Source organism: Burkholderia sp. Bp8994, assembly GCF_003853805.1.
GTDB lineage: Bacteria > Pseudomonadota > Gammaproteobacteria > Burkholderiales > Burkholderiaceae > Burkholderia.
In genome coordinates this window covers 56,281-112,791 of sequence record NZ_QTQH01000005.1, presented here as the reverse complement: position 1 = coordinate 112,791, position 56,511 = coordinate 56,281, and the positions used below count along the sequence as shown (strand labels likewise).

At 68.9% G+C, this 56,511-nt stretch carries 51 protein-coding genes (2 of these 51 cut by a window edge); 19 read left to right on the top strand and 32 right to left on the bottom strand.

The window, feature by feature from the left end; all coding sequences use genetic code 11:
• Positions 1-182 carry the 5' portion of a CBS domain-containing protein gene (locus DIE04_RS06690; RefSeq protein WP_044846066.1) on the bottom strand. Its footprint begins 274 nt before the window's first position, so only the first 182 of its 456 coding nucleotides appear in the window; its start codon is at positions 180-182; its stop codon lies off the left edge, out of view.
• Between the two features lie 158 nt (positions 183-340).
• Here DIE04_RS06690 and DIE04_RS06685 point away from each other — a divergent pair, with 158 nt between their 5' ends.
• Positions 341-658 carry an Mpo1-like protein gene (locus DIE04_RS06685; protein ID WP_044846067.1) on the top strand — a complete coding sequence of 106 codons (318 nt, stop codon included), beginning with the start codon at positions 341-343 and terminating at the stop codon, positions 656-658.
• 18 nt (positions 659-676) lie between these two features.
• Here DIE04_RS06685 and DIE04_RS06680 read toward each other — a convergent pair whose 3' ends face one another.
• A complete protein-coding gene (locus DIE04_RS06680; protein WP_124523056.1) occupies positions 677-2,005 on the bottom strand; it encodes a YihY family inner membrane protein in 1,329 nt (442 codons plus the stop codon).
• 148 nt (positions 2,006-2,153) lie between these two features.
• Between DIE04_RS06680 and wrbA the strand changes: the two genes are divergently transcribed.
• The 4 genes from wrbA to DIE04_RS06660 are packed head-to-tail and all read left to right on the top strand — an operon-like array spanning position 2,154 to position 5,465.
• Positions 2,154-2,774, top strand: a complete 621-nt coding sequence (gene wrbA / locus DIE04_RS06675; protein WP_044846069.1) for an NAD(P)H:quinone oxidoreductase — start codon at positions 2,154-2,156, stop codon at positions 2,772-2,774.
• Complete coding sequence (locus DIE04_RS06670; protein ID WP_044846070.1) at positions 2,771-3,172, top strand: DUF2069 domain-containing protein; 402 nt, start codon at positions 2,771-2,773, stop codon at positions 3,170-3,172. The genes wrbA and DIE04_RS06670 overlap by 4 nt, the downstream gene beginning before the upstream one ends.
• Positions 3,173-3,191: 19 nt before the next feature.
• On the top strand, positions 3,192-4,613 hold the full coding sequence (locus DIE04_RS06665) for an FAD-binding oxidoreductase (RefSeq protein ID WP_124488970.1): 1,422 nt from the start codon (positions 3,192-3,194) through the stop codon (positions 4,611-4,613).
• 24 nt (positions 4,614-4,637) lie between these two features.
• The gene (locus DIE04_RS06660; protein WP_124488969.1) at positions 4,638-5,465 is read left to right on the top strand and encodes a metallophosphoesterase; all 828 of its coding nucleotides are present in this window, start codon (positions 4,638-4,640) and stop codon (positions 5,463-5,465) included.
• A 56-nt stretch (positions 5,466-5,521) separates the two neighbouring features.
• Here DIE04_RS06660 and DIE04_RS29685 read toward each other — a convergent pair whose 3' ends face one another.
• Positions 5,522-5,680 (bottom strand): hypothetical protein, encoded by a 159-nt coding sequence (locus DIE04_RS29685; protein ID WP_185500318.1) that lies wholly within the window; start codon positions 5,678-5,680, stop codon positions 5,522-5,524.
• A 125-nt stretch (positions 5,681-5,805) separates the two neighbouring features.
• Entirely contained in the window at positions 5,806-6,747 is a 942-nt protein-coding gene (locus tag DIE04_RS06655) for a LysR family transcriptional regulator (RefSeq protein WP_044846073.1), read from the bottom strand.
• 157 nt (positions 6,748-6,904) lie between these two features.
• Between DIE04_RS06655 and DIE04_RS06645 the strand changes: the two genes are divergently transcribed.
• The 4 genes from DIE04_RS06645 to DIE04_RS06630 are packed head-to-tail and all read left to right on the top strand — an operon-like array spanning position 6,905 to position 11,823.
• Positions 6,905-8,518, top strand: a complete 1,614-nt coding sequence (locus DIE04_RS06645; RefSeq protein ID WP_124488968.1) for an efflux transporter outer membrane subunit — start codon at positions 6,905-6,907, stop codon at positions 8,516-8,518.
• A 15-nt stretch (positions 8,519-8,533) separates the two neighbouring features.
• Positions 8,534-10,735: an FUSC family protein gene (locus DIE04_RS06640; protein WP_124523052.1), complete on the top strand. Its 2,202-nt coding sequence runs from the start codon at positions 8,534-8,536 to the stop codon at positions 10,733-10,735.
• Positions 10,732-10,935 carry a DUF1656 domain-containing protein gene (locus DIE04_RS06635; RefSeq protein ID WP_011351756.1) on the top strand — a complete coding sequence of 68 codons (204 nt, stop codon included), beginning with the start codon at positions 10,732-10,734 and terminating at the stop codon, positions 10,933-10,935. Before DIE04_RS06640 ends, DIE04_RS06635 begins: the two co-directional genes overlap by 4 nt.
• 12 nt (positions 10,936-10,947) lie before the next feature.
• On the top strand, positions 10,948-11,823 hold the full coding sequence (locus tag DIE04_RS06630; protein ID WP_044846076.1) for an HlyD family secretion protein: 876 nt from the start codon (positions 10,948-10,950) through the stop codon (positions 11,821-11,823).
• Positions 11,824-11,841: 18 nt separating this feature from the next.
• Here the strand turns inward: DIE04_RS06630 and DIE04_RS06625 are convergent, their stop codons facing one another.
• Complete coding sequence (locus DIE04_RS06625; RefSeq protein WP_124488966.1) at positions 11,842-13,515, bottom strand: methyl-accepting chemotaxis protein; 1,674 nt, start codon at positions 13,513-13,515, stop codon at positions 11,842-11,844.
• Positions 13,516-13,925: 410 nt separating this feature from the next.
• Between DIE04_RS06625 and DIE04_RS06620 the strand changes: the two genes are divergently transcribed.
• A complete protein-coding gene (locus DIE04_RS06620) occupies positions 13,926-15,161 on the top strand; it encodes an MFS transporter (protein ID WP_124488965.1) in 1,236 nt (411 codons plus the stop codon).
• Between the two features lie 71 nt (positions 15,162-15,232).
• Here the strand turns inward: DIE04_RS06620 and DIE04_RS06615 are convergent, their stop codons facing one another.
• The 3 genes from DIE04_RS06615 to DIE04_RS06605 all read right to left on the bottom strand — a co-directional run bounded on the left by DIE04_RS06615 (position 15,233) and on the right by DIE04_RS06605 (position 18,924).
• On the bottom strand, positions 15,233-15,505 hold the full coding sequence (locus DIE04_RS06615; RefSeq protein WP_124523050.1) for a hypothetical protein: 273 nt from the start codon (positions 15,503-15,505) through the stop codon (positions 15,233-15,235).
• A gap of 249 nt (positions 15,506-15,754) precedes the next feature.
• The gene (locus DIE04_RS06610; RefSeq protein WP_124523048.1) at positions 15,755-16,564 is read right to left on the bottom strand and encodes a 5'-methylthioadenosine/adenosylhomocysteine nucleosidase; all 810 of its coding nucleotides are present in this window, start codon (positions 16,562-16,564) and stop codon (positions 15,755-15,757) included.
• Positions 16,561-18,924 carry a UvrD-helicase domain-containing protein gene (locus DIE04_RS06605; protein ID WP_124523046.1) on the bottom strand — a complete coding sequence of 788 codons (2,364 nt, stop codon included), beginning with the start codon at positions 18,922-18,924 and terminating at the stop codon, positions 16,561-16,563. Before DIE04_RS06605 ends, DIE04_RS06610 begins: the two co-directional genes overlap by 4 nt.
• 214 nt (positions 18,925-19,138) lie before the next feature.
• On the opposite strand from DIE04_RS06605, the gene DIE04_RS06600 reads away from it, so the two are divergent.
• The gene (locus DIE04_RS06600; protein WP_124523044.1) at positions 19,139-22,006 is read left to right on the top strand and encodes a valine--tRNA ligase; all 2,868 of its coding nucleotides are present in this window, start codon (positions 19,139-19,141) and stop codon (positions 22,004-22,006) included.
• Positions 22,007-22,093: 87 nt separating this feature from the next.
• The gene (galU, locus tag DIE04_RS06595; protein WP_124523042.1) at positions 22,094-22,978 is read left to right on the top strand and encodes a UTP--glucose-1-phosphate uridylyltransferase GalU; all 885 of its coding nucleotides are present in this window, start codon (positions 22,094-22,096) and stop codon (positions 22,976-22,978) included.
• 59 nt (positions 22,979-23,037) lie between these two features.
• On the opposite strand, the gene DIE04_RS06590 is transcribed toward galU, so the two are convergent.
• The 7 genes from DIE04_RS06590 to DIE04_RS06560 form a co-directional block, all read right to left on the bottom strand.
• The gene (locus DIE04_RS06590) at positions 23,038-23,652 is read right to left on the bottom strand and encodes a DUF4136 domain-containing protein (protein WP_124572942.1); all 615 of its coding nucleotides are present in this window, start codon (positions 23,650-23,652) and stop codon (positions 23,038-23,040) included.
• A gap of 37 nt (positions 23,653-23,689) precedes the next feature.
• The gene (locus tag DIE04_RS06585) at positions 23,690-26,077 is read right to left on the bottom strand and encodes a CHASE2 domain-containing protein (RefSeq protein WP_124523038.1); all 2,388 of its coding nucleotides are present in this window, start codon (positions 26,075-26,077) and stop codon (positions 23,690-23,692) included.
• A 10-nt stretch (positions 26,078-26,087) separates the two neighbouring features.
• Complete coding sequence (locus DIE04_RS06580; RefSeq protein WP_124523036.1) at positions 26,088-27,449, bottom strand: FecR domain-containing protein; 1,362 nt, start codon at positions 27,447-27,449, stop codon at positions 26,088-26,090.
• Complete coding sequence (locus tag DIE04_RS06575; RefSeq protein ID WP_006402120.1) at positions 27,446-28,150, bottom strand: response regulator transcription factor; 705 nt, start codon at positions 28,148-28,150, stop codon at positions 27,446-27,448. Before DIE04_RS06575 ends, DIE04_RS06580 begins: the two co-directional genes overlap by 4 nt.
• Before the next feature lie 229 nt (positions 28,151-28,379).
• A complete protein-coding gene (locus DIE04_RS06570) occupies positions 28,380-28,805 on the bottom strand; it encodes a peptidase (protein WP_124523034.1) in 426 nt (141 codons plus the stop codon).
• A 290-nt stretch (positions 28,806-29,095) separates the two neighbouring features.
• The gene (locus DIE04_RS06565) at positions 29,096-29,323 is read right to left on the bottom strand and encodes a sulfurtransferase TusA family protein (protein ID WP_006753156.1); all 228 of its coding nucleotides are present in this window, start codon (positions 29,321-29,323) and stop codon (positions 29,096-29,098) included.
• A 162-nt stretch (positions 29,324-29,485) separates the two neighbouring features.
• Positions 29,486-30,421: a LysR family transcriptional regulator gene (locus DIE04_RS06560; RefSeq protein WP_124523032.1), complete on the bottom strand. Its 936-nt coding sequence runs from the start codon at positions 30,419-30,421 to the stop codon at positions 29,486-29,488.
• Between the two features lie 115 nt (positions 30,422-30,536).
• Here DIE04_RS06560 and DIE04_RS06555 point away from each other — a divergent pair, with 115 nt between their 5' ends.
• Entirely contained in the window at positions 30,537-32,057 is a 1,521-nt protein-coding gene (locus tag DIE04_RS06555; RefSeq protein ID WP_124523030.1) for a CoA-acylating methylmalonate-semialdehyde dehydrogenase, read from the top strand.
• Positions 32,058-32,119: 62 nt separating this feature from the next.
• Here the strand turns inward: DIE04_RS06555 and DIE04_RS06550 are convergent, their stop codons facing one another.
• The 8 genes from DIE04_RS06550 to DIE04_RS06515 form a co-directional block, all read right to left on the bottom strand.
• On the bottom strand, positions 32,120-33,004 hold the full coding sequence (locus tag DIE04_RS06550) for a MurR/RpiR family transcriptional regulator (RefSeq protein WP_124488956.1): 885 nt from the start codon (positions 33,002-33,004) through the stop codon (positions 32,120-32,122).
• Between the two features lie 307 nt (positions 33,005-33,311).
• Positions 33,312-34,484, bottom strand: a complete 1,173-nt coding sequence (locus tag DIE04_RS06545) for a Gfo/Idh/MocA family protein (RefSeq protein WP_124488955.1) — start codon at positions 34,482-34,484, stop codon at positions 33,312-33,314.
• 66 nt (positions 34,485-34,550) lie between these two features.
• A complete protein-coding gene (locus DIE04_RS06540) occupies positions 34,551-35,477 on the bottom strand; it encodes a TIM barrel protein (protein WP_124488954.1) in 927 nt (308 codons plus the stop codon).
• An 85-nt stretch (positions 35,478-35,562) separates the two neighbouring features.
• Positions 35,563-36,576 (bottom strand): Gfo/Idh/MocA family protein, encoded by a 1,014-nt coding sequence (locus DIE04_RS06535; RefSeq protein ID WP_124523025.1) that lies wholly within the window; start codon positions 36,574-36,576, stop codon positions 35,563-35,565.
• 74 nt (positions 36,577-36,650) lie between these two features.
• A complete protein-coding gene (locus tag DIE04_RS06530) occupies positions 36,651-37,565 on the bottom strand; it encodes a sugar phosphate isomerase/epimerase family protein (protein WP_124523023.1) in 915 nt (304 codons plus the stop codon).
• Positions 37,566-37,602: 37 nt separating this feature from the next.
• On the bottom strand, positions 37,603-38,628 hold the full coding sequence (locus DIE04_RS06525) for an ABC transporter permease (protein WP_014722872.1): 1,026 nt from the start codon (positions 38,626-38,628) through the stop codon (positions 37,603-37,605).
• Between the two features lie 27 nt (positions 38,629-38,655).
• Positions 38,656-40,230 carry a sugar ABC transporter ATP-binding protein gene (locus DIE04_RS06520; protein WP_044846094.1) on the bottom strand — a complete coding sequence of 525 codons (1,575 nt, stop codon included), beginning with the start codon at positions 40,228-40,230 and terminating at the stop codon, positions 38,656-38,658.
• A 68-nt stretch (positions 40,231-40,298) separates the two neighbouring features.
• Entirely contained in the window at positions 40,299-41,225 is a 927-nt protein-coding gene (locus DIE04_RS06515; protein WP_044846095.1) for a sugar ABC transporter substrate-binding protein, read from the bottom strand.
• A gap of 317 nt (positions 41,226-41,542) precedes the next feature.
• On the opposite strand from DIE04_RS06515, the gene iolC reads away from it, so the two are divergent.
• The 5 genes from iolC to DIE04_RS06490 all read left to right on the top strand — a co-directional run bounded on the left by iolC (position 41,543) and on the right by DIE04_RS06490 (position 47,851).
• Complete coding sequence (gene iolC, locus DIE04_RS06510) at positions 41,543-43,501, top strand: bifunctional 5-dehydro-2-deoxygluconokinase/5-dehydro-2-deoxyphosphogluconate aldolase (protein WP_124523021.1); 1,959 nt, start codon at positions 41,543-41,545, stop codon at positions 43,499-43,501.
• Positions 43,502-43,547: 46 nt separating this feature from the next.
• On the top strand, positions 43,548-45,431 hold the full coding sequence (gene iolD / locus DIE04_RS06505; RefSeq protein ID WP_124488951.1) for a 3D-(3,5/4)-trihydroxycyclohexane-1,2-dione acylhydrolase (decyclizing): 1,884 nt from the start codon (positions 43,548-43,550) through the stop codon (positions 45,429-45,431).
• Positions 45,432-45,492: 61 nt separating this feature from the next.
• Positions 45,493-46,422: a myo-inosose-2 dehydratase gene (gene iolE / locus DIE04_RS06500; RefSeq protein WP_124523020.1), complete on the top strand. Its 930-nt coding sequence runs from the start codon at positions 45,493-45,495 to the stop codon at positions 46,420-46,422.
• Between the two features lie 31 nt (positions 46,423-46,453).
• Positions 46,454-47,272, top strand: a complete 819-nt coding sequence (gene iolB / locus DIE04_RS06495; protein ID WP_044846099.1) for a 5-deoxy-glucuronate isomerase — start codon at positions 46,454-46,456, stop codon at positions 47,270-47,272.
• An 84-nt stretch (positions 47,273-47,356) separates the two neighbouring features.
• Complete coding sequence (locus DIE04_RS06490) at positions 47,357-47,851, top strand: heme-degrading domain-containing protein (protein ID WP_124488948.1); 495 nt, start codon at positions 47,357-47,359, stop codon at positions 47,849-47,851.
• 23 nt (positions 47,852-47,874) lie between these two features.
• Here DIE04_RS06490 and DIE04_RS06485 read toward each other — a convergent pair whose 3' ends face one another.
• The 8 genes from DIE04_RS06485 to DIE04_RS06450 all read right to left on the bottom strand — a co-directional run bounded on the left by DIE04_RS06485 (position 47,875) and on the right by DIE04_RS06450 (position 54,915).
• Positions 47,875-48,621: a glucose 1-dehydrogenase gene (locus tag DIE04_RS06485; protein WP_124488947.1), complete on the bottom strand. Its 747-nt coding sequence runs from the start codon at positions 48,619-48,621 to the stop codon at positions 47,875-47,877.
• 172 nt (positions 48,622-48,793) lie between these two features.
• Entirely contained in the window at positions 48,794-49,498 is a 705-nt protein-coding gene (locus tag DIE04_RS06480; RefSeq protein ID WP_124523019.1) for an ABC transporter ATP-binding protein, read from the bottom strand.
• Positions 49,495-50,244: an ABC transporter ATP-binding protein gene (locus DIE04_RS06475; RefSeq protein ID WP_124523018.1), complete on the bottom strand. Its 750-nt coding sequence runs from the start codon at positions 50,242-50,244 to the stop codon at positions 49,495-49,497. Before DIE04_RS06475 ends, DIE04_RS06480 begins: the two co-directional genes overlap by 4 nt.
• Entirely contained in the window at positions 50,241-51,467 is a 1,227-nt protein-coding gene (locus tag DIE04_RS06470) for a branched-chain amino acid ABC transporter permease (protein ID WP_124523017.1), read from the bottom strand. Before DIE04_RS06470 ends, DIE04_RS06475 begins: the two co-directional genes overlap by 4 nt.
• Positions 51,460-52,395, bottom strand: a complete 936-nt coding sequence (locus DIE04_RS06465; RefSeq protein WP_124488944.1) for a branched-chain amino acid ABC transporter permease — start codon at positions 52,393-52,395, stop codon at positions 51,460-51,462. The genes DIE04_RS06470 and DIE04_RS06465 overlap by 8 nt, the downstream gene beginning before the upstream one ends.
• A 13-nt stretch (positions 52,396-52,408) precedes the next feature.
• Complete coding sequence (locus tag DIE04_RS06460) at positions 52,409-52,846, bottom strand: thioesterase family protein (RefSeq protein ID WP_124488943.1); 438 nt, start codon at positions 52,844-52,846, stop codon at positions 52,409-52,411.
• A 141-nt stretch (positions 52,847-52,987) separates the two neighbouring features.
• Positions 52,988-53,524 (bottom strand): NUDIX domain-containing protein, encoded by a 537-nt coding sequence (locus tag DIE04_RS06455; RefSeq protein WP_124488942.1) that lies wholly within the window; start codon positions 53,522-53,524, stop codon positions 52,988-52,990.
• 122 nt (positions 53,525-53,646) lie between these two features.
• Complete coding sequence (locus DIE04_RS06450) at positions 53,647-54,915, bottom strand: YbfB/YjiJ family MFS transporter (RefSeq protein ID WP_124523016.1); 1,269 nt, start codon at positions 54,913-54,915, stop codon at positions 53,647-53,649.
• Positions 54,916-55,039: 124 nt separating this feature from the next.
• On the opposite strand from DIE04_RS06450, the gene DIE04_RS06445 reads away from it, so the two are divergent.
• Positions 55,040-55,960 (top strand): LysR family transcriptional regulator, encoded by a 921-nt coding sequence (locus DIE04_RS06445; protein ID WP_124523015.1) that lies wholly within the window; start codon positions 55,040-55,042, stop codon positions 55,958-55,960.
• 260 nt (positions 55,961-56,220) lie between these two features.
• Here the strand turns inward: DIE04_RS06445 and alaS are convergent, their stop codons facing one another.
• Positions 56,221-56,511, bottom strand: the end of a protein-coding gene (gene alaS, locus DIE04_RS06440; protein ID WP_044846110.1) for an alanine--tRNA ligase. It continues 2,334 nt past the right edge of the window; only the last 291 of its 2,625 coding nucleotides appear in the window; the start codon falls outside the window, past its right edge — the gene reads right to left on this strand; the stop codon is at positions 56,221-56,223.

Sequence of the window (56,511 nt, the reverse complement as noted above, 5' to 3'; positions counted from 1 at the left end):
ACGTGCAGGCGCAGGATGATCTCGCGGAACGTCAGCATCCCGACGAGATCACCGTACTCCATCACGACGAGCGAACCGATATCGTGTTCGGCCATCGTATCGACCGCTTCGCGCAGCGGCTTATCGGGCGTCACCGTAAACAGCGTGTTGCCCTTCACTTTCAGAATATCGCTGACGCGCATCGTAGTCCCCTCATGCTTGAATGCAAAACCTTTTTCGATCCTATCGGAAAGCCTGTCAAAAGGAAAGCTCAGCCCCGCGCGGCGCGGCGGCCGCCGCTTGCGGACCCGGGCCGGCCGCCGCAAAATGACTCCATGGACGGCGGCCCGAGGAGACGGCCATGGCACATACGCATACGGAGCAATTCGCCAGCTTCGCCGATTTCTACCCGTACTACCTGAACGAACACCAGAACCTGACGTCGCGCCGGCTGCACTTCATCGGCTCGCTCGGCGTGATCGGCTGCGTCGCGATGGCGATCGCGACGGGCCACTGGCCGTGGCTGCCGGCGGCGGTCGTGTGCGGCTACGGATTCGCGTGGGTCGGACACTTCTTCTTCGAGAAGAACCGCCCCGCCACGTTCCGGCACCCGATCTACAGCCTGATGGGCGACTGGGTGATGTTCAAGGACATCTGCACCGGCAAGATTCCGCTGTAAGGCCCGCCCGGCACCGCGTCACGCCGTTTTCGGCGGCCGCGCGTGCGGGTCGGGCGCCCCGCCGGGCACCGGCCCGGGCACGGTCGCGGCCGGCGCACCCGCAAGCCGGTGCGCGGCGATCAGCGACGCAAGCGATACTTCGAACCGGTCGTTCGACAGCACCTCGAGCAATGCCGCGCCTTCGACGTGGCTGCTGCGTCGCTGCAGCTGGTACGTCAGTTCGGTGCGGTCGATCACAAGGACGTCGAACAGCTGCGCCAGCGTCAGCTGCTCCGGATTCGCCAGCAGGATGTAGCACGGCGCGCGATCGCCGCTGTCCAGCCGCGCGATCCACTCCCGCTCCTCCATCGTCGACAGCAGCCGCTGCGCGGTTTCCATGTCGCAGCGCAACATGGCCGCAAGCCGCATCGCCGTATAGCCCGCCTTGCCGACCGCGCGCGCCTCGGCCAGCCGCGCGAGCAATTCGAGCGCGTCGAGCAGGTCGCTGCCCGCATAGTGGATGCGATGGAACTGGCCGACGCGGATCGCCGGCAGCGCGGACGCCACCATCGCGCCGAGCAGCGCGATGAACCAGCTCAGATACACCCACAACAGGAACACCGGCAGCGCCGCGAACGCGCCGTAGACGGCCGTATAGGTCGGAATGCGCCGCACGTAATAGCCGAAGCCGCGCTTCGCGAGCTCGAACGCGATGGCCGCGAACAGCCCGCCGATCACCGCGTCGCGCCATGCGACCGTGCAGTTCGGCAGATACACGTACAGCAGCGTGAACGCGAGCACGGTCAGCGGCAGCGACACGAACGCGAGCAGCCATTCGACGATCGACGTCGACGGCGCGGCGCCGGTGAACGCCAGCGATTGCGTAAACAGGTACGACGAGATCGACAGGCTCACGCCGAACAGCAAGGGCCCGAGCGTGATCAGCGCCCAGTACGCGAGCACGCGCTGCGCGAACGGCCGCGGCTTGCGCACCCGCCAGATCAGGTTGAACGCGGACTCGATCGTCATCATCGTCATCACGGACGTGACGACGAGCACGATCAGGCCGGCCGTCGTCAGCCCCTTGGCCTTCGACGCGAACTGGTTCAGGTACTTGAAGATCTGGACGTTGAACTGCGCGGGCATCAGGTGATCCGCGAGGAACCCCTGCAGCGAGATCTGGAACGACGCGAACATCGGGAACGCGGTAAACAGCGCAAACGCGACCGTCACGAGCGGCACGAGTGCCAGCATCGTCGTGAACGTGAGGCTGCCCGCCACTTGCGGGATGCGATCCTCGGCGCTGCGCCGGGCCGCGAACTGCGCGAGGCGCTTGAGGGTGTCGAGATCGACGCTCAACTTCGGCAAACGGCTTCTCCTTCTCTGCTGACGCCGCGCGCCCGACGGCGCGCCGCCGCCGCGCTGCGCGACGACTTCAGCCCCTATAATAGCCGCTCGATCCAGCAGGGGCCGACTGCACCGGGCATCCGCGCGGCCGCATGCGGCCCCGTCGCCCATGAAAGACATCCTCGTCCTCTATTACAGCCGCCACGGCGCCACGCGTGATCTCGCACTCGCAATCGCGAACGGCATCGACAGCGTGCCCGGCATGCAGGCCCGCATCCGTACCGTGCCGCCCGTCTCGACGGTCTGCGAAGCCACCGCCTCCGATATCCCCGACGACGGCCCGCCGTATGCGGAGTTGCGCGATCTCGAGGAGTGCGCGGGCCTCGCGCTCGGCTCGCCGACCCGCTTCGGCAACATGGCCGCCTCGCTCAAGTATTTCCTCGACGGCACGACGCCGCAATGGCTGTCGGGCGCGCTGACCGGCAAGCCGGCCTGCGTGTTCACGTCGACCGGCAGCCTGCACGGCGGCCAGGAGTCGACGCTGCTGTCGATGATGCTGCCGCTGCTGCATCACGGGATGATGATCGTCGGCATCCCGTACACGGAATCCGCGCTCAGCACGACGCGCACCGGCGGCACGCCGTACGGCGCGTCGCACGTGTCGCAGCACGATCGCAGCGGGCCCGCGGGGCTGTCGGCGGACGAAAAGGCGCTCGCGGCCGCGCTTGGCGTGCGGCTCGCGCGTGCGGCAGCGGCCCTCGCCGACGCCCGGGCCGCCGAGGCCGCATGAACGCGCCTGCCCGCCCCGCCCGTCCCCCCGTCGCCGCCCGGCCGCGCTACGCGCTGGCCGCGGCCGCGTGCCTCGTCGCGCTGATCGCGCTGTCGCTCGCGTGGGAACTGTGGCTCGCGCCGCTGCGCCCGGGCGGCTCGGCGCTGATGCTCAAGGCCGTGCCGCTCGCGCTCGCGCTGCCCGGCGTCTGGCGGCGTAACATCTATACGATGCAGTGGGCGAGCATGCTCATCCTCGTCTATTTCGCCGAAGGCATCGTGCGCGGCATGTCCGACCGCGGATTGTCCGCGACGCTCGGCTGGTGCGAGACCGCGCTCGCCGTCGGCTTCTTCGTGGCCGCGCTGGCCTACGTCGCGCCGTTCAAGCGCGCGGCGAAGCAGCAGCGCGCCGCGTCCTGACCCTTACGCGACCGAACGTATGAATTCTTCCGAAGCCTTCGTATCCGCCTGCCGAGACGCGATCGGCGCCACCTACGTGCTGACCGAGCCGCACGACACCGAACCGTTCCTGACCGACTGGCGCCGCCGCTACAAGGGCAGCGCGTGCGCGGTGCTGAAACCGGCCGATACGGCGGAAGTCGCGGCGCTCGTCCGGCTCGCCAACGCGCACGGCGTCGCGCTCGTGCCGCAGGGCGGCAACACGGGGCTCGCCGGCGGCGCGACGCCCGACGCGAGCGGCAGCCAGGCCGTGCTGAGCCTCGCGCGCCTGAACCGCGTGCGGGCCCTCGATCCGCACAACAACACGATCACGGTCGACGCCGGCGTGATCCTCGCCGACGTGCAGGCGCGCGCCCGCGAAGGCGGCCGGCTGTTCGCGCTGAGCCTCGCCGCCGAAGGCAGCTGCACGATCGGCGGCAACCTGTCGACCAACGCGGGCGGCACCGCGGTGCTGCGCTACGGCAACGCACGCGAGCTGTGCCTCGGGCTCGAGGTCGTGACGCCGCAGGGCGAGATCTGGGACGGCCTGCGCGGGCTGCGCAAGGACAACACCGGCTACGACTTGCGCGACCTGTTCATCGGCGCCGAAGGCACGCTCGGGATCATCACGGCCGCCGTGCTGAAGCTGCATCCGCTGCCGGCCGCGCAGGTCACGGCGCTGGCCGCGCTCGAGTCGCCGCACGCGGCGCTCGACTTCCTCGCGCTCGCGCAACGCGCGGCCGGCCCGCTGCTGACCGGCTTCGAGCTGATGTCCGACTTCTGCATGCAGCTGGTCGGCAAGCACTATCCGCAACTGCGCTATCCGTTCGACCGCACGCATGCGCAGACGGTGCTGCTCGAACTGTCGGACAACGAAAGCGAAACGCATGCGCGCACGCTGTTCGAAAAACTGATGGAAGAGGCGTTCGAGGCCGGGCTCGTGGTCGACGCCGTCGTCGCGGAAAATCTCGCGCAATCGCGCGCGTTCTGGGACCTGCGCGAACACATCCCGCTCGCGCAGGCCGACGAGGGTCTCAACATCAAGCACGACATCGCGGTGCCGATCTCGTCGATCGCGCGCTTCATCGACGAAACCGACGCAGCGATCCAGCAGGCCGCGCCGGGCGCGCGGATGGTCACGTTCGGCCATCTCGGCGACGGCAACCTGCACTACAACGTGCAGACGCCCGAAGGCGGCGACCCGAAGGCGTTCCTCGCGGCATTCCAGAAGCCGATCAACCGCATCGTCTACGACAACGTGCACCGTCACCACGGCACGATCAGCGCGGAGCACGGGATCGGCCAGCTGAAGATCGACGACGCGCAGCGCTACAAGTCGCCGGTCGAAACGGCGCTCATGCGCACGCTGAAGACCGCGCTCGACCCGCGCGGGCTGATGAATCCCGGCAAGGTCCTGCACTGAAGCCCCCGTCCCGGAACGATGCCCATGAGAGTCCGCGTCCTGTCCGACCTGCATCTCGAATGCAACCAGCCCGACACGATCGCGCATGCCGACGCGGATCTCGTCGTGCTAGCCGGCGATATCCACAATCACGCGGAAGGCCTGCGCTGGGCCGCGGAGACGTTCGATCCCGACGTGCCGGTGATCTACGTGCCGGGTAATCACGAGTACTACGACGGGGAATTCGGCGCGCTCGAAACCGCGATGCGCGACGCCGCGCACACGATCGACCACGTGCATTACCTGAACAACGGCGTGTACGTCGATCCGGCGCAGCGCTTTCGCGTGCTCGGCACGACGCTGTGGGCCGATTTCTCGCTGTTCGGCGCCGACCAGGCGAGCGTCGCGCGCGCGATCGACGCGGCCATGCGCGTGATGCTCGATTTCAAGGGATTGATCCAGGTGACGTGGCCGCACGATGCGTCCGTGCATGCGGCGGCAGCCCCGGAGCGGGATTTCACGCCGGCCGACGCGATCGCGCTGCACCGGCAAGGCCGCGCGTGGCTGGAAGCACGGCTCGCGACACCGTTCGCGGGCCGCACGATCGTCGTCACGCATCATGCGCCGCACCTGCGCTCGCTGGCGGAGCGTTATGCGGAAGACCTGGCGTCGGCGGGATTCGTCACGGACATGGCGGAACTCGTGCGGCCGCCCGTGGACCTGTGGATCCACGGCCACACGCATACTTCATTCGATTACGTGACCGACAGCGGCACGCGCGTGGTGTGCAACCCGCGCGGCTATATCCGCCGGCGCACCGGCGAACTGGAGAATCCCGCGTTTGCGTGGGACAAGGTGGTCGAGCTCGGCTGAGCGCCACGCCATCGGGCCGCGTGATGCGGCCCTACCCGAGCTGAAAGGCCGCCCGATCAGCGATCGGCGCGGCGCGAGCCGTTCGACGACGGGCGCACCCGCACCGGCACCGGCTTCACCCGCGCCTTCATCGCGCGCAGCAGATCGCGCGTCGCCGCGGCGGCAGCAGCCGCACCAAGCAAAACTCCAAGGCCGATCATCAGTTGCGTATCCATTGCGACTCCGGGTGTGGGCAGTTCCAAATCTCGATGATTGAAACAGTATCAAACTGTCCGCGGTCCGTTGGTAAAAAAATGTTGCGTGAAGGACAAATCTCGTCAGATTGCACTCGACCGCGCGCTCATGTCGCAGCCGTGAACTGCGCGAGCGCGGCCTCGTCGGCTTCCAGCGTGGCCGGCAGCTCGTCGCGCAGGAAATCGACCCAGGTGCGGATTTTCGCGTCGAGGTACTGGCGCGACGGATACAACGCGTAGATGTTCATCACGTGCGACCGGTATTCGGGCATCACGCGCACGATGTGTCCGCTGCGCAGCCCGCCGATCGCCGAATAGAGCGGCAACCCGCCGATTCCCATCCCTTCCCGCACGGCCACCGCGAGCGCCTCGGCGACGTTCACGCGGAACGGCGGCGCCGTGACCGGAACCACCTCGTCGCCGCGCGGCCCCGACAGCGACCATTCGTCGAAGTGAAAGCCCGGCGCGACCATCCCGAGACAGACGTGCTGCTCGAGATCGGCCGGGGTCTGCGGCACGCCGTGAGCGTCGATATAGCCCGGCGACGCGCACACGACGCTGTAGCTCTCGCCGAGCCGCTGCGACACGAGCCCCGAATCCGGCAGGTCGCGGCCGACCACGATCGCGACGTCGTACCCCTCGTCGAGCAGGTCGGGCATCCGCTGCGCGAGCGTCAGCTCGACGTGCACGTCCGGATAGCGCTGCCGATAGCGCGCGATGGCCGGCACGAGGTAGTGCTGCCCGAGGCTCGTGAAGCAATGCACCTTCAGCTTGCCCGACGGCCGCGCGTGCGCGTCGCCCGCTTCGGCTTCGGCCTGGTCGACGTACGCGAGGATCTGCTCGCAGCGCTGCAGGTAGCGCTCGCCCGCTTCGGTCAGCGCGATCCGGCGTGTCGTCCGGTTCAGGAGGCGCGTGCGCAGGTGCGCCTCGAGATCCGACACGGCGCGCGATGCATAGGCGGTGGTCGAATTCATCTGCTGGGCGGCCGCGGTAAAGCTGCCCGCGTCGACCACGCGGACGAAGACCCGCATGTTTTGTAACGTATCCATCCCATTACCCGTATGAATCCGGAGGGATTGTTGCACAGGGGCCAACAAATATTATCTCAGGATTCGTAAAAATGACTTGCACCGTTGTCCATTTATTCAGGAATCACTGAAAAATATAATCGCATCCGACTCATCTATATCCGAAAGGGAGAAAATCGTGCGGTCTCCGGCAACAAAAGGGACGCTGGCACTGGCGGTTCTTGCAGTCTCATTAATAATGGCCGGATGCGCGAGCATGGGCGACAACAAGCCGCAGTCCGCCCGCATCGAAGCGAACACGCTCGACGCCGGCGCCGCGATCCGCGCGGCGGACCACGATGCAGGCTGGCCCGCGTCCGACTGGTGGCGCGCGTACCGCGATCCGCAGCTCGATGCGTGGATTGCCGCCGCGCAGGCCGGCAACCCGAGCCTGGCGGCCGCCGAGGCGCGCGTGCGCGAAGCGCAGGCGATGGCGCGCGTGGCGCGCTCGGCGGAACTGCCGCAGATCAACGGCAATCTGTCGCTGATGCGCCAGCACTGGCCGGACAACGTCTACTACGGCCCGGGGCCGCTCGCCGATACCGACACCTGGAACAACACCGGCACGCTCGGCCTGTCGTACCACCTCGACCTGTGGGGCAAGGACAAGAACGCGACCGAGCGCGCGCTCGACACCGCGCATGCGACCGCGGCCGACGCACGGGCGGCGAAGCTCGAGCTCGAGGTCAACGTCGTGCGCGCGTATGTCGGCATGTCGATGAACTACGCGCTGCTCGACCTTGCGCACGAAACGTTCGAACGCCAGCGCTCGCTGGCCGATCTCGCGCGCAAGCGCCTGCAGGCCGGCCTCGGCACGCAGCTCGAAGTCAGCCAGGCCGAATCGACGCTGCCCGACTACGAGCGCCAGATCGACAGCTACGAAGAAGCGATCCAGCTCGCGCGCCACCAGCTCGCCGCGCTCGCGGGCAAGGGCCCGGGCGCCGGCGACGCGATCAAGCGGCCGAGCCTGTCGCTCGATGCGCCGGCCGGCCTGCCGTCCGCGCTGCCGGCCGACCTGCTCGGGCGCCGCCCGGACGTCGTCGCGGCCCGCTGGACGGTCGACGCGCAGGCTCGCGGCATCGATGTCGCGAAAGCCGCGTTCTACCCGAATATCGATCTGCTCGCGACGGTCGGCGGCTTCGGCGTGACCGCGCCGTTCACCGACTTCCTGCGCGCGATGAATGGCGGCTGGACGGCCGGCCCAGCGCTGTCGCTGCCGATCTTCGAAGGCGGCCGGCTGCGCGCGCAACTCGGCGCGGCCGACGCCGGCTACGACCAGGCGGTCGAACGCTACAACCAGACGGTCGTCGGCGCGCTCAAGGACATCGCCGACCAGGTCGTGCGGATCCGCTCGCTCGACACGCAGAAGAAGGACGCCGCGCGCTCGGTGGCCGCCAACGACCGCAGTTACCAGCTGTCGCGCGAAGGCTTCCGCCGCGGGCTGACCGATTACGTGAACGTGCTGGTCGCGCAACAGCAGCTGCTGCGCGCACAGGAAACGGCGGCCCGCATCGACGCGGAACGCCTCGCCGCACACGCGCAGTTGATGGCCGCGCTCGGCGGCGGCGTCGAGACGGAGACGCAGACGGATGCGGACGTGCGGGGCGGCCATCCGCCGCGCGACGCGTCCGCCGCGGGTGCCGCCGCGCCGGCAGCCGCATCGGGCGCGAAGCCCGCCGCGGCCGTCGCCCGCCCCGCGCAGGTCGCGACGGCCGGTTCGGCGGGTGCAGCCGCCACGCCGGCCGCACGGTAACGCGGAGCGACCGTCATGTCAGCCTCCTCCCCCGCTTCCACGCACGCCGGCGGCGCGCTCGCGGCCTGGTACGCCGCCTTCGGCGACTGGGCCCGCAGCGACGGCGCCGCGTGGCTCTACCTGTTCAAGGCGCTGCTCGCCGCGTTCATCGCGACCGGCGTGTCGATGCGGCTCGACCTGCCGGCCCCGAAGACGGCGATGACCACGGTGTTCATCGTGATGCAGCCGCAAAGCGGCGCGGTGCTCGCGAAGAGCTTCTACCGGGTCGCCGGCACGATCTTCGGGCTGATCGCGACGCTCACGTTCGTCGGGCTGTTCCCGCAGCAGCCGCAGCTGTTCCTCTTGGCCGTCGCGCTGTGGGTCGCGCTGTGCACGGCCGGCGCCGCGCGCAACCGCAATTTCCGCAGCTACGGCTTCCTGCTCGCCGGTTACACGACCGCGCTGATCGGGCTGCCGGCATCGCAACACCCCGACGGCGCGTTCATGAGCGCGATGACGCGGGTCGCCGAGATCATGGTCGGGATCGTGTCGGCAGGCGTCGTCAGCGCGCTGGTGTTTCCGCAGTACACCGGCGAGCAGATGCGCACGACGGTGCGCAAGCGCTTCAGCAGCTTCGTCGACTACGTCGCGGCGGCACTGTCGGGCCAGCTCGACCGCGCGCACATCGAAACCATCCATACGCGCTTCGTCGCGGACGTGGTCGGCTTCGAAGCGGCGCGCAGCATGGCCGTGTTCGAGGATCCGGACACGCGGATGCGCAGCGGCCGTCTCGCGCGCCTGAACAGCGAGTTCATGAGCGTATCGAGCCGCTTCCACGCGCTGCACCAGTTGATGAACCGACTGCGCGCGGCCGGCGCGCAGGCCGCGATCGATGCGATCGAGCCGTACTTCCGCGAAATCGCGCCGCTTCTGACGCGCAACGGCGAGCCGGTGCGCTCGTCGGCCGACGCCGCGCTCGCCGCCGAACAGTTGCTCGCGTGGCGCGACGCGCTGCCGCGCCGCATCCGCGCGACGCGCGCCGCGCTCGAGACGCAGCCGGATTTCCCGCTGCTCGACTTCGACACGGCCACCGAGCTGCTGTACCGCTTCATCACGGACCTGCACGAATACGCGGCGACCTACGCGTCGCTGTCGACCGCGACGCACGAGCGCGAGCGCTGGATCGAGCGCTACGAGCCGCGCACCAACCTGACGGCGATGGTGATCGCCGCGATTCGCACCGCGACCGTGATCCTCGTGCTCGGCGCGTTCTGGATCGCGACCGCGTGGCCGAGCGGCGTGACGCTGACGCTGACGGCGGCGGCCACCTGCGCGCTCGCGTCGTCGACGCCGCGCCCGACCGCGATGTCCGCACAGATGGGCATGGGCACCGCGCTGGCCGTCTGCACGGGCTTCCTGCTGACGTTCGGCATCTACCCGCACATCGACGGCTTCCCGCTGCTGTGCGTGGCCCTCGCGCCGCTGCTCGCGATCGGCATCTTCATGACGCTGAAGCCGAAGCTCGCCGGCTACGGGATGGGCTATCTGATCTTCTTCAGCTTCCTCGCCGGCCCCGACAACATTACGCACTACGACCCGACGAGCTTCATGAACGACGCGCTCGCGCTAGTGCTGTCGATGCTCGTCTCGGCGATCGCGTTCGCGGTGCTGTTCCCGCCGACCGCGCCGTGGCACAAGAAGCGGCTGTTCGCCGACCTGCGCCACCAGGTGGTCGCGGCGTGCCACGCACGGCTCGCCGGCTTGCGCACGCGCTTCGAGAGCGGCGCGCGCGACCTGATGTACCAGGCGCACACGCTGTCGGCCGACCAGCCCGACGTGCAGCGCGACGCGCTGCGCTGGATGTTCGCGGTGCTGGAAACGGGCAATGCCGCGCTCGACCTGCGCGCGGAGCTGGCGACGCTGCCGTCCGACCCGCGCTATGCGCCGACGACACCGTGGCGCCGCGCGATCGAGACGCTGCGCGCCGCGCTGTCCGCGCTGTTCCGCAAGCCGGACGCGGCGCGCTTCGACGCGGCGCTCGCCGCGGTCAACGCCGCGATCGACGCGACCCGGCAAACGCTCGATGCGTTCACGCCGTCGCGCGAGGAGCGCCACCGGCTGCAGCGCATCCTGAGCCATCTGCATTTCGTACGCACGGCGCTGCTCGATCCGGAATCGCCGCTCGAGCCGCTCAACCGCAACCGCCCCGTGCGTCCCCAACAAGGAGCCTCGTCATGATGCCGCGTGAAATCGCCATTCTCGATGCCTACATGCCCACGGTGGTCCTGATGTTCGTCCTGGGCGCGCTTGCGACCTGGGCCGTCGACCGCCTGCTCGCCTACACGGGCCTCTACCGTCTCGTCTGGCACCCGTCGCTGTTCCGCGCGTGCCTTCTCGTCTGCATTTGCGGCGGACTGAGTCTTGCCGTTTACCGTTGATTCCGAACCATCATGATTCTCAGAAAACTCTTCGGCTTCGTCGCGACCGCCATTATCCTTCTCGTCGCGATCCTGATCGGGCGCTCGCTGTGGGTGCACTACATGGACGATCCCTGGACGCGCGACGGGCGCGTCCGTGCCGAAATCGTCAACGTCGCACCGGACGTGTCGGGCGCGATCGTCGAGCTGCCCGTGCATGACAACCAGCTCGTGAAAAAGGGCGACCTGATCATGCAGATCGACCCGTCGCACTACCAGATCGCGGTCGAGCAGGCGCAGGCGGCCGTCGCCGCCCGCCGCGCGGAACTGCAGATGCGCCGCGACGACGCGGCCCGTCGTGCCGACCTCGACGCGCTCGTCGTGTCGAAGGAAAACCGCGAGAACGCGGCGCACAGCGCGTCGAGCGCCGATGCGCAGTACCAGCAGGCGATCGCCGCGCTCGACGCCGCGAAGCTCAACCTCGAACGCACGCGCGTGGTCGCACCGGTCGACGGCTACATCACGAACCTGCAGACGTTCAAGGGCAACTACGCGGTGGCCGGCCAGGCGAAGCTCGCGATCGTCGACAGCCATTCGTTCTGGGTCTACGGCTACTTCGAGGAAACCAAGCTGCCGCGCGTGAAGGTCGGCGCGCCGGCCGAGATGCGGCTGATGAGCGGCGGCGTGATGAAGGGCCACGTCGAGAGCATTTCGCGCGGCATCTACGATCGCGACAACCCGCAAAGCCGCGACCTCGTCGCGGACGTGAACCCGACCTTCAACTGGGTGCGCCTCGCGCAGCGCGTGCCGGTGCGCATCCGCATCGACGAGGTGCCGGCCGACGTGGTGCTGTCGGCGGGCACGACCTGCACGGTCATCATCGATCCGGACCAGCGGAAGAAGTCGTAAGCGCCGACGGCCGGACGCCTACGCCGCGATGCGAAAGCGTCCGACCAGCGACTTGAGCGCCTGCGCCTGTTCGTCGAGCGCATTCGCCGCGGCGGCCGCCTGCTCGACGAGCGCGGCGTTCTGCTGCGTGCCGGCATCCATCTGCGTGACCGCGCGGCCGATCTCGTCGATCCCGGCGCTCTGCTCGTCCGACGCCGCCGAGATCTCGCCGATGATGTCGGTCACGCGCTTGACCGCCCGCACCACGTCGTCCATCGTGCGGCCCGCATCGTGCGCGAGCGCCGCGCCGTTCGCGACGCGCTCGACCGACGCGCCGATCAGCGTACGGATCTCCTTCGCCGCGGTCGCCGCGCGCTGCGCGAGCAGCCGCACCTCGCCCGCGACCACCGAAAAACCGCGCCCCTGCTCACCCGCGCGCGCCGCCTCGACCGCCGCGTTCAACGCGAGAATGTTGGTCTGGAACGCGATCCCCTCGATCGTGCCGATGATGTCGCGAATGTTCTTCGCGCTGTCGTCGATCTCGCTCATCGTCGCGACCACGCGACCGACGACTTCGCCGCCCGCCTCCGCGACGGCCGACGCATTGGCCGCGAGCGCGCTCGCCTGACGCGCGTTCTCGGCGTTCTGCCGCACGGTCGACGTGAGCTCTTCCATGCTGGCCGCGGTGCGCTCGAGCGCGACGGCCTGCTGCTCGGTGCGCCGCGACAGGTCGAGGTTGCCGGTCGAGATCTCGCCGGATGCGGCAGCGATCGCCTCGGCGCTGACGGCGATCTCGCCGACGGTCGCCGCAAGCCCGGACTGCATGTCGGACAGCGCGCGCACCATGCTGTCGCGGTCGTGCCGGCCGAGCGGAATCGGCCGCGTCAGGTCGCCGCGCGCGATGTCGGCGGCGATCGCCTTCGCCTCCGCGGGCTCGCCGCCGAGCTGCGACGCGAGGCGGCGCACGACCCGCTCGGCGATCGCGATCGCCAGCACGATCAGCGCGGCCGTCATCGCCGCGATCATCGCGAACGACGACGAGAAGATCGTTGCGGATGCATCGAGCGTCGCCTTCGACTTCGCGCCGCGCGTCTTCACGAGCATCGCGACGAGCTTCTCGAGCTTGCCGGTCTCGACCAGCAGCGACACGTCCTGCGTGCCGACCTGCCAGTTCATCTGCGACAGGTCGAGCGGCTGCGCCTGCACGAGCGCGACGAAATCGCGCAGATGGCCGCTCCACGTGCCGACCGCCAGCGAGAATGCGCGCAGTCGCGCGGAATCGTCCGCATCGGCCGGATCCGCGTAATGCTGCAGCGTCGCGAGCGCCTGGCCGATCGACGCGAGCCCCGCGCCGACTTCGGCGCCCAGGTCGTCGCGTTCCTTCGCAGTGGTGGCGGTCAGCAGCATCTTCTGCGCGCGGCTCGCGCGCAGCACCTCGGCGCGCACTTCCTCCGCCGCCCGGCTCGCGACGTGCCCCTGCTCGTAGACCGACGCAATCGACGCGTTCAGCCGGCTGATCTGCCACAGCGAGAACACGCCGATCGCGAGCGTGCCGGCCAGCAGGATCGCGAACGCGGCGCGCAGCGTCGCCTTGACGGTCCACGTCCGGCGTTCGCGCCGGGCTGCGCGCGCGTGCCGCGAGGCGGGCCTGGCGGCTGCGTCGGCCGCGGCTGTGGCCGCAACCGGCCGCGGATGCAATGAAGCTGCTTTCATCGATATTTCCCCGTATTGATCGTGCCGCCGGAAAGGTCGGTTCCGGCGGCCGGCATTCCCGCAATGGCCCGTCATGCCGCGCGTCCTGCACCCGTCCGGCTCGTGGCCGGTGCCGGGCGCGGCGCGCCTGTGTTGTCGTTGCGTCTTCTACGGCCTCGATCGGCACGCCTTGAGTCCGGACAAACACCGATCCGGTCCCGCGCGGCGCGACGAAAGGCGGACACGCCGCAGCGTTATACCCGGCCAAAAAAGGGGGCAATGGGTCGAATCGTCGTAGCAATGTCCGAATCGCGACAAAACTTGGCCGGACATTCTCGATACGCCACATTAGACTTCTTTGACGCAACAACGATTCGAACGCGCCGATCCCCATCAGAGCGCGTCCCGTCACCTCAACTCGCTCAGCTCACATGGAAACCAGCCTCGATACGGGCGCCGGCACCGCCGCCGCCCAGCCGTCTGCTCCACGCGCCCCGCGTACCGTCTACCCGGTGCTCGGCGCGATCAGCTTCTCGCACATGCTCAACGACATGATCCAGTCGTTGATCCTCGCGATCTATCCGATGCTCAAGAGCCAGTTCGCGCTGTCGTTCGCGCAGATCGGCCTGATCACGCTGACCTACCAGATCACCGCGTCGCTGCTGCAGCCGCTCGTCGGCCTGTATACGGACAAGCGGCCGAAGCCGTATTCGCTGCCGGTCGGGATGGGCTTCACGCTCGCGGGGCTGCTGCTGATGTCGGCCGCGCCGAACTTCGCGACGCTGCTGGCGGCGGCGGCGCTGGTCGGCTGCGGCTCGTCGGTGTTCCATCCGGAATCGTCGCGCGTCGCGCGGATGGCGTCGGGCGGCCAGCACGGGCTCGCGCAGTCGCTGTTCCAGGTCGGCGGCAACGCCGGTTCGGCACTCGGGCCGCTGCTCGCCGCGCTCGTGATCATCCCGCACGGCCAGCACAGCATCGCGTGGTTCTCGGCGGCCGCGCTCGTCGCGATGGTCGTGCTCACGCAGATCGGCCACTGGTACAAGAAGCATCCGTCGATGAAGAAGAAGGCGGCGCCGGCCGGCCATCCGACGCTGTCGCCGGGCCGCGTGCTCGCCGCGATCGGCGTGCTGGTGCTGCTGGTGTTCTCGAAGTACTTCTATCTCGCGAGCATCAACAGCTATTTCACGTTCTACCTGATCGACAAGTTCCACCTGTCGGTGCAGGCCGCGCAGATCCACCTGTTCGTGTTCCTCGCGGCGGTCGCGGCCGGCACGCTGATCGGCGGGCCGGTCGGCGACCGGATCGGCCGCAAGTACGTGATCTGGGTGTCGATCCTCGGCGTCGCGCCGTTCACGCTGCTGCTGCCGTACGCGAACCTGTTCTGGACGAGCGTGCTGAGCGTGATCATCGGCGTCGTGCTGGCGTCGGCGTTCGCCGCGATCCTCGTCTATGCGACGGAGCTGATGCCCGGCAAGGTCGGGATGGTCGCGGGTCTGTTCTTCGGCTTCGCGTTCGGCCTGGGCGGCGTGGGCGCCGCCGTGCTCGGCCAGCTCGCCGACGCGACGAGCATCACGTTCGTCTACAAGGTGTGCTCGTTCCTGCCGCTGATCGGCGTGCTGACGGTGTTCCTGCCGAACCTCGAAAGCAGCCGGCGCAAGAAGGCGTGACGAAACGGCCGCGGCTTGGGTGCCGCGGCCGTTGGCTCAACAACTTTGCGAAACGTTTCGTCGAGCGGTTATCAGTGCCGGGGTTCTCGTGTGCCGCGACCGAACATTCGCGCACCCAGCCAGACGAGCGCGATCGCGATCACGAAGCTGACGCCGAGCATGGTGCTGATCAGGATGTCGCCCTGGCCGTGAACACCGAGCGTTTCGAACACGCGGAACAGCGGCTCGAACGCTCGCCACCCCGCCCCGCTTTGAAACCATTCATCCAGCGGGGAATTCGCCAGGCCGAGATAGACCGGGATCGTCAAGACGATCGCTGCAAGCAGGCGGACAAGCACTTTCATTGGACGATCACTCGACCGTAGTACTTCATCCCGGTGCCCGGAATCGTGCCGCCGCTCTGCGACTTCAGGAACCTGCGAAGCGCATTGAATTGGGTCGACAGGCATTCGGGGCCTCTCATTTTCGTTATTTTTTGATACGACTGCGTGCAGCACGCTGTCGTCCCCGCTGCTACGACACCCCGGCAGCCGCGAAAGCTCAAGCCATCACGGCCTCGTCGTCATCGCAGTGCCCGTGCCCGACATACTTGGCTACACGATGGCTGCACCATTCTCCGTCGCATGCAACGTCAGGAACCGCTTGAGGATGCCGGACGAATAGCTGCTCGCGATCGCCGACAGGAAGTGCGAGAACGACTGCGTCGCGTGATCGTCGGCCGTATCGGAGATCGTGCGCACGATGGCGAACGGCACGTCGTGTTCGGCGCATACCTGCGCGATCGCCGCGCCTTCCATCTCGACCGCGAGCGCGTCCGGCAGCGCGTCGCGCAGCGCGACGACTTCCCGCTCGCTCGACACGAAGCGGTCGCCGCTGATGATCAGCCCGCCATGCAGCGTCCCGCCGGCGAGCCCGAAACGCGCGGCGAACTGCGCGCCCTCCTCGGCGACGAACAGCGTGCACGCGGCCTTCAGGCGGGCCGTCAGCGCCGCGTCGGTCGTGAACCGCGTGATGCCGAGCAGCGGCACCTCGTAGCGCGGAAACAGCGGCGACGCATCGAGATCGTGCTGCAGCAGCGTATCGGCGACGACGACGTCGCCGATACGCACCGTGCGCGACACGCCACCGGCGACACCGGTGAACACGACGCCGGACACGCCGAACACATGGATCAGCGCACTGACGGTGGCGGAGGCCGCGACCTTGCCGACCCGCGCGAGCGTGACGACGCAGGCCGCGCCGTGCACGGTGCCGACGTGGTAATCGCGGCGGCCGAGCGTGATCGTCTTCATCACGCCGTCGGCGCGCATCGCGGCGATCAGGTCGCCGAGCTCCTCGGGCAGCGCGGCCAGAATGCCGAGCGGACGCGTCGATACCGTTTCAACCATGTCGATGCTCATCATTCCACCGCCTGCAGTTTCGCGACCGCCAGCGCGAGCCACTTCTCGCCGTGCCGCTTGAACTTCACCTGCGCCTTCGCATCGGCGCCGTTGCCTTCGAGCGCGGTGACCGTGCCCTCGCCGAACTTGGTATGGAAGACCTGCTGGCCGACGCGGAACCCGGTGTCGGCCGCGCGCTGCTTGTTCGCGAAGGCCGGCAGCGGCGCGGTGACCGCCGCGTCGACCACCTGCTCGCGGCTGCCGCCGCCCGGCCGCGCGAACCAGTCGCGCCCCCAGCCGGCGTTGTCCGAGCGGCCGCCCCAGCGCGAGCCGGCCTCGACCTTCGGCGTGAGCCACTTCAGCACGTGCTCCGGCAGTTCGTCGAAGAAGCGCGAGCGCACGTTGTAGCGCGTCTGGCCGTGCAGCATCCGGCTCTGCGCGAACGACAGGTAGAGCCGCTCCTTCGCGCGCGTGATCGCGACGTACATCAGCCGGCGCTCTTCCTCGAGGCCGTCCGATTCGAGCACGCTGTTCTCGTGCGGGAACAGCCCTTCCTCGAGGCCGGTGATGAACACGGCCGAGAATTCGAGGCCCTTCGCCGCGTGCACCGTCATCAGCTGCACCGCGTCCTGACCGGCCTGTGCCTGGTTGTCGCCGGCCTCCAGCGATGCGTGCGACAGGAAACCCGCGAGCGGCGTCATCGTGTCGGGATTCTGCGCGGGGTCGCCGAGCGGCGCCGGGTCGAGCACGTCGACCGACGGATCGCCTGCGTCCACGCCGAGCTCCGGCGCCGCGATCGCACCCGCGCGCAGCGGAATCGAGCGGGCCGGTGCGTCGAGCCCGTAGCCTTCCTCGCTGACGAACGCGGTGGCCGCGTTCACCAGTTCCTGCAGGTTCTCGAGGCGGTCCTGGCCTTCGCGCTCGCCCTGGTAGAAATCGGCGAGGCCGCTCGCGCGCACGACGTATTCGACCGTCTCAGGCAGGCTCATCTGCTGCGTCTCGGCGCGCATCTTCGCGATCAGCGTTGCGAACGCGCCGAGGCTCGTGCCGGCCTTGCCGGTCACGTACGGAATCGCGGCGGCCATCGAGCAGTCGTACAGGCGCGCGGCGTCCGCGAGCTGCTCGATCGAGCGCGCGCCGATCCCGCGCGTCGGGAAATTCACGACGCGCACGAACGCGGTGTCGTCGTTCGGATTGTCGATCAGCCGCAGGTACGCGAGCGCGTGCTTCACTTCCTGGCGCTCGAAGAAGCGCAGGCCGCCGTACACGCGATACGGAATGCCCGACGTCATCAGCGTGTGCTCGATCGCGCGCGACTGCGCGTTGCTGCGATACAGGACGGCCACCTCGCTGCGCGACATCCCGGTGTTGATCAGCGAGCGGATCTCCTCGACGATCCAGCCGGCTTCCTGCGCATCGGTGCTCGCCTCGTACACGCGCACGGGCTCGCCATGGCCGGCGTCGGTGCGCAGGTTCTTGCCGAGGCGATGCGCGTTGTTCGAGATCAGCTGGTTCGCCGCATCGAGGATGTTGCCGTGCGACCGGTAGTTCTGCTCGAGCTTGATCAGGTTGCGCACGCGGAATTCGTCTTCGAAGTCGCGCATGTTGCCGACGTTCGCGCCGCGGAACGCGTAGATCGACTGGTCGTCGTCGCCGACCGCGAAGATCGCGTTCTCGCCGCCCGCGAGCATCTTGAGCCACGCGTACTGCAGCTTGTTGGTGTCCTGGAACTCGTCGACGAGGATGTGCCTGAAACGCGCCTGGTAGTGCGCGCGCAGCGGCGCGTTGTACGCGAGCAGCTCGTAGCAGCGCAGCAGCAGCTCGGGGAAATCGACGACGCCCTCGCGCTGGCACTGCTGGTCGTACGCCTGGTACAGCTCGACGAACTTGCGGTTGAAGTTGTCGGACGCGTCGACCTTGTCGGGCCGCAGCCCCTGCTCCTTCGCGTTGTTGATGAAGTACTGGACGTTCTTCGGCGGGTATTTCTCGTCGTCGACGTTCGCCGCCTTCATCAGCCGCTTGATCGCCGACAGCTGGTCGGCCGTGTCGAGGATCTGGAAGGTCTGCGGCAGGCCGGCGTCGCGCCAGTGCGTGCGCAGCATCCGGTTGCACAGCCCGTGGAACGTGCCGATCCACATCCCGCGCGTGTCGATCGGCATCATCGCCGACAGCCGCGCCATCATCTCGCGCGCGGCCTTGTTCGTGAAGGTGACGGCGAGCACGGTGGCCGGCGATGCGTAGCCCTGCTGGATCAGCCACGCGATACGCGTGATCAGCACGCGGGTCTTGCCGCTGCCCGCCCCCGCGAGGATCAGCGCCGGTTCGTTCGGCAGCGTGACGGCGGCGTATTGTTCAGGGTTCAGATTGGCGAGCAGATCGGGCATGGAGCGGCAGCGGACGTGCGAGAAAAATGCGGACCCGCCATTATAAGTCGGCCGCGCGGTGCCGTTTCCGATCCGTTGTGCCGCGGGCCGTCGCCCGTGCTGCACGCCTCTTGCGACCCGCCCGCGCGGGCAAGCGATGGCTGGCCGATGTGCATCCATTTATAATTGTCAGATTCGGCATCCAATTCACGCATTTTTCGGCAGATTTCCAACCATGAGCGACAGCACGCTTGCGAAGAGTTTCGAGCCCCACACCATCGAGTCCCAATGGGGGCCGGAGTGGGAAAAACGCGGCTATGCCGCCCCGGCATTCGACCCGGCGCGTCCCGATTTCGCGATCCAGCTGCCGCCGCCGAACGTCACCGGCACGCTGCACATGGGCCACGCGTTCAACCAGACGATCATGGACGGCCTCGCCCGCTACCACCGGATGCTCGGCGAGAACACGCTGTGGGTGCCCGGCACCGACCACGCGGGGATCGCGACCCAGATCGTCGTCGAGCGCCAGCTCGACGCGCAGGGCGTATCGCGCCATGACCTCGGCCGCGAGAAGTTCGTCGAGCGCGTGTGGGAGTGGAAGCAGCAGTCCGGCTCGACGATCACGGGCCAGGTGCGCCGCCTCGGCGCGTCGACCGACTGGTCGCGCGAATATTTCACGATGGACGACAAGATGTCGGCCGCCGTGCGCGACGTGTTCGTCACGCTCTACGAACAGGGCCTGATCTACCGCGGCAAGCGCCTCGTGAACTGGGATCCGGTGCTGCTCACCGCGGTGTCGGATCTCGAAGTCGCGAGCGAGGAGGAAAACGGCCACCTGTGGCACATCCGCTACCCGCTCGTCGACGGTTCGGGCTCGCTGACCGTCGCGACCACGCGTCCGGAAACGATGCTCGGCGACGTCGCGCTGATGGTCCACCCGGAAGACGAGCGCTACGCGCACCTGATCGGCAAGCTCGTCACGCTGCCGCTGACGGGCCGCGAGATCCCGGTGATCGCCGACGACTACGTCGACCGCGAGTTCGGCACGGGCGTCGTGAAGGTCACGCCCGCGCACGACTTCAACGACTACCAGGTCGGCCTGCGCCACAACCTCGCGCCGATCGAGATCCTGACGCTCGACGCGAAGATCAATGACAACGGCCCCGAGCAGTATCGCGGCCTCGACCGCTTCGACGCGCGCCGTGCGATCGTCGCCGACCTCGATGCGGAGGGCTTCCTCGACTCCGTGAAGCCGCACAAGCTGATGGTGCCGCGCGGCGACCGCACGGGCGTCGTGATCGAGCCGATGCTGACCGACCAGTGGTTCGTCGCGATGACGAAGCCGGCGCCGGAAGGCACGTTCAACCCGGGCAAGTCGATCACCGAAACGTCGCTCGACGTCGTGCGCAGCGGCCAGATCAAGTTCGTGCCGGAAAACTGGACGACCACCTACTACCAGTGGCTCGAGAACATCCAGGACTGGTGCATCTCGCGCCAGCTCTGGTGGGGCCACCAGATTCCCGCCTGGTACGGCGAGAACGGCGAGGTGTTCGTCGCGCGCGACGAGCAAGAGGCGCGCGCGCAGGCCGCCGCGAAGGGCTACACCGGCGCGCTGAAGCGCGACGAGGACGTGCTCGACACGTGGTTCTCGTCGGCGCTCGTGCCGTTCTCGTCGCTCGGCTGGCCGAACGAAACGCCTGAACTCCAGCACTTCCTGCCGTCGTCGGTGCTCGTCACCGGCTTCGACATCATCTTCTTCTGGGTCGCCCGGATGGTGATGATGACGACGCACTTCACCGGCAAGGTGCCGTTCCACACCGTCTACGTGCACGGCCTCGTGCGCGACGCGGAAGGCCAGAAGATGTCGAAGAGCAAGGGCAACACGCTCGACCCGATCGACATCGTCGACGGCATCGACCTCGAAACGCTGGTCGCGAAGCGCACGACCGGCCTGATGAACCCGAAGCAGGCCGCGACAATCGAGAAGAAGACGCGCAAGGAATTCCCGGACGGCATCGCCGCGTTCGGCACCGACGCGCTGCGCTTCACGATGGCGTCGATGGCGACGCTCGGCCGCAACGTGAACTTCGACCTCGCGCGCTGCGAAGGCTATCGCAACTTCTGCAACAAGCTGTGGAACGCGACGCGCTTCGTGCTGATGAACTGCGAAGGCCACGACTGCGGCACCGACAAGCCGGAAGTGTGCGGCGCGGGCGACTGCGGCCCCGGCGGCTACCTCGACTTCTCGGCGGCCGACCGCTGGATCGTGTCGCTCCTGCAGCGCACCGAGGCCGACATCGCGAAGGGCTTCGCCGATTACCGCTTCGACAACATCGCGACCAGCATCTACAAGTTCGTGTGGGACGAGTACTGCGACTGGTACCTCGAACTCGCGAAGGTGCAGATCCAGAACGGCACGCCGGAACAGCAGCGCGCGACGCGCCGCACGCTGCTGCGCGTGCTGGAAACGGTGCTGCGCCTCGCGCACCCGATCATCCCGTTCATCACCGAAGCGCTCTGGCAGAAGGTCGCGCCGCTCGCCGGCCGTTATCCGCAAGGCAAGGCCGAGGGCGAAGCGTCGCTGATGACGCAGGCGTATCCGGTCGCGAACCTGCAGAAGATCGACGAGGCGTCCGAACAATGGGCGGCCGACCTGAAGGCGATCGTCGACGCGTGCCGCAACCTGCGCGGCGAGATGAACCTGTCGCCGGCGACCAAGGTGCCGCTGCTCGCGGCCGGCGATGTCGAGCGCCTGCGCTCGTTCGCCCCGTACGTGCAGGCGCTCGCGCGCCTGTCGGAAGTGCAGATCCTGGCCGACGAAGCGACCCTCGACAAGGAAGCGCACGGCGCGCCGATCGCGATCGTGGGCCCGAACAAGCTGGTGCTGAAGGTGGAAATCGACGTCGCGGCCGAACGCGAGCGCCTGTCGAAGGAAATCGCGCGCCTGACGGGCGAGATCGCGAAGTGCAATGCGAAGCTCGGCAACGAGGCGTTCGTCGCGAAAGCCCCGCCGGCCGTGGTCGAGCAGGAGCAGAAGCGCGTCGCCGAATTCCAGAGCACGCTGGAAAAACTGCGCGCTCAGCTCGATCGGTTGCCTGCGTAACAAACGGTAAGGTCGTTTGCGTTCACTATAATCGGAACGTGAACATAGGCTGTCTGACAAGTCGATTACAGAAATAAAGGTTCGATCATGTTGAAAGTCACCAAGGCGGTATTCCCCGTTGCCGGTCTCGGCACGCGGTTCCTCCCGGCAACGAAGGCGAGCCCGAAGGAAATGCTGCCCGTCGTCGACAAGCCGCTGATCCAGTACGCAGTCGAGGAAGCGATCGCCGCGGGCATCACCGAGATGATCTTCGTGACCGGGCGCAGCAAGCGCGCGATCGAGGATCACTTCGACAAGTCGTACGAGGTCGAGGCCGAACTCGAGGCGCGCGGCAAGGAAAAGCTGCTCGAGCTCGTGCGCAGCATCAAGCCGAGCCATGTCGACTGCTTCTACGTGCGCCAGCCGGAAGCGCTCGGCCTCGGCCATGCGGTGCTGTGCGCGGAGAAGCTCGTCGCCGACAACCCGTTCGCGGTGATCCTCGCCGACGACCTGCTCGACGGCAACCCGCCCGTGATGAAGCAGATGGTCGACGTGTTCGATCACTATCACAGCTCGGTGATCGGCGTGGAAGAGATCCCGCCGTCGGAGACGAAGTCGTACGGCATCGTCGACGGCAAGGAGTGGGAAGAGTCGATCGTCAAGATGTCGGCGATCGTCGAGAAACCGGAGCCGGAAGTCGCACCGTCGAACCTCGGCGTGGTCGGCCGCTACATCCTGAAGCCGCGGATCTTCGAACACCTGCGTGCGCTGAAGCCGGGCGCGGGCGGCGAGTTGCAGCTCACCGACGCGATCCAGGCGCTGCTCGCCGACGAACAGGTGCTGGCCTACAAGTACCAGGGCACGCGCTATGACTGCGGCAGCAAGCTCGGCTACCTGAAGGCGACGGTCGAGTTCGCGCTGCGCCACCCGGAAGTCGGCACCGAGTTCGACGCATACCTGCGTGCGCGCGGCAACGGGCAACCGGCTGCCTGAACGCGGCACGGGCCGGCCTCGCCTCCCCGGCGGGCCGCCCTCGCCTCACGGCCGGCGCGTCAGCGCGTAGCGGCCGGCTTCACCGAGACGACGCCCGGCATTGCGCCCGCGTCGTCTTTTTTCGTCTTCACGAGCCAGCCGTCGCCCTGCTCGAACGGCAGCTTCGCGAGCGCGCTCTTCACGAGCGTCGGCGCGGCCTGCTGCGTGAGCGCATCGCGATCGCGCAGCGACGCCGACACGCGATAGACGTCGGCGCCCGTCGTCGCATCGACGAAACGCAGCGTCAGCACGTGGCGGTACACCTTGCCCGCGAACGGCAGTGCGAACGGCGCCGGTCCGTCGACGGTCACGCACGCGCTGCTTGCCGCGCCGCACCGGTCGGCCGTCGCCGCGACCGACGCCGGCTGCGTCGCATACGCGATCGACAGCCGGTAGCGCGCGGCCTGGCCAGGCTGCGCGTCGAAGCCGCGATGCGCGAGCTCGTCGCGCACGAGCGTCTCGATCTGCCGGTATTCGGCATCGTCGACCTGAGCGGCCGTGCGAACGAAATCGTAGCCGTGCACACCGGATGCGAACGCATTCGGCTGCCCGAGCGCGCTCACGCCGGTCGTGACGCCGGCGCAACCCGTCAACAGCGACGCCGCCAGCGCGGCCGCTGCCCATTCCTTTCTCATGACTTCCCCCAAATGCCTGCCGTCGTGCCCGGCCCTGTCAGGCGGACGGCTCGTCGATCGCGGGCAGCGACACCGTCACCGCGGTGCCGACACCCACTTCGCTGTCGACCGTCACGCTGCCGCCGTGGCGCGTGACGACCGTCTTCACGAATGCCATGCCGAGCCCGGAACCCGAGATTTCGGGCCGCTCGCCGGCATGGAACCGCTTGAAACGCTCGAACAGATGCTGCAGATCTTCCGGCGCGATGCCGTACCCCTGATCGCGAATCGTACAGAAGATCCGCTTCGATGCATGCTCGACCGTCAGCGTACACGCGATCACCGTGTCGGACGGACTGTATTTGACTGCGTTGTTCAGCAGGTTGACGAACGCGCGCGTGATCAGTGAGCGGTCGGCGCGCGTCCAGCACATGTCGGTCCCGACGTCGGTCTCGATGCGGATGCGCTTTGCCTGCGCCTGCGGCCAGACTTCGTCGCTCGCGTCGATCAGCACGTCGACCAGGCTCGTCGGTTCGAGCTGGTAAGCCTGCGACTCCGCGCGCGCCAGCTGCACGAACTCGTCGGCGAGCGACAGCGCACGGTGCGCATAGCGCTCGATCCGCGCGAGCAGCCCGCGCATCGCGTCGGTTTCGACGCGATCGCGCTCGATCTCGACGAGCGCGAGGATCGACGACTGCGGCGAGCGCATGTCGTGCGACAGCAGGTGCAGCGCCTCCTCGCGCTGCCGCTCGGCCGCGTGCAGCTCGGTCACGTCGACGAGACCGGCGATCCAGCCCGTCACGCGGCCCTGCGCGTTCGTACACGGGGCGTAGCGTAACAGATGGTCGAGCCCGTCGCGATCGCGCACCTCGATGCCGCGCGCCATCGCTTCGTCTTCAGCCCCGAGCGTCGGATCGAGCGCGGCCGGCCAGTGTGCGCGGATCGTGACGTCGTGTTCGGCGTTGCCGTCGACGGTCTTCATGAAGGTCAGCTCGCCGAGCGCGGCGCGCAGCGGCCGCCCTTCCGGCACCGGCAGCGCGAGCCGCGAACCGTAGCGCTTCGCCGCATGGTTCGCGATCAGCACGGTGCCGGCCAGGTCGGTGACGAAGATCGGCTCCGGCATGCTGTCGAGGCTGTCCCACACGAAACGCTTCATGTCCTGCACGCGCTGCGCGGCCTGCGCCATCAGCGCCATCTGCCGTTCGAGCACGTCGCCGCCGACGCTGCGCGTGCGCGGCGCCTCGGGCAGCAGGTGCGGCTCGTCGGCGAGCCGCTGCAGCTCGCGGCGCAGGTACGACATCGTCATTTCCAGGCGCCGCCAGTTCCAGATCGGGTAGACGGCGACCAGCCCGAAGATGGCCGGCGCGGGCGACAGCCACATGCGCGCCTCGAACAGCAGCGCCAGGCTCGCGACGACGGCCAGCGCGGCCAGGCTCAGCGTCAGCAGCAGCGCACGCCATGGCGACAGCATCAGGAAGCCGCCCAGCAGCACGGCGAGCGGCAGCAGCGATGCGGCGAAGAGTCCGGCACGCGACGCAGGCAGGATCGCGCTGCCGGTCGTCAGCATGTCGAGCACGTTCGCATGGATGTACACGCCGGCGAGCGGACCGAAGTCGCCCGACACCGGCGTCGCGAAGCGGTCGTAGAGGCCCGACGCCGTCACGCCGACGACGACGATCTTGCCGCGCAGCGCGTCGGGTTTCACGCGCCCTTCGAGCACGTCGTCGAACGACAGCGTCGGATACGCGGGCGTGTTGCGGCTGAACGGAATCAGGTAGCGGCCGTCGCCGGTCGCGTCGCGCGACAGGTCGTGCGCTTGCGCGCCGGGCGTGCCGCCGACCGGATGCAGCCGGCCGGCCTGGATCGCACGGTAGACGGGCACCATCAGCTGCGGCCAGCGCACGCGGCCGTCGCTTTCGAACAGCGCGACGCTACGCACGATGCCGTCGGGATCGACTTCGAGATTGATGTGGCCGAGCCCCATCGTGCGCGCCGACAACTCCGCCACCGGCGGATCGACGGTGCGCGTGCCGTCCGCCTGTTCGGGGCTCAGCAAGACGGGCAGGAAGGTCGGCACACGGGCCATGGCGTCGGCGAACGCGCGATCCTCCGGCGACTGCTCGGTAAACAGCACGTCGTAGACGACCGCGGCCGGCTGCGCACGCGCCAGCGTGTCGAGCAGCCGCGCGTGCACGCTGCGCGGCCACGGCCAGCGGCCGAGTGCGGACACGCTCTGGTTGTCGATGTCGACGACGACGACGTCGGGCGACAGCGGCAGGCTGCGCAGCATCAGCAGCCGGTCGTAGATCAGCCCGTCGACGCTCGACGACAACCGGCCGAGCGCGCACGCGAGAATCACCGCGATCCCGAGGCAGCCGATCGCGATCCACTCGATCAGGAAGCGGCGGCCGAGGCGCCGCCGCGGGGAAACGGAGTCGGTTTTCATGCGCCGCCGGTCAGCGCGACAACGTGAACGCGCTGACCGGACTCGTCTTCTGATAGAACTTGCCGCCCTCGAACTCCTCGACCGTCACCGCCCAGTAGTAGTCGCCGGGCGGCAGGTGGGCGACCGTGATCCGGCGCGCGTGCAGGCCCATCTGGTCGACGACCGGCGCGCGCAGGTCCTTCGAGCGCGACAGCACGAACCGATAACGCGCGTCCTTGGCCGCGTCGTTCGGCGCCCAGCGGAACTCGTAGCCATCCGGGCCGGGCGACGCGCTCGCATCGAGCCCCATCAGGCGCCGCTCGAACGCGTAAATGTGCGGCATGCCTTCGAGGCCGTTGTCGTCGATCGCGGAAATCCGGACGAAGTACGTGCCGTTCGGCACCTCGCGGAACACCGCGCGCGACGAGACCGTGCGCGTTTCGCTGAACAGTTCGAGCATGCCCGCGTCGCGCGCGAGTTGCAGGTGATAGGCATGCGCATGCTCGAGCGGCGCGACGTCGAACGTGAGGTCGGGCTCGTCCTGCACCTTGTCCGGATGCGTGAGCGTGGGCGCCGGCAGCAGCTGCACGGGTGCGCCGACCGCGCCGGACGACGTCGTGACGCTGCCGAAGTTCGCATGCACGAGCGTCGGGTCGGCCGGCTGCTGCTTGCCCGCGACGCCGACGGTGCCGTCGAGCACCTCGACACGCGTCGCCGCGTTGCCGGCGGCGTCGTAGTTCACGCGGAACCGCGTGCCGCGTACACCGGCCACGACCGACGGCGAGCGGATCTGGAAGCGGTCGTCGCCCTTCTTCAGATGCGTGACCTCGCTGTCGACCGAACCGCGCGTGAGCTCGAACTCGCGATCGAGCGTGCCGGTCAGCACGGTGCGGCGCAAGGTCTTCAGGTCGAGCTGGCTGTCGGGCGGCAGGCTCATGTGCGTGCCGTCGGCCAGTTCGAGCGTCAGGAAACCGTTCGCGCCCGTGCGCACGCGGTCGCCCTCGGTCAGCGTCGCATCGTTCACGAGCGGCGCGTACGCGCCGCCGGACGCGCGCTCGGCCGTGCCCTGCACCGCGACGACGCGCGCGGTCAGCTTTTCCTTGCGCAGCCGTGCGACCGGCAGCTTCAGCGCGATGTCGGGCTGCAGGTGTTTCGGCGCAGGCACGCCGTTGATCCGTTGCAGCAACTGCCAGTCGTCCGGGCCCTGCAGGTAGCGCGCGGCGACGTCGTACAGCGTGTCGCCGGCATGCGTGCGGTAGACGACCATCTTGCCCGCGGCAGCGCTCGGCTGCGCGACGGCCTGCTGCGCCGCGAACGCAAACGCGACCGCGTACGCCGCATGCAGTGCCGCCGTGCGCAGGCTCGCCGTGCGCTGCGTGATGCGCCGGGTCACTCCGGCTCTCCCTGGCCGACCCGCTCGAGCCGGTAGCCGTAGCCGTAGATCGGCGCGAGGCGATAGCCGTTTTCCGGCCGCAGGCCGAGCTTCGTGCGCAGCATCGAGATGTGCGTGTCCATCGTGCGCGACGGGATGTCGGTCGCCTGCTTCCACACGAGATCGAGAATGTGCGCGCGCGACAGCGGCCGGTCGAGGTGCTGGAACAGCAGCAGCGCGAGCTCGAATTCCTTCTGCGTGAGGCTCACGGCCTTGTCGCCGACATAGGCCTGCTTCAGGTTCACGTCGAAGCGGAACTGGTCGAACTCGCGAACGGTCGCCTCCGCGTTGACCGGATACGCGCGGCGCAGCAGCGAGCCGATGCGCGCGCGCAGGATCGGACCCGACACGGGCTTGACCACGTAATCGTCCGCGCCGGCGTTGAGGATCTGCGTGATCCCCGCCTCGTCGTCGCGGCTCGTCATGAAGATGATCGGCAGGCTGTGCTCGGTCTGGTTCGCACGCACCCACTTGAGCACTTCCTCGCCGGACATGTCTGGCACGTTCCAGTCGAGCACGAGCAGATCGAACGTCTCGCGCTGCAGACGCTTCTTCAGGGCCTTGCCTTCCTTGAACGCATAGCACGTGTGGCCGGCGGCCGTCAGCGTTTGACTGACGAAATCCGTCTGGGCCGGATCATCATCCAGTACAGCAATTCTCATAGCACCCCGCAAATCGAAATCGATTCGTCCAGTTCAGCTCCCCGCACTCATCCCGCCGCACAGCATGCGCGCGGCGTCCGACACCGGCCGGCGAGCCGTCGTTTGCCGAGCGCGCAACCTGCGCGATACGGCGCCCCGGCAACCCATCTCAAAAACAGGGCACGGACGAACCGGCGATTTCATCATAGTAGTATGAAATTCGCCAAGAAATTGCGCGGACTACGGTCCTTTATTCGAATAATCCTTCCCGTCGCGCAACTGGCGGCGCCTCCGGCTGCCCCAGCATGGGCTGCCCCAGCGTGGGCTGCCCCAGCATCCGCTCCAGCTGGCTGCGCACGCGCTCCCACGCCGGCGCCGCATAGTCGGGCTGGCTCGCCGCCCACGCCTGCGCGAGATCGAACACGCGCCCGATCGTCGCGCCGCAATACGTGAAGCCCGCGCCGTCGTCCTGCGCGGCGCCGCGCAGCCGTTCGTCGAGCGATTCGGCCAGCCACGGCATCTCGGCCGCCGCCGAATCGGCATACGCCTCGAGCGCGGCACGCGCGTGGCGATCCCGTTGCGGGTCGAGCTCGATCCGGCTCAACCCCGCCGCACGTGCGGGCGCGATGCATTCCGCTGCGGACGGACTTCGAATGGTCCCTGGTCTGAAGGACATGTCCTCTCCCCGTTTGTACGACGGCAGCGTCAGGCATGGCCCCCGTGCCCGCCTCGTATGACGTACCGTGGCCGGTGCATCCATCCGAGACGGACGACCGGCCGGGTCAGTATACGCAGCCGGTCGTGCGGCGAGGTTTAAGAATTGTCAGAGGCGTCAGACAAGCGCTTTCCCATGGAACAGGCGCCTGGGCGAGGGTCTGTGCTGGCGCTCGTGTCGCGCCGTTGGCGCGGCGGACCGCAGCGGGCGGTGCGCGAGCGGGCGCCGCAAGGGGCGCGAGATGCGGGCCGTCAGCGGCGGCGCATCAGGAACACGAAGGTCTTGTCCTGCGTCGTCACTTCGACGATCTCGTTGCCCGTCTGCTTCGCGAACGCGGCGAAATCGCGCTGCGAACCCGGATCGGTCGCGAGCACCTTGAGGATCTGCCCGCTCTCCATATCGGCGAGCGCTTTCTTGGCGCGCAGGATCGGCAACGGGCAATTGAGCCCGCGCGCGTCCACTTCCTTGTGAATCTGCATCGGCTGTCGACCTTCGAATGACGCGCCACACGGGCGCGGGAGGAAGCGGCGATTTTACCGCAGCGCGGCCGCCCCTGCCCGCGCGGCCCGGGCCCGGCCGCGCGACGCGGCGCGCCCGCGCTCGGCACGCGCTCGTCATGCCAAGCGCCCGCCGAGCGCCCGTCAGGCGCCCGAGAACCCGCCCGCGAGCCGCTCGCGCAGGTGCCGCACGAGCGCGCGCACCGCGCTCGGCACGACCGGGCTGTACGGCCGCAGCGCGAAGATGTGGTCGCCGAACGCGCCCGACGGCCGCCAGCCGTCCAGCAGCGCGACGAGCCGGCCGGCGTCGAGATCGCGCTGCGCGCTGAAATCCGGCAGCAGCGCGATGCCGAGCCCGCCGAGCGCGGCCTCGCGCATCGCCTCGCTGTTGTTGGCCGCGAAGCTGCCGCGCACCGGCACGCTCACGCGCTGGCGCCGCCGGCCGTCCGGCTCGAAGCTCCAGGCGGCCGGTTCGTTGTCGCGCAGGTAGCACAGGCAGCTGTGGTCGACGAGTTCGCTCGGGTGGCGCGGCGCACCGCGCGCGTCGAGGTAGTCGCGGCTCGCGACCAGCAGCGAACGCGTGTCGCACAGCTTCCACGCGACGTGGGTTTGCGGCGCGGTCGTCGTATGGCGGATCGCGAGGTCGAAGCCCTCCTGCGTCAGCGAATGCAGCCGGTCGGACAGGTCGAGTTCGATGTGCACGCCCGGGTGCTGCCGCAGGAAATCGGGCAGGTGCGGCACGACCTGCTGGCGCCCGAGCGCGACCGGCGCCGTCACGCGCAGCAGCCCGCGCGGCTCGCCGGCGAGCTCCTTCACGCGCGCGAAGTGCTGGCCGATCGATTCGAACGCGTCGCGCGTGCTGTCGACCAGCGTCTGCCCGGCGTCGGTGAGCCGCACGCTGCGCGTCGTGCGCCGCACGAGCGGCACGCCGGCCGCCTTCTCGAGATCGGCGATGCGCTGGCTCATCGCGGCCTTGCTGATGCCGAGCCGCTGCGCGGCAGCCGTGAAACTGCCGGCCGCGGCGAGGACCGTCAGCGAGTGGATATGCGGCCAGAGCGCCTGGACATTTTGCTGATTCATCCGTCGATTATTCAGAATTCTGAACAGTGAATCAAGCTGCGCGGCCTTCTCCCGGCCCGCCGCTTTGCCTAGACTAGGTTCCGTCCATCCCCATTCCCATCCCCAGGAGACACGCATGACCACGGTTCCCGCCTATACGTCCGACGCCGACGTCGGCCACTACATCGACGGCGCACCCGTCGCCGGCCGCAGCGGCCGCTTCCAGGACGTCTTCAATCCGGCGCTCGGCCGCGCGGTGCGCCGCGTCGCGCTCGCCGGCGACGACGAAGTGCAGCGCGCCGTCGCGTCCGCCCGTGCGGCGTTCCCGGCCTGGGCCGACACGCCGCCGATCCGCCGCGCCCGCGTGCTGCACCGCTTCCTGCAGTTGATGAACGAACACCGCGACACGCTGGCCGCCATCATCACGGCCGAGCACGGCAAGGTGTTCTCGGATGCGCAGGGCGAAGTCGCGCGCGGCATCGACATCATCGAATTCGCATGCGGCGTGCCGCAACTGCTGAAGGGCGACTTCACCGACCAGGTCAGCACCGGCATCGACAACTGGACGATGCGCCAGCCGCTCGGCGTCGTCGCGGGTATCACGCCGTTCAACTTCCCGTGCATGGTGCCGTGCTGGATGTTCCCGGTCGCGCTCGCGACGGGCAACACGTTCGTGCTGAAGCCGAGCGAACGCGACCCGTCGGCGGCGCTGTTCATCGCGGACCTGCTCACGCAGGCAGGCCTGCCCGCCGGCGTGTTCAACGTCGTGCAGGGCGACAAGGGCGCGGTCGATGCGCTCCTCGACCACCCGGACGTGCAGGCCGTCAGCTTCGTCGGCTCGACGCCGATCGCGGCCTACGTGCAGCAGCGCGCGGTGCAGTCGGGCAAGCGCGTGCAGGCGCTCGGCGGCGCGAAGAACCATCTCGTCGTGATGCCGGACGCGAACATCGAGCAGGCGGTCGACGCGCTGATCGGCGCCGCGTACGGCTCGGCCGGCGAACGCTGCATGGCGATCAGCATCGCGGTGCTGGTCGGCGACGTGGCCGACAAGATCGTGCCGTTGGTCGCCGAGCGCGCGCGCAAGCTGGTGATCGGCGACGGGATGTCGCCGGAAGTCGAGATGGGCCCGATCGTCACCGGCGACGCGCTCAAGCGCATCGAAGGTTATATCGAGCAAGGCGTCAGCGAAGGCGCGCAACTGGTGGTCGACGGCCGCGGGCTGCGCGTGCCGGGCCGCGAGGAAGGCTTCTTCACCGGCGGCACGCTGTTCGATCACGTGAGCCCCGACATGCGCATCTACAAGGAAGAGATCTTCGGGCCGGTGCTCGGCTGCGTGCGCGTGAAGGACTTCGGGGAAGCGGTCGACCTGATCAACGCACACGAATTCGGCAACGGCGTCGCATGCTTCACGAGCGACGGCGGCATCGCGCGCGAATTCGCGCGGCGCATCCAGGTCGGCATGGTCGGCATCAACGTGCCGATTCCGGTGCCGATGGCCTGGCACGGCTTCGGCGGCTGGAAGAAGAGCCTGTTCGGCGACATGCACGCGTACGGCGAGGAAGGCGTGCGCTTCTACACGCGCCAGAAGTCGGTGATGCAGCGCTGGGCGTCGAGCATCGGCAAGGGCGCCGAATTCGCGATGCCGACCGCGAAGTAAGCGGGGTCGACGCGCCGCCCGGCGATGGAATGCGCGGGCGGCCGGCGAATCGAAGGCCGGCGTCAGCCGGCCTGCGTACCGTGTACGCCGTCGGCGGTCGGCAGGTACGACAGCTCGAGCCGGTACGCGAGCGCGACGAACAGGCTCTGCGCGAGGCCCATCGTCGCGGTCAGCGCACGGAACCCGAACGTCTCGCTGTCCTGCACCATCAGCGTCACCTCGGCCTCGCGCGCGAGCGGGCTCATCCGGCTGTCGGTGATCGCGATCAGGCGCGCGCCGCGCTGCACGGCCTGCTGCGCGACCTGCACCGTCTCTTCCGCGTACGGCATGAACGAGATCACGATCATCACGTCGCCCTCGCGCACCGAGCGGATCTGGCCGAGATGCATGCTGCCGAGCGCGCTGAACAGGCCGATGCGCTTGTCGGTGTGCTGCAGCGCATAGTCGAGATACACGGCGATCGGAAACGCGCGGCGCGAGCCGGCGATCCAGATCGCCTGCGTGTCGGCGAGCAGGTCGACGGCCCGTGCGAGCGCGTGCGGGTCGAGCGTCTGCCGCAGCTGCTGCATGCCGGCAATGCTGCCCTTGATGAATTCGTCGGCGATCTGCTCGGGCTGCAGGCTCGACTCGCCCGATTCGATCACGTCGCGCAGCCGCAGGTTGTACGCGCGGCCCGGCGCGATCTGCTGGGCCAGCCCCTCGCGGAACAGCCGCTGCATCTCGGAGAAGCCCGAAAAGCCGAAATGCTTCGCGAACCGGACGACGGCCGACGGCTGCACGCCGCACGCCTCCGCGAGCGACTGGATGCCTTCCAGGCCCAGCTGGTCCCGATGCGTTTCCACGTGACGCGCAATCACCTTCAGGCGATTGCTGAGGCCGTCGTACTCCTGCGTCAGATGCTGCAGGAACGCCTCGACGGTGGCGGGTGGTTTCTCGGATGAACTCATCGGATAGCGCGAAGTTGACGGCCCCGATCCGCGCGCCGCCTGCGCGTGCGCCCGGGACTCACCTATGGACATGCATGAAGGGCGAATTTAATCACGTTTGCGGCACGGCCCGCGCCGCACGCTCGCTCCCACGCGCTCGATCATCACCTACACACGCTCCACGGCCGGAATGGAAACGATTTTCCAACGCCGTCGCCGAGCCGTAAAGATTAGGGCGTCTACCGACGCCGATGCGAACGGTGACGCCGAGGGTCGCCGGCAGCCGCCCTGGGCCGCCGGCCGACGCCGCGCATCGGCCGCCGCTGGCTCACCGATAGTCGACCCATACGCCGCCCGCATCGGCGGACCGCACGCAGTTCTCGACCCACCGCACGCCTTCGACGCCCGCATGGACATCCGGAAAGCGGATGCTCTTCAACGCCTGCGCGTCGCCGCGATCGGCCGCGTCCATCGCGAGCGCGAAGCGCGCGTACAGATTCGACCACGCTTCGAACAGCCCTTCCGGATGCCCGGCGCCGATGCGGTCCTCGCGCAATGCGTGCGGATGCAGATAGCCCATTCCGCGATCGAGCACCTGCGCGGGCTGCCCCTGTATCTCGTAGCGCAACTGGTTCGGATGTTCGTCCCACCATTCGACGCTCGCCTTCGAGCCGATCACGCGCACCTTCTGCCCGTGCATCGAGCCCGCGTTCACCGCGCTCGACCACACGTAGCCGATCGCGCCCGTGTCGTATTCCATGATCGTGAACGCGTTGTCCTCGAGCGGCGCGCGACTCTTCACGAAGCTCTGCCGCGAGCACATCAGCCGTTTGATCCGCAGTTCCGGCGCCATCACTTCGGAGATGTACAGCGGATGCGTGCCGATGTCGCCGAGCACGTAGCTCGGCCCCGCGAACTTCGGGTCGACGCGCCAGCGCGCGGCGGCGCTCGCGGCTTCGACGCCCTCGCTGTGAAAGCCGTGCGCGAACTGCATCTGCACGATGCGGATCTCGCCGAGATCGCCGCGCGCGATCATTTCGCGCGCCTGCTCGATCATCTGGTGTCCGGAATAGCCGTACGCGACGCCGACGATGCGGTTCTTCTCGACCGACAGCCGCTGCAGCGCCTCGGCCTCCTCGGTCGTGAAGCACAGCGGCTTTTCGCAGACGACGTGCAGCCCCGCGTTCAGCGCCGCGCGACAAATTTCGAAGTGCGTGTTGTTCGGCGTCGCGATCGACACCGCGCGGATGCCGTCGGCACGCTTCGCCTCGGCGTCGAACATCGTCCGGTAGTCGGGATAGCAGCGCCCGGCGTCGACACCGAGCTTCACGCCGAATTGCCGCCCGCGTTCGGCATCGATGTCGAATGCGCCGGCAACGAGCTGGAAGCTGCCGTCTCGCAATGCGGCCGACCGGTGGCTGTAGCCGATCTGGCTGCCGAGCCCGCCGCCGACCATGCCCCAGGGAATCGAATGTCCGAGCAGAATCTGTCCGTCGATCATGATTGTCGTGTTCCTGTCCGTGTTCAGGTGTTCAAAGTGTGTGCAGAGGGTCGGGCCGACGGCCGATTACGCGAACCCGGCCGATGCGAGAAACTCGCGGCTCGCCGCGACGTCGCGCAGGCTCGTGCCGGCATTGCGCGGATCGCGCTCCTGTTCGATCGTGATGTATCCCGCATAGCCGATGTCGTCGAGCGCGCGACGGATCGCGCGGTAGTCGAGCACGCCGGTGCCGATCGGGCACATCACGCCACGCGCGCACGCCGCGAAGAAGGCGATGTGTTCGCCCATCACCGCGTCGTACACGGCCGCGTCGATATCCTTGAAATGCACGTAGTCGAGCCGCGCCGCGTGACGGCGCAGCCATGTCTCGGGATCCATCCCCGAGTAGTAAAGGTGGCCGGTGTCGAGACAGAGGCCCGCCGTATCGGCCGCGACGTCGGCGACGATCCGGTCGATCTCGTCCGCGAACTCGATGTAGCCGCCCGCATGCGGATGGATCACCGCGCGCACGCCGAATTCGTCGCGCGCGATCGTCGCGATTTCGCGAATGTGGTCGACCATGCGCGCCCAGCGTTCGGCGGACAGGCGCGGCGCGCGATCGGCGTGGCCGGCCGCGTAGTCGCGTTCGTCGTGCCCCCAGTCCATCACGACCAGATACGGCGCCGCATGGCGCTGGCCCGGCTGCGTCGGCAGCTTCGGCAAGCGCGTGATCAGCGCGCAGATCTCGCGCGTCTGGCGCAGCAGGTTCGGGAGATTCTCCGGCGACACCAGGTCGTCGAAGATCGTGCCGGCGGTGATGCTCAAACGCTGCCGCTCGAGCTCGGCGCTCACCACGTCGAGCTCGAGCGGGATGTAGCCGTACGGCCCGAGCTCGATGCCCGAATAGCCGGCCTGCGCGGCCTCGGCGAGCACCTGCCGCCACGGCGGCAGGTGCGGGTTCTTCACGTCGTCGACGCCCCAGCAGCAGGGCGCGCAGCCAATCTTCATCGTCATGTCGGTCAGTCCAGCAGGAAAGCGGCGCGCGGCCGCGAGCATGGCCGCGTGGACACGCGGCCCGGTGTCGGCGTGTTCAGCCGGTTCAGCCGCGATAGAACGCCGGGCGTTCGGCCATCGCGATCGGCTCGACCGCCCCGCTCTGCTGCGCGCGCACGCACGCGTCGGCCGCGACCGCCGCCGCATAGCCGTCCCACGCGGACGGCCCGGTCAGCGCACCCTGCCGCACGCCGTCGATGAACGCCTGCAGCTCGACGTCGTACGACGCGATGAAGCGCTCCTTCCAGTCGGTCATGATCTCGACCGACTGCCGCGCCGCGTGCTTGAGCCCGACCGCGGGCGGATCGGGCAGCTTCGCGATGCCGTTCTCGCCGACCACCTCGCACTGGATGTCGTAGCCGTATTGGCAATTCACGAAGATCTCGACGTCGATGCGCACGCCGCTCGCGGTTTCGAGCAGCACGATCTGCGGATCGGCGAGATGCGCGGACGCATGGCGCGTCTTCTTCGGATAGACGACCTGCGCGCTCGCATAGTCCTCGCCGAGCAGCCAGCGCAGCACGTCGAGCTCGTGGATCAGCGTGTCGGTGATCGCCATGTCGGTCGTATAGCGCTCGCCGACCGACTGGTTGCGGTGCGCGCAATGCAGCATCAGCGGCGCGCCGATCTCGCCGCCGTCGATCACGCGCTTGAGCGCGCGATAGCCTTCGTCGTACGGACGCATGAAGCCGACCTGCACGAGCCGGCGGCCGTGCGCGACCTCGGCTTCGACGATCCGCATGCAGCCGTCGGCCGTGACGGCCAAAGGCTTCTCGCAGAACACCGGCTTGCCGTGCGCGATCGCGTCGAGCACGAACGCCTCGTGCGTCGGCCCCCACGACGTGACGAGCACGGCCTCTACGTCGGCTGCCGCGACCACTTCGTGGCCGTCGCCGTAGATTTCCGCGTCGAGCCCGTACTTCGTCACCGCGTCGCGCGCCTGCTGCGGATCGATGTCGTTGACGGCAACCACGCGCGCGCCGGACAGCGTGCGCGTGAGCCTGCGGATATGGTCCTGGCCGATCGCGCCGCAGCCGATCACGCCGATTTGCAAGGTCATCCGGATATCTCCAGTCTCTGGTTCAACGACGGCGCGGCCCGTGCCGCGCCGGTCGGCAATGGTTCCAAAACGGGTCAGCGCGCGGCCGCCCGTTCGAAATGGCGTTCGACGTAGCGCTGGATCGTGTCGCGCATGTAGCGCGACGACGCTTCCGCGCGGTCCTCCCACGCGAACACGCACGACGACATCACGCCGTCGAAGCCGGCGCTGCCGAGTGCGCGGAAAAACACGTCCCAGTCGATCTCGCCCTGCCCGATGTCGAGATGCTGGTGCACGCGGATCTGGTTCGAGCCCGGCGGGTTCACGATGTAGCGCAGCTGGCTGCTCTTGCGGTGATCGAACGTGTCGGCCACGCGCACGTGCGCGAGGATCGGCGCGGCGGTCGCGATCATCGCGGCCATGTCGTCGCCGTAATAGAACGTGTGCGGCGCGATGTACGACAGCTTCAGCGACGGCGAGCCGATGTTCGTGACGATGTCGATCGCCGGCTGCAGCTGCTCGATCCAGTCTTCCGGATGCGGCTCGACCGACAGCACGATGCGTTCGCGCTCGAGGATCGGCAGCAGCTCGTCCATCGAACGGAACCACGCGGCTTCGCACAGCTCCTTCGGGTTCGCGCCCGGTCGTTCGCCGACCGAGCGCTCCGGCGACGCGCCGCGCCCGAATTCGGACACCATCAGCGGGCATTCCATCTCGATCGCGACCTCGATCGCCTTCTTCCAGCAGCGCACCGCCCACTGCCGCTCGTCATCGAACGGGCTGGCCCAGCGGTACATCGGCTGCAGCGACGCAAGGCCCACGCCGCTTGCGCGCAACGCTTGCCGGAACGCGGCCATGCGCTCGCGCGTCGCGCGCGGCATCACCCACCAGTCGAGAAAGTCGCTGCGCGGCGACAGCTCGATCTGGTCGTAGCCGAGCTCGGCCACCGCGTGCGGCAGCCGGTCGAGCGGAAGGTGGCGAATCATGTAGGGATCCAAAGCGATCTTCATTTTCTTCCCGATCGGTTGTGTGTTCGATCTCGGCCGGTCAGCGGCGCGACTTCTTGTTGCGATACTGGTCGGCGATCACGGCCGCGACGATGATCGCGCCCTTGACCATCTCCTGGTAGTACGCGTCGATCCGGATGAACGTGAAGCCCGACGTCATCACGCCGAGGATCAGCACGCCGATCACGGTGCCCGTCACGCGCCCGAGGCCGCCCGACAGCGACGTGCCGCCGATCACGACGGCCGCGATCGCGTCGAGCTCGTACATCACGCCCATGCCCGACTGGCCGGAGATCGCGCGCGCGGCCGTCACGGTGCCGGCGATCCCGCTCAGCAGGCCCGCAATCGCGTAGACGAACACCAGATGGCGTGTCACGTTGATGCCCGACACGACGGCCGCGTGGCGATTCGCGCCGATCGCATACGTGTACTTGCCGAAGCGCGTGTAGCGCAGCACGACGTGGAAGATCGCGGCCACCACGACGAAGATGATCACCGGATTCGCGCCCGCGCCGATCGCCGCGAACTGGTCGGTCAGCATCGATACCGGCATCCCGTTGGTGAACCACTTCGCGAAGCCGCGCGCGGCCACCATCGTGCCGAGCGTCGCGATGAACGGCGGGATGCCCGTCAGCGCGATCAGCGAGCCGTTCAGCAGGCCGACCAGCAGCCCGACGCACACGCCGGCCAGCACCGGCCAGATGATCGGCAGGTCGGTCAGGTGCGGGAACACCGCGCGCGGAAAATCGGACACCTGCGCGAGGCTGGCCGACACGACCGCCGCCGCCGCGACGACCGACCCCGACGACAGGTCGATCCCGCTCGTGATGATCACGAGGTTCACGCCGACCGCGATGATGCCGATCACGGCCATCTGCAGCACGATGATCTCGAGCCGCTCCGCGTTGAACAGGAAGCTCTGCCCGACGACGAGCCAGCCGATCACCTCGAAGAACAGGCTGATGCCCACCAGCACCAGGAAGATGCTCAGTTCGGGCGGCCACTTCGCGTGCCGCGTCTTGATCGTCATGGACTGCGCGTCCGCGACCGGATTCAGGTTGCCCATTTCAGTTGTCTCCATGCTTGTTGCGGCTCAGCGCGAGGCCAGGTCCATGATGCGGACCTGGTCGGCGTCCTTGCGTTCGACGATGCCGGTCATCCGGCCTTCGTGCATCACCATCACGCGATCGCTCATGCCGAGCACCTCCGGCATCTCCGACGAGATCATCAGCACCGCGACGCCCTTGCCGGCGAGCGCGCTGACGAGCCGGTGGATCTCGGCCTTCGCGCCGACGTCGATCCCGCGGGTCGGCTCGTCGAGGATCAGGATGCGCGGTTGCGTGAGCAACCATCTGCCGATCAGCACCTTCTGCTGGTTGCCGCCCGACAGGTTCTGGATTTCCTCGTGCAGCCCGGGCGTCTTCACGCGCAGCATCCGGCTCATTTCCTCGCAGTCGCGTTTCAACTGCGCCTGCCGCACGAAATTGAACTTCACGTAGCGGTTGCTGAGCACCGCCGCTTCCATGTTCGCGAGCAGGTCGAGATTCAGGAAGCAGCCGGTGTCCTTGCGGTCCTCGGTGAGGAACGCCATCCCGTGCTTCATCGCCTGCGCGGGCGTGGCGATGCGCACCGGCTTGCCGTCGATCAGGATCTCGCCGGAGGTGGCCGGCACGACGCCGAACAGCGCCTCCGCGACGTTCGAGCGCCCCGAGCCGACGAGGCCCGCGACGCCGAGGATCTCGCCCGCGCGCAGCTCGAAGCTGACGTCGCGGAACACCCCGTCGACGCCGAGGTTCTTCACGGCCAGCACGACGTCGCCGATCGGCACCTCCTCCTTCGGGAACATCTGCGTGATCTCGCGGCCGACCATCATCCGGATGATGTCGTCGCGCGTGACGTCGCTCGACGCGTGCGTGCCGATGTACTTGCCGTCGCGGAACACCGAGAACTCGTCGGCGATCTCGAACAGCTCGTTCATCTTGTGCGTGATGTAGACGATGCCCTTGCCCTGCTCGCGCAGCTGGCGAATGATGCGGAACAGGTGCGTGACCTCCTTGTCGGTCAGCGCGGAAGTCGGCTCGTCCATGATCAGCACGTCGGAGTCGAACGACACGGCCTTCGCGATCTCGACCATCTGGCGGCTCGCGACCGTCAGCGTGCGCACGTCGGCTTCCGGGTCGATGTCGATCGACAGCCGCTCGAACAGCGCGGCGGTGCGGCGGCGCAGCTCGGCGTGATCGATCAGGCCGAAGCGGTTCTTCGGTTCGCGGCGGATCCAGATGTTCTCCGCGACCGTCATGTACGGCATCAGGTTGAGTTCCTGGTGGATCATCGCGATCCCGCGATCGAGCGCGTCGAGCGGGCCGTTCAGCACGACGGGCTCGCCGTTGATCAGGATCTCGCCCTGGTCGGGCGTGTAGACGCCGGCGATGATCTTCATCAGCGTCGACTTGCCGGCGCCGTTCTCGCCCATCAGCGCATGCACGGTGCCGCGCCGCACGCGGAACTGCACGCCGTCGAGCGCGACGACGCCGGGAAACGACTTGCCGACGCCGCGCACCTCGAGCACGCAGTCGGCGGCGGGCACACCGGACGAACCCGGTGCGGCGGACGAGGCGGCCGGCGCGCTTTCGCTCGCCATCGAGCGCGCCATCCTGGCTGTAAACATGGACGTTCCTCGAAAGTCACACGCGAACCCGGACACGCCGGGCCCGCGCAGTTCAGCGGAAAAACCGGTCAGTGCTTCGCGTACTGGTTCATGTTCTCCGGCGTGACGAGTTCGAACGGCACGTTCACGAAGCGCTCGACGGGCTGCTTCTTCGCCAGCTTGAGCGCGGCCGCGACGGCCTGCGCGCCCTGCCCGGCCGCGTTCTGGTACACCGACACCTTCAGCTCGCCGCTCTTCATCGCCGCGAGCCCGTCCGGCGTCGCGTCGATGCCCGCGACGACCGTCTTCGGCGTCAGCTTGCGCGCGGCCTTCAGCGCGTTGATCGCGCCGATCGCCATTTCGTCGTTGTTCGACACGATCGCGTCGAACTTCGTCCCGGAGCTCAGCCAGTTCATCGTGATGTCCTGGCCCTGCGTGCGGCTCCACTTGCCTTCGCGCTTGTCGACGATCTTCATGCCGGCACAGTCCTTGGTCGCGATCACGTCCTCGATGTCCTTGGTGCGCGCGCGCGCCGACTCGTTGGACAGCTCGCCCATCAGCACCAGGATGTCGCCCTTGCCGCCGAGCAGCTTGCACACCTGGCGCGCCTGCAGCGTGCCCGACTGTTTCTCGTCGGAGGCGACCACGGCGACGCCGGCCGGCAGCTTGTCGAAATCGACCGGCTTGCGGTTCACGTAGACGAGCGGAATCTTCGCGGCGGTCACCATCTTGGTGATCTTCGGCGTCGCGTCGGTGTCGACCGCATTCACGATGATCGCGTCGACCTTCTGCGCGATCATGTTCTGGACCTGGCTCAACTGCTTGCCGACGTCGTTGCCGCCGTCCTCGATCTGCACGGTCGCGCCGTCCTTCTTCGCCGCATCGCCGATGCTGTTGCGCAGGATCGTCAGGAACGTGTCGTCGAACGATGCCATCGTCACGCCGATCTTCTCGGCATGCGCGAGCGGCATGGCCAGGATTGCGGCGGCCGCGGCGGCCATCAGCTTGGTCTTCATGATCACTCTGTCTCCTCATCTCCGGGGGCGGAAAAACGGCGCGTTGCGCGCCGCCGGGCCGAGTCCGATCGGATCCGATTCGGACTGAAGCATCCGGATGAAACTGTAGATCACTTCTTCGAAAATTTGGAAATTTATTTCTACGTGATTTCACCTAGGGAACTGGATTTCCAAAAAGTCTAGACTCCGTTCCGTAGCCCGATTCCTTGCGGCAGGCGTTCCCGTGTCGTGCCGCGCACGTGACGGACCACCGTCGCAGGATCGGTCCCTCAATCCGCCGGCAGGGTCGAACGCCGGCCGCGAGCGTGATACGTGATATGAGCCCGTTGAACTTTCCGACTGACCGCCCCATCGATCTCGCCTGCCTCGGCCGCGTCGCCGTGGACCTTTACGCGCAACAGTACGGCAGCCGCCTGGAGGATGCGCGCAGCTTCCAGATGTATCTCGGCGGCTCGTCGGGCAACGTCGCGTTCGGCGTCGCCCGGCTCGGGCTGAAGACCGCGATGATCTCGCGCGTCGGCGACGAGCAGATGGGCCGCTTCGTGCGCGAGACGCTCGAGCGCGAAGGCTGCGACACGAGCCAGCTGCAGACCGATCCGGAACGCCTGACCGCGCTCGTGCTGCTCGGGCTGAAGGATCGCGACACGTTCCCGCTGCTGTTCGTGCGCGAGAACTGCGCGGACATGGCCGTGCGCGCCGACGAGATCCGCGAGGATTTCATCGCCGGCTGCCGCGCGCTCGCGATCACCGGCACCCATCTTTCGACGCCGGGCACCCGCGAGGCGTCGCTGACCGCGCTCGGCTACGCGCGCCGCCACGGCGTCGTGCGGATCCTCGACATCGACTACCGGCCGGTGCTGTGGGGGCTGACCGCGCGCGGCGCGGGCGAGAACCGCTACGTGCCCGACGCGCAGGTCACGCGGCAACTGCAGCAGGTGCTCGGCGAGTTCGACCTGCTGGTCGGCACCGAGGAGGAATTCCTGATCGCGGGCGGCGTGCCTCACGACCTGATCGCGTCGCTGCAGGCCGTGCGCCGCGCGAGCGGCGCGGTGCTGGTGGTCAAGCGCGGCGCGCTCGGCTGCTGCGTGATCGAGGGCGACATCCCCGCGCACATCGACGATGCGCCGACCTTCCACGGCGAACGCGTCGAAGTCCTGAACGTGCTGGGCGCGGGCGACGCATTCCTGTCGGGCCTGCTGTCCGGGCTGCTGCGCGGGCACGGCTGGGCGCAAGCGACGCGCATCGCGAACGCGTGCGGCGCGATCGTCGTGTCGCGCCACGCGTGCTCGGCCGCGATGCCGACGCCGGCCGAGCTCGCGCACTGGTTCGGCGGCAGCCGCAATCCGCAGGTGGACGCCGATCGCGCGCTCGCGCACCTGCATCGCGTGACGGTGCCGCGCCGCGCATGGGACGACCTGTGCGTGATGGCGTTCGACCATCGCAGCCAGTTCTACGAGCTCGCGGTGCAGGCCGGCGCGGACGAAGCACGGATCAAGACGCTCAAGCGCCTGCTCGTGCGCGCGGCCGAACAGGTCGAGCGCGATCGCCGGATCGAAGGCCACGTCGGCGTGCTGATCGACGGCGGCGCATATGGCCGCGACGCGCTCGCGTCGGCCACCGGCCGCGGCTGGTGGGTCGGCCGCCCGGTCGAGCTGCCCGGCTCGCGGCCGCTGTGCTTCGACGACACGCGCTCGGTCGGCTCGTCGCTCACGCACTGGCCGACCGAACAGGTCGTGAAGTGCCTCGTCCACTACCACCCCGACGACGACGTCGACCTGCGCGTCGCGCAGGAGCAGCGCGTGCTGGAGCTGTGGGAAGCCACGCGCGCGAGCGGCAACGAGCTGCTGCTGGAAATCATTCCGCCGCGCGCGGTCACGCCGCCCGGCACCGAGGACGACGCGGTGCTGCGCACGGTCGCGCGCTTCTACAACCTCGGCGTGATGCCGGAGTGGTGGAAGCTCGCGCCGATGAGCGCCGACGGCTGGGCGCGGCTCGAGACGCTGGTGGCCGAACGCGACCCGCACTGCCGCGGCGCGGTGATCCTCGGGCTGAACCAGCCGTTGCAATATCTGGTCGACAGCTTCCGCTCGGCGACCAACCCGATCGTCAAGGGCTTCATGGTCGGCCGCACGCTGTGGGCCGACGCGTCGCTGCACTGGCTCGCCGGCCGGATCGACGACCAGGCGCTGATCGACGAAGTGGCCGGCAATTTCGCGCAGCTGGTCGACGCGTGGCTCGGCCGCCGTACCGCCGCGCGCGCCGCCGCAGCCGCCTGATGCAGATATCCGTGATGACCACCCGATTCCTCCTGATCGACAGACGATGACCACCACCGTGAGACTGACCGTCAGCCAGGCGCTCGTGCGCTACCTGGCCGCCCTGCGCGCCGAAGTCGTCCAGCCGGACGGCCGCACCGAGATCCTGCCGTATTGCGGCGGCGTGTTCGCGATCTTCGGCCACGGCAACGTGGCCGGGCTCGGCGAAGCGCTGCATGCCGAAAAAGAACGGCTGCCGACGTTCCGCGCGCACAACGAGCAAGGAATGGCGAATGCGGCCGTCGCGTTCGCGAAAGCGAACTTCCGCCAGCGGATGATGGCCGCGACGTCGAGCATCGGCCCCGGCGCGACCAACATGCTGACCTCCGCGGCACTCGCGCACGTCGGCCGGCTGCCGCTGTTGCTGCTGCCCGGCGACGTGTTCGTGTCGCGGCTGCCCGACCCGGTGCTGCAGCAGGTCGAGGACTTCGAACAGGGCGACGTCAGCGCGAACGACTGCTTCCGGCCGGTGACGCGCTACTTCGACCGGATCACGTCGCCCGAGCAGCTGCTGGTCGCACTGCCGCGCGCGATCCAGGTGATGACCGACCCCGCGCAATGCGGCCCCGTATGCCTCGCGCTGCCGCAGGACGTGCAGACCTTCGCTTACGACTGGCCGGAGGATTTCTTCGCGCCGCCGGTGATCCGGATGCGCCGCCCGCCTGCCGACACGCTCGAACTCGCGGATGCGCTCGACGTGTTGAAAGCGGCGAAGAAACCGCTCATCGTCGCCGGCGGCGGCGTGCTATACAGCCAGGCGTGGGACGCGCTGCGCACGTTCGCCGACACGCACGGCGTGCCGGTCGCCGAATCGCAGGCCGGCAAGGGCAGCCTCGCGTGGGACCACCCGCTGAACCTCGGCTCGATCGGCGTGACGGGCTCGCCCGCCGCGAACCGCGCGGCCGCGCAGGCCGACGTGGTGTTCGCGGTCGGCACGCGCCTGCAGGATTTCACGACCGGCTCGCACGCGCTGTTCGGCAATGCGACGCTGCTGAGCCTGAACGTGCAGCCGTTCGACGCGGGCAAGAAGCGCGGCCGGCAATTGATCGCCGATGCGCGCACGGGCCTCGGCCAGCTGTCGGCCGCGCTCGCGGGCTGGCGCGCGGATGCGGCCTGGACGGCCGCGAACCAGGATCAGGCCGCCGCGTGGAACGCGCGCGTGACCGAGCTGACTACGCGCGTGCCGAAGGACACGCTGCCGTACGACGCGGAAGTGATCGGCGCGGTGCGCGACTCGGCGGCCGACGCGGGACGCGACAGCGCGCGCGACGATCTCGTCGTGTGCGCGGCCGGCACGCTGCCGGCCGAACTGCACAAGCTGTGGCGCAGCGGCGTGCCGGGCAACTACCACATGGACTACGCGTACTCGTGCATGGGCTACGAGGTCGCGGGCGGCCTCGGCGCGAAGCTCGCGCGGCCCGAGCGCGAAGTGATCGTGATCGTCGGCGACGGCTCGTACATGATGCTCAACGCCGAACTCGCGACGTCCGTGATGCTCGGCCGCAAGCTCATCGTCGTGATCCTCGACAACCGCGGCTACGGCTGCATCGAGCGGCTGCAGATCAATTGCGGCGGCGCGAGCTTCAACAACATGCTCGACGACTGCGTGCCGGAAGGCGGCGAACGCTCGACGATCGACTTCGCGATGCATGCACGCTCGATGGGCGCCGAAGCCGTGCACGTGCGCGACGTCGGCGAGCTGCGCAGCGAAATGAAGCGTGCGCGCGCGGCGAAGACGAGCCAGGTCATCGTGATCGACACGACGCACGAGCGCACGACCGCGGACGGCGGCGCGTGGTGGGAAGTCGCGGTGCCGCAGGTATCCGCGCGCGCCGGTGTCGAACGCGCGCACCGGACGTATCTCGACGAGAAAACCCGGCAGCGGCGTTGATCCGTTTCCCCATTCAATCCGCCGCTCCGCGAAAACAACATTCGAACCAAGGAAGCACGTCATGAGCTGGAACGTTCGCATCGGTATCAATCCCCTGTCGTGGATGAACGACGACCTGCCGTCGCTCGGCGGCGAGACGCCGCTCGAGACGGCACTGAAGGAAGGCGCCGAAATCGGCTACGCGGGCTTCGAGCTCGGCAACAAGTTTCCGAAGACGGGCCCCGAGCTGAAGGCGAAGCTCGCCGAGTTCGGGCTCGTGTGCGTGTCGGGCTGGTATTCGGGCTTTCTGGCGGAAGTCGCGCCGGGCATGAGCGACGCCGATGCCGTCGAGGCCGAAATCGAGCGCTGCCGCGCGCACATGACGAAGCTGCAGTTCAACGACGTGAAGGTCGTGGTGTACGGAGAATGCGCGGGCACGATCCAGGGCAGCATCGACACGCCGGTCGCCAAGCGCCCGCGTTTCGTCGACGATGAAACCTGGCGGCGCTATGCGGCGCGCCTCGACGCATTCGGCGCGCACCTGCTCGAGACCTACGGGATCAAGCTCGCCTACCATCACCACATGGGCGCGTACGTCGAATCGCCGGACGACGTCGACCGGCTGATGGCGCTGACCGATCCGGCGAAGGTGTTCCTGCTGTTCGATACGGGCCACGCGTATTTCGGCGGCGCGGCCGATCCGGTCGCGCTGCTGAGGAAGCACGTGGCGCGCGTCGTGCACGTGCACTGCAAAGACGTGCGGCCGCAGGTCGTCACGCAGGCGCGCAACGGCGGCTGGAGCTTCCTGAACGGCGTGATCAACGGCACCTTCACGGTGCCGGGCGACGGCGCGCTCGATTACGAAGCGACGCTGCGCACGCTGAAGGACGCCGGCTACGAAGGCTGGCTCGTGGTCGAGGCCGAGCAGGACCCGGCCGTCGCGCCGAGCTATCAGTATGCGAAGAAGGGCTACGAATCGCTGCGCGCGATCGTCGACCGGTTGAGCGCGTAAGCCCCGTCATCTCATCGAGGAACCTCACGCCATGACGATTTCTCCCCTGCTGGTCAAGGCATCCGCCGACCGCGAAATCTGCAACGTGACGCCCGAGTCGGCCGGCTGGAAACACGTCGGCTTTCGCGCGCTGCGCCTGAAGGCCGGCGACACCGAAACGCTCGACACGGGCACGCGCGAACTGTGCGTCGTCGTGCTCACGGGCACGCTGCGCGCGCAAGTCGACGGCGAGACCTACGACGCACTCGGCAAGCGCGACAGCGTGTTCGAGGAAGTGTCGCCGGACGCGCTGTACGTGCCGGGCGGCAAGACCGTCACGCTGGTGGCGACGCGCGACGCGGAAGTCGCGCTGTGCACCGCGCCTTACGCGAGCGGCGACAAGCGCGTGCAGCGCCTCGACGGCGAACGGATGCGGCGTGCGGTGCGCGGGCAAGGCACCAACACGCGCTACGTATGCGACATCCTGATGGGCGACAACCCGGCCGCGGACCGGCTGCTGGTCGTCGAAGTGATCACGCCCGCGAGCCACTCGAGCAGCTATCCGCCGCACAAGCACGATCGCGACGCGGCGCCCGACGAAACGTCGCTCGAGGAAACCTATTACCACCGGATCGATCCGCCGCAGGGTTTCGCGTTCCAGCGCGTGTACACGGACGACCGCAGCCTCGACGAGGCATGCGCGGTCGAGAACCACGACGTCGTGATGGTGCCGCGCGGCTATCACCCGGTGGTCGCGCCGCACGGCTACAACCTGTACTACCTGAACGTGATGGCCGGACCGAGCCGCGCGTGGGCGTTCAAGAACGACCCCGCGCACGAATGGATGCTCGACGCGGCGCCCGGGCGCTGATGCATTGACGCGCTGAACGATCGACGGCCGGCGCGCGACGCAGGACGCGCGCACGGGCCGAACTTGCGACGACACGGAGCTGCCATGCCGATCCCCTTCCCGCGCTGCGCGCCCATGCCCTTCGGCGACACGGCCTCAACGCCGATGCTGGCGCACTTCGATGCCGACGTCGCGCGCCGGCTCGGCGACATCGCGGTCAATCTCGCGTCGCGCCGCGGGCTGCCGATCGCGGTCGGCATCGTCGGCGAAGCCGCACCGCTGTTCTATTGCGCGCTCGACGGCAGCCGCGCCCGCGACAGCGACGCGATCCGCCGCCGGCAGAACACGGTGTTGCGCTTCGGCGTCAGTTCGCTCGAGGTCGGCGCGCGCTTTCGCCGCGCCGGCTGGTCGTTGCAGTCGCAGGGATTGTCGGATGCCGACTATGCGCTCGACGGCGGCGGCGTGCCGCTGCGGCTGGCCGACGGCGGCATCGTCGGCGCGATGGCGATCGCCGGGCTCGACGACGAACGCGATCATGCGCTCGTCGTCGAGAGCCTGCGCTGGCATGTCGGCGCGAACGCGCTCGCGATGATCGCGTAGCGGGCGCGCGCCGGCTCGCGCGATCAGTGCAGCCCGCCGCTCGCGACGAGGCGCTCGCCGGTCAGCCAGCGCGCATCGTCCGATGCGAGGAACACCGCGACCGACGCGATGTCGTCCGGCTCGCCGAGGCGGCCAAGCGGCGTCTGGCTTTGCACCTGCCTGTCGAGGTCCGAACCGATGATGCCCGCGCTGTGCGTGCCTTCGGTCACGATCATGCCCGGGTTGATCGCGTTCACGCGAATCTTGCGCGGGCCGAGTTCGAGCGCGAGCACGCCGGTGATCGCGTCGACGGCGCCCTTGGTGCCGCTGTAGACGGCGCTCGCGGGCGGCGTGATGCTCGTCACCACGGAGCTGATGTTGATGATGCTCGCGCCTTCGCCCAGATGCTTGACGGCGGCCTGCGTCGTCAGCAGCACGCCGAACACGTTCGTGTCGAACTGCCGGCGGTAGTGCTCTTCGGTGATCGCCTCGATCGGCGCGAACTCGTACACGCCGGAATTGTTGACCAGCACGTCGAGACGGCCGTACGTCTCGATCGCCGTATCGACGATGCGCTGCGCGTCCGCTGCCTTCGACACGTCACCGCCGACCGCGACCGCGCGGCCGCCCGCTTCGACGATCGCGCTCACGACCGCGTCGGCGCCGGCCTTGCTGCTCGCGTAGTTGACGACGACCGACGCGCCTTCGGCGCCCAGCGCCTTCGCGATTGCGGCGCCGATCCCCTTGGAAGCGCCCGTGACGATCGCGACCTTGCCTGCCAGCTTGCTCATGATTTCATTCCTCAGTCGGAAGACTTCGATGGATGGGTACCGGTCGCGCCTGTCGCGGCGCACCGGCCTTGCTGGCAATCTTCGCGGTTCCGGCGGCCGCGATAAAGCGGCTCGACACGAATTGACTGGCGGGGTTTGCCGAACAATCGGCGGATGGACGGTCGACGGACGGTCAGCCGGCGCTCAGCCACGCGCTGACGACGTCGCCGCCGAGCCCGTCGAGCGCGCCGTCGTAGACGATCTGCCCGCGCCCCATTACCGCGACGCGCTGCGCGAGCCGCGGCGCGAGCTGCAGCCGCTGCTCGATCAGCAGGATCGCGACGCCGTCGTCCTGCAGCGCGGCAAGGCAGGCGCCGACTGCGTCGACCGCGAGCGGCGCGAGCCCTTCGGCCGGTTCGTCGACGATCAGCACGCGCGGGCGGCCGGCGAGCGCGCGCACCAGCGCGAGCACCTGCTGCTCGCCGCCCGAGAGCCGCCCGGCCTTCACGTCGGCCCGCGCGGCCAGCAGCGCAAAGCGCGCGAGCAGCCGGTCGAGCGCGGCACGTTCGGCCGCGCCGCTCAGGCCGCGCAGCCCGAGCCGCAAGTTGTCGCGCACGCTCAGCAGCGGAAACACGTCGCGGCTTTCGGCGACGTAACCGACGCCGCGCCGCGCGATCTCGAACGTGCGTGCGCCCGCGCATTCGGCGCCGGCGATGCGCACCGAGCCCGCGGTGCGCACGAGCCCCATCACGGCCTTCGCGAGCGTCGAGCGGCCCGCGCCGTTGCGACCGAGCAGCGCGAGCGTCTCGCCCGGCGCGAGCGCGAGATCGACGCCGTCGAGCACGGGCTGGCTTCCGTACCATGCACGCAGGCCGCGGATGTCGAGCAGCGCGCTCATGCATCCTCGCCGAGATAGGCGGCACGCACGGCCGGGTCCGCGCGGATCGCGTCGGGCGCACCGGTCGCGACCACCGTGCCGCGCACGAGCACCGTGATGCGCTCGGCGAAGCCGAACACCGCATCCATGTCGTGCTCGATCATCAGCACCGTGCGGCCCTGCGTCGTCGCGCGGATCAGCGCGATCATCCGCGCCGCCTGGTCGCGGTTCATGCCGGCGGTCGGCTCGTCGAGCAGCAGCGTGCGCGCGCCGCTCGCGAGCGCGATGCCCAGATCGAGCGCGCGCTGTTCCGCATAGCCGAGTGCGCCGGCCGGCGCGTCGCGCCGCGCATCGAGGCCGATGTCGTGCAGCACGCGCGCGGCCGCGCGATCGACCGATGCCGATTCGCGCAGCCGGTTCCACCAGCGCCGCCGCTCGGCCGGCGCATGCAGCGCCGCGCAGCGCAGGTTGTCGAACACGCTCAGCCGCGCGAACGCGCTCGTCTGCTGGAAACTGCGGCCGATGCCGAGCCGGCTCGCGACGACCGGCCCGCGCCCGCGCAACTCGACACCGTGCAGCACGACGCGCCCGCACGTCGGCCGCGTCGCGCCGGCGATCACGCCGAACAGCGTCGACTTGCCCGCGCCGTTCGGCCCGATCAGCGCGTGACGCTCGCCGGCCGCGATGCTCAATTCGATGCCGTCGAGCACGGTCTGCGCGCCGAAACGCTGCACGATCCCGTGGAGCGCGATCGCGTTGCCGTTCATAGCCCGTCCTCCCACGTGCCGTGCCGGTGGTTCAGCAACCGCGCGCGCCAGCCCCACAGCAGCGTGCCGATGCCGGCCGCCGAGGCCGCGACGGCCCAGCCCGCCGGCGAATCGGCGTCGATGCCCCACGCGCCGAACGCGATGCCGGTGCCGTCGTCCTGCGCGAAACGCCACGCATAGCCGAGCTCGGCCGCGCAGACGATCGCGACGCCCCAGAACACGCACGCGCCGATGCCGCACAACAGGCGCCACCGCTCGGCCGCCGGCGCGCCGCGCCGCAACGCATGCGCGAACGCTTGCGCGATGCCCGCGATCCCGCGCGGCGCGGCGACGACGACCGCGACGAACAGCACGCCGAGATACAGCGCCCATGCGCGCGACACGCCCGCGACGACGACGCTCAACGCGGTCAGCACCACCGCGCCGGCCGCCGGCCCGAAGAACGTGCCGGTGCCGCCGATCACCGCGGCGATCAGCACGGTCGCCGAACGCGCCATCGACACGCTGTCGGGCGTCGCGATCTCGACGTCGATCAGCGTCAGCGTGCCCGCGATGCCCGCGAAGAACGACGCGCAGGTGACCATCGCGAGCCGCACGCGGCGCGGCTCGGTGCCGAGCGCGGCGACGCGCGCGGGGTTGTCGCGCACCGCGTTCGCGAGCCGGGCGAGCGGCGTGCGCGTCAGCGCGTGCATCGCCAGCGCCGACACGATGCACCATGCGGCGATCACCGCGTAGGCCTGCGTTTGCGCACCGAAATGCCAGCCGCCCCAGGGCGCGCCGCTCGCGCGGTCGATCGGCACGCCGCCGACGCCGCCGAACCACGCAGGCACGCTCCACGCGGCCGCCGCGACGCATTCGCCGAGGCCGAGCGTGATCATCGCGAACACGGTGCCCGCGCGGCGTGTCGCGAGCAGGCCGGCGAGGAACCCGAAGCCCGCGCCGGCCGCGCCGCCGACGAGCGGCAACAGCGGCAGCGGCGCGCCGACATGATTGAACCAGTGCGCGGCGGCGAACGCGCCGAGCCCCGCGACGGCGGCATGGCCGAACGACAGCAGCCCGGTCGTGCCGAGCTGCAGGTTGTACGACAGCGCGAGCACGACGAGCGCGGCCGTCTGCGCGAGATAGCCGAGCACCGCGCCATGCGGCCACAGCCACGCGGGCACAGCCACGCACGCGGCGAACAGCACCCAGCGCAGCGCGCCGGCCCGCGCGCGGCTAGCCATCGACACGCTCGCCGAACAGCCCGCGCGGCCGGGCGACCAGCACCGCGACAAGCAGCAGGTACGGGACCAGCGGAGCGAGCTGCGCGATCGACACGGCCGCGACGCCGTCGGGCAGCGCGAGGCCCGCCCATTGCGCGAGGTCGCGCAGGGACGTGTCGCTGGACGCCGCGAAGGTCTGCGCGAAGCCGACCGCGAGCGACGCGGCGAACGCGCCGCCGAGCGAGCCGAGCCCGCCGATCACGACGATCGCGAACACCACCGACCCGACGGTCTCGGCCAGCGCCGGCTCGATCACCGCGAGCGGCGCGCCGATCACGCCGGCCAGCGCCGCGAGCGCGGTGCCCGCGCCGAACAGCCCCGTCATCACCCGCGGCACGTCGTAGCCGAGCGCCTCGACGGCCGCGCGGTGCGTGAGCGCGGCGCGCACGACGAGGCCGAGGCGCGACGCGCGCAGCAGCGCGCCGAGCGCGGCCAGCATCGCCGCGGACATCGCCATCATGAAGAGCCGGTAGCGCGGCAGCGCGAGGCCGAACACGGTCACGGGCGCGCCGTCGAACAGCGGCGGCACCGGGGCCGGCAGCGGTGCGAGGCCCCACAGCAGTTTCGCGCCCTCGCCGATCAGGTACGCGAGCCCGAAGGTCAGCAGCAGTTCGCTCGTGTGCCCGTGCGCCTGCACGCGGCGCAGCAGGGCGCGCTCGCAGCCGGCGCCGAGCAGCCCGACCGCGAGCGGCGCGAGCCCGAGCGCGGGCCAGAACCCCGCGCGGGCTGCGATGCTGTAGCCGACATACGCGCCGAGCATGTAGAAGCTCGCATGCGCGAAGTTGAGCACGCCCTGCACGCTGAAGATCAGCGTGAGGCCGGCCGACAGCATGAACAGCAGCAACCCGTAGCTGAGGCCGTTGAATGCCTGGAGCGCGAACGCGTGCACCGCCGCGCGCCCGTCAGCCGGCGAGCGGTTCGAGCGCCGCGCGCAGCGTGTCCGGCAGCGGCACCGGGCGGCGCGTGCCGCGATCGACGTACACGTGCACGAAATGCCCCTGCGCGGCCGGCGCGGCTTCGCCCGCCGCGAACAGCCCGATCTCGTAACGCACGCTCGACGTGCCGAGCTTCGCGACGCGCAGCCCCGCGTCGACGGACTGCGGAAAGACGAGCGGCGCGAAGTAGTTGCACTGCGTCTCGACCACGAGCCCGATCGTCTGCCCGTGCTCGACGTCGAGCACGCCCGCGCGGATCAGGTATTCGTTCACGACGGTGTCGAAGTAGCTGTAGTAGACGACGTTGTTCACGTGCCCGTAGACGTCGTTGTCCATCCAGCGGGTCGTGATCGGCAGGAAGTGGCGGTAGGCGTCGCGCGGACGCGGCTGCGGCTTGTCGGACATGGCGATGGCGGTCAGGTCAGGACGAGGAAGATGAAGCGCACGTCGCGCGGCGGCCGTGCGGAACGGCCCGCCGGCGAATGGCGAGGTGCCGCGCCGCGATCGTGCCCGGCGCGACGGACGACATGGCGGCGGCGCGGCCCGTCACTGCCCCGCTCGGTCGACGAATTCGAAATCGAGGCCGCGCGCGCGCATCCAGTCGGCGAGCGCGTAGCCGGTGCCGGCGCGCCACGGGCGCAGCAGCGGCGGATCGACGAGCCGGTATTCGAGCAGTTCCGGCGACAGCGCGACGGTGCCCGACGCGCGCACGTGGTACGCGATGATCAGTTCGTTCTTGCGGATGAATTCATAGACGCCGACCAGCGAGACCTGCTCGGCCTTCAGCGCGGTTTCCTCGAACACCTCGCGCGCGATGCCGTCCTCGGGCGTCTCGCCGTTCTCGAGGAAGCCGGTGATCAGCGCGAACATCCCTTCCGGCCAGGCCGCGTTGCGCGCGAGCAGGATCTTGCCGTCGAGTTCGACGATCGCCGCCACCACCGGCAGCGGGTTGTTCCAGTGCACGTAGCCGCACGTGTCGTCCGGGCAGGCCTGGCGGACGCGGCCGCCTTCGTGGTCGGGATCGGCGCGCTCGGTCAGCGGACGCGCGCAGCGCGGGCAAAAACGGTAGTCGGCGGTGGTCATCGATGGGGATCTGGCGAGCGCCCGGCGGCGGCCTGCCGGCCGCGTCGCGCGCCCGCTCGGCGCGGGAAAGGCCTCATTCTAGCGAGTTTGCCCGCGCCGCAGACGATCCGGCCCCGATGATGTCAGGGTTGCATGCGGGGTTGCGCGCGCCCGCGTGCGGCGGTTGCCGCGAAGCCGGCGGCACCGGCGAGCAACGCGCCAGCCGCGACCCACAGCGCCGGCGAGAACGACCCGAAGCGCGCGGTCAGCGGCGCGGCGACGAGCGGACCGAGAATCTGCCCGACCCCGTACGACGCGGTCGCATAGCCCATCAGCCCGGTCGCTCGCTCGCCATGCAGCCGCCGCGCCTCGCGCATCGCGAACAGCGTGATCGCGGTAAACGGCAGGCCGAGCAGCGCGCTGCCGGCCGAGAAGCCGGCCGCGTTCGGCCAGACGATCCCCGCCGCGATCCCGAGCGCCTGCGTCGCGCAGCCGGCGGCGAGCAGCAGCCGGTTGTCCCAGTGGCCGGGCAATCGCGACGCGGCGATCGCGCCGACGATCAGCGCCGCGCCGAACATCGGCCAGAACAGGTCGGGCCACGGCGAGCCGGCCGGCAGCGCGGCACGCGCGATCACCGGCAGGAACGTCGCGGTGATGATGTAGCCGAAGCCCGGCATCCCGTACAGCACGACGAGCCACGCGGCGTCGGCGCGATGGCGCCGTGCGTCGTGCGGTGCCGCGGCCGGTCTCTCGCGCACGGCCGGCGCCGCGGCGCCCCGCGCGGCGGTTGTCGAGGCGGCCGGCCCCGGCGCGCTGCCGAACGTGCGCCAGATCGCGACCGACAGCAGCGCCGACAACACTGCGAAGCCGAGCCAGCCGGGCGCCGCGCGATGGCCGGCGAGCGCGCTGCCGATCAGCCCGGTCAGCACGATCCCGACGCCCGGCCCCGCGTAGATCACCCCGCTCCACTCGGGCGCATGCAGTTCGGTGAGCCGCCGCAGCCCCCATTGCGACACGAACACGAACGTCCATGCGCTGACGACGCCCGCGACGAAGCGCACCACGAGCCACACGGAGAGCAGATGGCCGACGCCCATCGCGGCAGTCAACAGCACGGTGGCGGCCAGCCCGAAGCGCACCATCCGCGAGGGCGCGACCCGCACGGCCGCGCAACTGACCGCGCCGACGAAATAACCCGCGTAGTTCGCCGACGCGAGCCAACTGCCGGCCTTCAGGCCGATCGAGCCGTCGGCGAGCATCAGCGGCAGCAGCGGCGTGAACGCGAAGCGGCCGACGCCGAGTGCGACCGCCAGCCCGATCATGCAGGCGAGCGCGGCCGCGCGGGCGCGGCGGTCGGCGTCATCGGGCAGGTGTACGCCGGCGACGGCGCTCGGGGCATCGGAACGGGACATGGCGGCATAGGCCGCGCGCGGCGCGCGCCGGCCGGAACGGAAATCGGAACGCTTGTATCGTAGCTTGACCGAACGTTCTCGATAAATGAATAATCAAGAATCCACATATCTCCAGGAGAGAATCATGGACCTGGCGGCGCTGGCGATTTTCCGGGCTGTCGTGCGCGAGAACGGTGTGACGCGCGCGGCGGCGAAGCTCAATCGCGTGCAATCGAACGTGACGACGCGCATCAAGCAGCTCGAGGAGGAACTCGGCGCGGCGCTGTTCGTGCGCGACGGCCGCCGGCTCGTGCTGACGCCGGCCGGGCACACGCTGCTGCCGTACGCGGAGCGGCTGCTCGCGCTTGCCGACGAGGCGCGCGACGCGGTGCGCGAGGACACGCCGCGCGGGCGGCTGCGGCTCGGCACGATGGAAAGCACGGCCGCGAGCAGGCTGCCGACCGTGCTCGCGCGTTATCACCATGCGTGGCCCGACGTGTCGCTGGAGCTCGTGACCGGCACGACCGGCTGGCTGATCGACAAGGTGCGCGACTTCGAGATCGACGCGGCGTTGTTTGCGCGGCCGCCCGAGCCGGACACGCTGCCCGACACATTCGAGACGGTGCCGATCTTCCGCGAGGATCTCGTGCTGCTGACGCCGCGCGGCCATCCGCCCGTGCGCACGCCGCGCGACGTGATCCTGCCGACGCTGATCGCGTTCGAGCGCGGTTGCACGTACCGGAAATATGTCGAGCAATGGTATGCGGCACACGGGATGAAGCCCTCGCGTGTGCTCGAACTCGGTTCGTATCATGCGATCGTCGCGTGCGTCGCGGCCGGCGCCGGCATCGCGGTCGCGCCGCGCTCGGTGCTCGAGTTGCAGCCGGAGACCGGTAACGTCGCCGCCCACACGATCCCCGAACTCGAAGGGATCGACACACTGCTCGCGTGGCGGCATGGTTACGCATCGGCGGCGCTCGCCGCGTTGCGCGATGCGCTGGGTGAGGCTGCGCGGGAGCCGGGTGATGCGACCAAGGCGGCGGTGGCCGCATCGGTGTCGGCCTGAGTCGGGATCGCCGGCGGCCGCTGGTGCGCGCGCTCGATCTTCATTCCGACACGGGCGATGCGGCCAGGGCGGTGGTGGCCGCGTCGGCGTCTGCCCGAGCCGGGAACGCAGGCGAGCGCCAGCGAGCGCGCTAATTCTTCATACCGACAAAAACAAAACGACCCGACCGGCACAGGTGCCGATCGGGTCGCTTTTTTTGATGCGAAGCGATGTGACGCGACGCGGTCAGCCCGACCACACCGCATCACCAGCCATGCCGATCAAAGACGCTCTTCGACCCAGCCCTTGACGCCTGCCAGCGCGCCCGGCAGGTTCGCCGGTTCCGTGCCGCCTGCCTGCGCCATGTCCGGACGGCCGCCGCCCTTGCCGCCGACCTGCTGCGCGACGAAGTTCACGAGCTCGCCGGCCTTGACCTTCTTGCTCGCGTCCGGCGTGACGCCCGCGATCAGGCTGACCTTGCCGCCTTCGACGGCCGCCAGCACGATCGCCGCGCTCTTCAGCTTGTCCTTCAGCTTGTCGACCGTCTCGCGCAGCGTCTTCGCGTCCGCGCC

What these genes read in the sequence shown, in the direction of transcription:
- DIE04_RS06460 (WP_124488943.1), bottom strand. Translation starts at nt 52,846, where the DNA reads ATGTCCGACAAGCCGCAGCCGCGTCCGCGCGACGCCTACCGCCACTTC.
- DIE04_RS06475 (WP_124523018.1), bottom strand. Translation starts at nt 50,244, where the DNA reads ATGAACGGCAACGCGATCGCGCTCCACGGGATCGTGCAGCGTTTCGGC.
- DIE04_RS06640 (WP_124523052.1), top strand. Translation starts at nt 8,534, where the DNA reads ATGTCAGCCTCCTCCCCCGCTTCCACGCACGCCGGCGGCGCGCTCGCG.
- DIE04_RS06635 (WP_011351756.1), top strand. Translation starts at nt 10,732, where the DNA reads ATGATGCCGCGTGAAATCGCCATTCTCGATGCCTACATGCCCACGGTG.
- DIE04_RS06445 (WP_124523015.1), top strand. Translation starts at nt 55,040, where the DNA reads ATGGACCTGGCGGCGCTGGCGATTTTCCGGGCTGTCGTGCGCGAGAAC.
- DIE04_RS06610 (WP_124523048.1), bottom strand. Translation starts at nt 16,564, where the DNA reads ATGATGAGCATCGACATGGTTGAAACGGTATCGACGCGTCCGCTCGGC.
- iolE (WP_124523020.1), top strand. Translation starts at nt 45,493, where the DNA reads ATGAGCTGGAACGTTCGCATCGGTATCAATCCCCTGTCGTGGATGAAC.
- galU (WP_124523042.1), top strand. Translation starts at nt 22,094, where the DNA reads ATGTTGAAAGTCACCAAGGCGGTATTCCCCGTTGCCGGTCTCGGCACG.
- DIE04_RS06565 (WP_006753156.1), bottom strand. Translation starts at nt 29,323, where the DNA reads ATGCAGATTCACAAGGAAGTGGACGCGCGCGGGCTCAATTGCCCGTTG.
- wrbA (WP_044846069.1), top strand. Translation starts at nt 2,154, where the DNA reads ATGAAAGACATCCTCGTCCTCTATTACAGCCGCCACGGCGCCACGCGT.
- DIE04_RS06665 (WP_124488970.1), top strand. Translation starts at nt 3,192, where the DNA reads ATGAATTCTTCCGAAGCCTTCGTATCCGCCTGCCGAGACGCGATCGGC.
- DIE04_RS06470 (WP_124523017.1), bottom strand. Translation starts at nt 51,467, where the DNA reads ATGGCTAGCCGCGCGCGGGCCGGCGCGCTGCGCTGGGTGCTGTTCGCC.
- DIE04_RS06615 (WP_124523050.1), bottom strand. Translation starts at nt 15,505, where the DNA reads ATGAAAGTGCTTGTCCGCCTGCTTGCAGCGATCGTCTTGACGATCCCG.
- DIE04_RS06550 (WP_124488956.1), bottom strand. Translation starts at nt 33,004, where the DNA reads ATGAGTTCATCCGAGAAACCACCCGCCACCGTCGAGGCGTTCCTGCAG.
- DIE04_RS06490 (WP_124488948.1), top strand. Translation starts at nt 47,357, where the DNA reads ATGCCGATCCCCTTCCCGCGCTGCGCGCCCATGCCCTTCGGCGACACG.
- iolC (WP_124523021.1), top strand. Translation starts at nt 41,543, where the DNA reads ATGAGCCCGTTGAACTTTCCGACTGACCGCCCCATCGATCTCGCCTGC.
- DIE04_RS06485 (WP_124488947.1), bottom strand. Translation starts at nt 48,621, where the DNA reads ATGAGCAAGCTGGCAGGCAAGGTCGCGATCGTCACGGGCGCTTCCAAG.
- DIE04_RS06625 (WP_124488966.1), bottom strand. Translation starts at nt 13,515, where the DNA reads ATGAAAGCAGCTTCATTGCATCCGCGGCCGGTTGCGGCCACAGCCGCG.
- DIE04_RS06630 (WP_044846076.1), top strand. Translation starts at nt 10,948, where the DNA reads ATGATTCTCAGAAAACTCTTCGGCTTCGTCGCGACCGCCATTATCCTT.
- DIE04_RS06575 (WP_006402120.1), bottom strand. Translation starts at nt 28,150, where the DNA reads ATGAGAATTGCTGTACTGGATGATGATCCGGCCCAGACGGATTTCGTC.
- DIE04_RS06480 (WP_124523019.1), bottom strand. Translation starts at nt 49,498, where the DNA reads ATGAGCGCGCTGCTCGACATCCGCGGCCTGCGTGCATGGTACGGAAGC.
- DIE04_RS06620 (WP_124488965.1), top strand. Translation starts at nt 13,926, where the DNA reads ATGGAAACCAGCCTCGATACGGGCGCCGGCACCGCCGCCGCCCAGCCG.
- DIE04_RS06590 (WP_124572942.1), bottom strand. Translation starts at nt 23,652, where the DNA reads ATGAGAAAGGAATGGGCAGCGGCCGCGCTGGCGGCGTCGCTGTTGACG.
- DIE04_RS06530 (WP_124523023.1), bottom strand. Translation starts at nt 37,565, where the DNA reads ATGAAGATCGCTTTGGATCCCTACATGATTCGCCACCTTCCGCTCGAC.
- DIE04_RS06450 (WP_124523016.1), bottom strand. Translation starts at nt 54,915, where the DNA reads ATGTCCCGTTCCGATGCCCCGAGCGCCGTCGCCGGCGTACACCTGCCC.
- DIE04_RS06555 (WP_124523030.1), top strand. Translation starts at nt 30,537, where the DNA reads ATGACCACGGTTCCCGCCTATACGTCCGACGCCGACGTCGGCCACTAC.
- DIE04_RS06605 (WP_124523046.1), bottom strand. Translation starts at nt 18,924, where the DNA reads ATGCCCGATCTGCTCGCCAATCTGAACCCTGAACAATACGCCGCCGTC.
- DIE04_RS06520 (WP_044846094.1), bottom strand. Translation starts at nt 40,230, where the DNA reads ATGTTTACAGCCAGGATGGCGCGCTCGATGGCGAGCGAAAGCGCGCCG.
- DIE04_RS06685 (WP_044846067.1), top strand. Translation starts at nt 341, where the DNA reads ATGGCACATACGCATACGGAGCAATTCGCCAGCTTCGCCGATTTCTAC.
- DIE04_RS06585 (WP_124523038.1), bottom strand. Translation starts at nt 26,077, where the DNA reads ATGAAAACCGACTCCGTTTCCCCGCGGCGGCGCCTCGGCCGCCGCTTC.
- DIE04_RS06545 (WP_124488955.1), bottom strand. Translation starts at nt 34,484, where the DNA reads ATGATCGACGGACAGATTCTGCTCGGACATTCGATTCCCTGGGGCATG.
- DIE04_RS06600 (WP_124523044.1), top strand. Translation starts at nt 19,139, where the DNA reads ATGAGCGACAGCACGCTTGCGAAGAGTTTCGAGCCCCACACCATCGAG.
- iolB (WP_044846099.1), top strand. Translation starts at nt 46,454, where the DNA reads ATGACGATTTCTCCCCTGCTGGTCAAGGCATCCGCCGACCGCGAAATC.
- DIE04_RS06560 (WP_124523032.1), bottom strand. Translation starts at nt 30,421, where the DNA reads ATGAATCAGCAAAATGTCCAGGCGCTCTGGCCGCATATCCACTCGCTG.
- DIE04_RS06455 (WP_124488942.1), bottom strand. Translation starts at nt 53,524, where the DNA reads ATGACCACCGCCGACTACCGTTTTTGCCCGCGCTGCGCGCGTCCGCTG.
- DIE04_RS06540 (WP_124488954.1), bottom strand. Translation starts at nt 35,477, where the DNA reads ATGACGATGAAGATTGGCTGCGCGCCCTGCTGCTGGGGCGTCGACGAC.
- DIE04_RS06515 (WP_044846095.1), bottom strand. Translation starts at nt 41,225, where the DNA reads ATGAAGACCAAGCTGATGGCCGCCGCGGCCGCCGCAATCCTGGCCATG.
- DIE04_RS06660 (WP_124488969.1), top strand. Translation starts at nt 4,638, where the DNA reads ATGAGAGTCCGCGTCCTGTCCGACCTGCATCTCGAATGCAACCAGCCC.
- DIE04_RS06670 (WP_044846070.1), top strand. Translation starts at nt 2,771, where the DNA reads ATGAACGCGCCTGCCCGCCCCGCCCGTCCCCCCGTCGCCGCCCGGCCG.
- DIE04_RS06525 (WP_014722872.1), bottom strand. Translation starts at nt 38,628, where the DNA reads ATGGGCAACCTGAATCCGGTCGCGGACGCGCAGTCCATGACGATCAAG.
- DIE04_RS06570 (WP_124523034.1), bottom strand. Translation starts at nt 28,805, where the DNA reads ATGTCCTTCAGACCAGGGACCATTCGAAGTCCGTCCGCAGCGGAATGC.
- DIE04_RS29685 (WP_185500318.1), bottom strand. Translation starts at nt 5,680, where the DNA reads ATGGATACGCAACTGATGATCGGCCTTGGAGTTTTGCTTGGTGCGGCT.
- DIE04_RS06655 (WP_044846073.1), bottom strand. Translation starts at nt 6,747, where the DNA reads ATGGATACGTTACAAAACATGCGGGTCTTCGTCCGCGTGGTCGACGCG.
- iolD (WP_124488951.1), top strand. Translation starts at nt 43,548, where the DNA reads ATGACCACCACCGTGAGACTGACCGTCAGCCAGGCGCTCGTGCGCTAC.
- DIE04_RS06535 (WP_124523025.1), bottom strand. Translation starts at nt 36,576, where the DNA reads ATGACCTTGCAAATCGGCGTGATCGGCTGCGGCGCGATCGGCCAGGAC.